This window comes from Gordonibacter faecis, from assembly GCF_030077735.1.
GTDB lineage: Bacteria > Actinomycetota > Coriobacteriia > Coriobacteriales > Eggerthellaceae > Gordonibacter > Gordonibacter faecis.
In genome coordinates, this window is record NZ_JASJEU010000025.1 from 57,672 (window position 1) to 113,730 (window position 56,059).

Consider the following 56,059-nt stretch of genomic DNA (forward strand, 5'->3'; position numbering starts at 1 on the left):
ATGGCGGCCGTGGCGGGTGCGGGGATGGGCAGTTCACCGTGCGCGCACACCACGGTGCCGCTGCCGGTTTGCACGGGTGTGGCGGTAATGCGCTCGGGCGCGAGCATTTCCACTGCGAGGCACACGGCGGCCACGTTGCGCACGGCTTCGCCGTTACCCACCTCGTGGAAGTGGGTTTCTTCCACCGCACAGCCGTGAGCTGCGGCCTCGGCCTCGGCGAGAATGTGGTAAATGGCGCGCATGTCGTCCTTCACGCGGTCGCTCACGGCCAGCGCGTCGATGGTGTCCAGCACCTCGCCCAGGTCGTGGTGGTGCCGCTCGGGCACGCCAGCCGCTTCCACGGCGGCATCAAGCGCGGTTTGCGCGTCGGCGTCAAGACGGCCGCGCAGGTCGGCGAGAATCGAGCGGCGCGTGGCGTCGCACGTGAGGTCAAGATGAAGTTCGGTCATGGGAAAATCACTTCGCTTTCAGATGATTGATGGATGACGCCTGGTAGCCAGCGCCAAAGCCGTTATCGATGTTCACCACGGATACGCCTGAGGCGCACGAGTTCAGCATGGCAAGCAGCGCCGCCACACCGCCGAACGACGCCCCGTAGCCCACGCTCGTCGGCACGGCGATGACCGGGCACGACGCAAGGCCGCCCACCACGGAGGCAAGCGCGCCCTCCATGCCAGCCACGGCCACCACCACCTGCGCAGCCGCAATGTCGTCAGCATGCGCAAGCAAACGATGGATGCCCGCCACGCCCACGTCGTAGAGGCGTACCACCTCGTTGCCCAGCACCTCGGCCGTGAGCGCCGCTTCCTCGGCCACGGGCAGGTCACTCGTACCGGCGGCAGCCACCACCACGGTGCCGTTGCCGTCAGGTTCAGGCAAACCACCCACGAGGCCAAGGCGCGGAAGCTCGTGATAGACAAACGCCTGCGCGGCAGCCGGGTCGGCATCAGCCAGCAGCGTACGCACCTCATCAGCGGCTTCAGCCGACAGGCGCGTAATCAGCACACGTTCCTGCCCTGCCGCACGCATTGATGCCGCAATGCCGGCCATCTGCGCAGGCGTCTTCCCCGCGCCGTAGATCACCTCGGCCACACCCTGACGCATCCCGCGTTGATGATCAACCTTCGCGTAACCCAAGTCTGAAAACGGTGCCGTCTTCAGGCGCAACGCCGCCTCGTCTGGGTCAAGCGAACCGTCGGCCACCGCGGCCAACAGCGCTCTCATCTCGCGCTCTTCCATCAGCGCTCCTCTTCCTCGTTGGTTGCGTTCGCTATGTCCGTTGCCTCCGTCGCACCGTGCGCAGCCGTGAGATGGTCTACCACGCCGTCGGCAGAACACGTCGTGTCCAGGTCGGCCCCTATGGCGGCATTGCGCGCCACCAGCCGCACCGTCACCTCAGGCGAGCGCGCGGCCGTAAGCAGCGCCTCCGCCGTGATGCGTTCGCGCTCCGGCACGTGCACGGCCAGGCAGGAAAAACTTGGCTTATTCGCCGTGAACAACCCCAGCTTGCGCGAGGCGGCGCGCACGTCGTCCTTGCTGAGGCCCGCCCGACGCAGCGGCGAGACCACGCCCAACTCAGCCAGCGCGCGAAAGCCCGGCCGGTGCGTCGGATCATCCGTGGCGTTCGTGCCGTCGGCAAGCACCGCGTCTCCCCACCCATCAGCCTCCATGTGCTTAAGAATGGTGGAGAAGATGAAGCGCTTGCACAAGTAGCAGCGGTCAGGCCCGTTTTCGCAGATGGCAGCCTCGGACAACACATCGGCATCGACCATCGCCAGCGGCACACCCAACTCTGCCGCCAACCGCTCGCCGTCAGCAATCTCACAAGGCGGCTGGAACGCCGTGCGCACCAGATACGCACGCACGTCCGCGCCCGCCGCGCGGGCTACCGCCACGAGATACGACGAGTCGCATCCGCCCGAGAACGCCACCGCCACGCGCGGCGTGCGCGCGAAGAATGCGTCAAGCGATTCAATATTCGTGCGCTGGCCTTCGCCACCCACATATGAATGGGCGGCCGCTACGTTGTCAGACATGGAACCCTTCTTCCGTTATGAACGAGCGCTAGCTTACTTCTTGGAGTGCGCTCCAAGTCAAGGGGTAATTTTTGGTCACAAACTCAACCGCACAATGGCGTCGCGCGGCCGCGAGCGAACGCGCGGCGCTTCCTACTCGAACAGTTCCGCCGCTCGCGCAAGCTCCTTCACAATGCCAATGTGCTGCGGGCACACACTCTCGCACGTGCCGCATCCGATGCACGACGACGCAGGGCCCGCCGACGCATTCCAGTCGTAGTTCTCCTGCGCGCGATACTCATCGCGATAGAGCGCGAGAATGTTCAGCGAGGCCAGCGCCGCAGGAATGCGCACGCCTTCGGGGCACGACTTCACGCAGTAGCGGCAATCGGTACACGGCACCGTGGGGATGCCGTCCAAAATGGCGCGCACCTGGGCCAGCGCGTCCAGCTCGGCGGGCGCAAGCGGCTTAAAGTCGCGCATAATGCCCACGTTTTCCTGCACCTGCTCGGGCATCGACATGCCTGAAAGCACGGTGAGCACGCCCGACAGCGACGCGGCAAAGCGCAGCGCCCACGACGGCAGCGGCTCGTCCGGGTTCGCCGCGCGCAGCACGTCGGCAGCCGCGTCCGGCAGCTTCACCAGCGAGCCGCCCTTGATGGGCTCCATCACCACGATGGGCAGCCCATGAGCGCGCGCCACCTCGTAGCACTTGCGCGATTCAACCGTTTCGCTTTCCCAGTCGGCGTAGTTGATTTGCAGCTGCACGAAGTCCATCTCGGGGTGCGCCGCAAGGATGCGCTCAAGTTCCGCCGCCTTGTCGTGAATGGAAAAGCCCAGGTTGCGAATCAGGCCCGCGGCCTTTTTCTCGGCCAAGAAATCCCACAGCCCCCAGTCGTCAAACAGGTGCGTGCGATCCTCGCCCAGGTTGTGCAGCAGGAAGAAGTCGAAGTAGCCAGCGCCCGTCTGTTCAAGCGAGGTCTCAAACATGCTGCGCGCGTCATCGGCGTCCTTCGCCATCCACGCCGGCAACTTCGTAGCCACCGTGAACGACTCGCGCGGATAGCGGTCCACCAGCGCCGCCTTGAGCGCCGCCTCCGACCGCCCGCCATGGTAGCCGCGCGCCGTATCGAAGTACGTGAACCCGGCATCCATAAACGTATCCACCATGCCGCAAAGCGTGTCGAGGTCAATAACCTTCTCCCCGTCCGACCCCTCAACCTCCGGCAACCGCATAAACCCAAACCCCAACTTGGGAATTTCCCCACCGGTATATGTCATAGCACGACCTCTCTCGTCCTACCCGCTTCGAAAAAATTCATCATGAGCATGATACTACGAGGAGACACCACCCCATTTTGAAATCGGGAGTTGACACGCATAACTACTCTGTGACACTATAGTGTGGTACTAAGCAATACGGATTACCTATTGTTGCAGAACGAGATCAAAGGACAGCGGTGGAAAACCTCACTGAAATGCTCAAGGGTGTGCTTGAGGGATGTGTGTTGGAAATTATTGGGCGCGGGGAAACGTACGGGTATCAGATTACGCGACAGTTGAATGAACTGGGGTTCTCTGACGTCGTAGAGGGAACCGTGTATACGATTCTCGTGCGGCTGGAGCGGCGAGGGCTCGTCGTCTGCGAGCGGAAGCCTTCCGAAATGGGGCCGCCGCGCAAGTTCTATTCCCTCAACGACGCAGGGCGCGCGGAACTGCGCGCATTCTGGGAGCGCTGGGACTTCATAACCGCGAAACTTGACGAACTGAAAGAAGGTGCCCGATGAACTTCTGGGATCGCGTAACCGGCAACGACATGGATCGCGACCTCGCAGGCTTCGCCGCACGCGCCGCCGAACTGCCGCCCGCCTACCAAGCCGCGTGGAAAGAAATCACCGAGCGCCTGTGGAACCATGCGGACTTCACGGGGCGCAACCTCATGCCCATTTTCGATGGCGTACTGGGGTTACTTGAGGAAGCGGCCGCTGATAATCGCCCCGTGGAAACGGTACTTGGCACCAACGTGGCTGACTTCTGCGCCGAGCTCGCAAGCGCTGAAGGAGCACAATCCTTGCGCGACCGCTGGCGCGACCAACTGAATGCCTCTATTGCCCGCAAGCTCAACCAGCAAGGAGAGTAGCCGCATGGACTTCCGCAACATGATTGAAGAAAAGCGCGAATGGCGCGTCCTCCAAGCCCGCGTCAAAGCGCTCCCCCGTGACTACCAAATTGTGTACAAGGAGCTACAGAAGTACCTCTTCAAAGTAGGTGCCGAAAACATGGACGCCAGCATGGAGGCCCTTTATAGCATCGTCGACCTCTTCGAAGAAGGCGCCACAACCGGAAAACCCGTCCTCGAAATAACCGGCCCCAACCCAGCCACCTTCGCCGACGCTCTAATTGAAAGCGCAGGTCAGTGAGAGTAAACACAGGGCCTTTTCTTACTTCCAGCGAACCACAAAAGACCGTAATTCAAGTTCTTTTCCTGGTTAACGCAAAATGTGACGCGCTTCGCGCTACTGATTACGCCAGGATGTTATGAGCCTCCCCATCACTATGACAAGGGCCTGCTCTTCTCTAGGTAACATGCTTGTCTGGCTATCCTCATCGGGATGCAAACAGCGACAGCGCGAAGCACATAGCCCCTTTAGGGATACATCCGCTCTATCACAGACGAAGAACGCAACTATGAACTGCGTTTTTCCGCTTCGCGCGAACGGCGCTCTGGCGAACGCCGCTACGGGGTTATGCCTCTTGCAAGTCAATGCCTACAAGCCAGTCAGCCCGCGTCATAATACAAGGGATGCGTGAAAACTCGTGGCATAATAGCCAGCGCGATAGCGCGTCACACTTTTTTCCGGCGGACAGGAACTTTTGCTACAACGCCCAACATGCCAGCTATCATTCACATCGAACTACTGATCCTTGATTCTTCAACGCAATCATCAACCACTTCGAAAAGTTCCCCGACGTCACATCCTATCGAATCGACAAGTGCAGCGAGGGTTGTCAGTCGCACAGCATTCACTCTACCTTCAGAGGTTTTCAACCTTTCCAGTTGGTCTTCTTTTAAGCCAGTGTCGCTGCACACTTTTTCGGCAGCAACTCCATGATCTTCCATGGCCTTCCATACACGCCAAACAACACGCATTTTGCTTAGCTTCCTTTCAGGCAAGAGGGTTAATTACGTAAGCTAATCAGAACAGGTTGTTTGCACCTTCAAACATGTATCCCCCAGTGCTTATAGCAATTCTTCAATCAACCTTTCGTTGCTTTTCTGGACTGATCAGTCCACTACTTTATTATTGTAACGCATAGCCTTCGTACTATGGATATAAAAGAATTTCGAAAGGCCTTGGGCAACAAAATCCGCGAGTATCGGAAAGCAGAAAACCTTTCCCAAGCGAAGCTTGCCGAAATGCTCGGCGGCAACAGCGACGGCTCGTATATTTCGCGCCTTGAATTAGGAAAACTCAGCTGCAGCACCGATCAACTCTACCGCATCTCCCGCGCCCTCGACGTCAGCTTAAAAGACCTAGTAGATTTTGAGTAGACAATAGTTACCTAAACTGTCGAATCTTTCGCTTCCCAAGCTTTGATCTTCACGTTGATGTCCTCACCGAATGCTTGCAGGAAGGGGATCCATTCGTCGAGTACTTTGCGGGAACAGTCGATTGCGAATTCGGCATTGTAGTTGTGCGAAAGTTCGTTGCGCATGAGGCGCATTTCGTTCCAGCGCGCACCGTCCTCAATTATGCCATTGTAGGCCGCCAGTTCGATAGCCTCGCGCGGACTCCCTTTAGCCCAGTCCACAATCCCGTAGCGCTGAATAAGAATGTCCTTCATAAGCTTCCATGACAAGTCGAAGGCAAGCCTGAACTTACTGAGCAGCCCGGAAAGTACGTAGGTATCCTCGAACACGGGCTTACCGTACGCTTGACCCAGCTCCCAGAGCAAACCATTAAGGTTGACCAGGCGATCCGTATAGGGCAAATCTATGTCATGCGTGCCGCTCACGCTAGCCCCCTACGCGCGCTTGGCGTAGATGTCGGCGTTTATGTGCCAGTCACCGTTGGCTTGCACGGTGACGTTTTGCCAATGGAAACGGTCGTCCTCGATGGTGGCGAACACCCACTTGTGATTCTCGTCTTCGAGGTTCGTCAGAACAATCATGTCGCCCTGCTTCTTTGCCTCAAGTCGGAAAATCTTGCCCGTGAATCCATACGCAACATCCCATGCGTGCGTGGTGGGGTTATAGACGCGAAGGGACGTGCCGTACTCAGTGAGAGGGTGCACGACATCGGTTCGCGCGTCACGCGCGGGCAGAATGATCACGTCCTGAATGCCCATGCCCTCAAGCACCCACGAGAAAATCCACTCGCCTTTGACCGAACTCGACAGGTTGTGGTCAATATAATCCAGCTTCCAACTGCCAATGAGTTTTCCAAAGTAATTGTACTCATCCGGCAGATTTGGGCTTTTGCCGTCGCTCACCAACGCCTCAACAAAGTCGTTCACGCACAACCCCTTCCCCGGCCGCCCAGCTGCTACACGTTAAACTTGAAGTGCATCACGTCGCCGTCCTGCACGACGTACTCCTTGCCCTCCTGGCGCAGCTTGCCTGCGTCGCTTATTTCCGCAGGTTAACGTAGGTATTTCAGCTAACGCTTTTCACCTTTATGCTGCACAAAGAGCTTACGTCGATCAGCATTTCCATACTCGTTTACAACAAAATTACAACAAAGAGGCAAAACTAGATGCAGCTAATTAGTCAACAGTGTTTCGTCCATCATTGGCGATTTCCTGTTGCTTCAGTTTGCTCTTCAGAACAGAAACCATTTGACTACCAACATCATAAGCCCAGTTTGCATCCTCATTTGAAAGCTCCGAGGCACCATGAACGGCTCTATTTAAAATTGAGGTGACTTCGCGAAGCAAAGAAGACTCTCCTAACGATATCGCGCCGACCTTTTCAAGATCGCGGATCCCTGAACCCAACCCTATTGGCCCAGGTTTTGGCGCAACATTGTATTGGGTCTTTAGCTGGTTCACAATTTTTTCTAACTCTATTCGAATGCCAGCCAAACCTAACTGCATGTCATTACGGAACACTTCAAACAGAAAATCGTTCCCGCTGTTTTTTTCAAAAGGTTCTTCCCCCGCCACTTCCTCGACTAGGGAATCCGCCTCTTTAGCTATTCGGTCTTTATCTTCGTTGTCAAGTAGCTCAATTTTCCCCAATCCGGTCAATTCGATCATCTTTAGATGGTGCAAGAACCATGGGAAACATACCAACACCAATAAAATTATCGAGATAGTGTCGATATACTCTTTAGAGAAAAAGGTATGAATCACGAATGCTACAAAAAACAGTAACGAGGGTATACCTTTTTGAATCCAGCTCATAGCCTTCTGTTTATTCACAATGCCTCCTCGGACAACCGATTTGCTCATATTCTCACAGCTCTCTCAACAGTATCCGAGAGACATCGACGACAGTCTGTATCTCATAAGTATATAGAACTGTTAATGTCTTTCACCTTTATTTCGCTAGTGCTATTCTCATGCGCTTGCGATGCAGGCAAGGCCAGGATACCGCGAATGGGGTCGCAAGAGTCAAATCCGCAAATGAGGATCCAATTTCTTTTGTTGAGGACAACCCGACCGAACCATGCCGATCTTCTTCATCAAAAGACTCTATGTATTCTATGCTGATCACCTAATTACCTCGTTAATGATTCCTATCGTCTACAGTGATAAAACCTCGCTTAAGCTTATCCCAATAATCATACTTTTGGGACGCGAGCAAAACACCTCGAATCAAAGTCAGAAATCACTCATCTTTCGTCCCAAATATCATTCCAAAACTGACCGTCCCGGTATATAATGCAAATAGGATTATTGGGACGTTACGTTTCGAGGTGACGATATGAGGTTCTTCTACGCGCGATGCTCCACGAAAGACCAGAACGAGGCCCGGCAGGTCGCATGCGCCAAGGAACTCGGCATTGAAGATTCTTGCGTGTTCATCGACAAGGCGAGCGGCAAGAACGCAGACCGTCCCGCCTTGCAGGACATGCTTTCCCGGCTCAGGGAAGGCGACGAGGTCTACATCACCGAGCTTTCGAGGCTCGGGAGGAACACCCGCGACCTCCTAGACCTCATGGACGAGTTCGAGAGAACGGGCGTGCAGCTCGTCAGCAAGAAGGAGGCCATAGACACCACAACGCCAGCAGGCAAGCTCGTGTTCAATATCTTCGCGAGCGTCGCGGAGTTCCAAAGGCAGATAATCCTAGAGAACGCAGCGGAAGGGAGAGCCGCCGCGAGGGAGCAGGGAAAGCCGATAGGCCGACCCAAAGTAGACCAAGACGCGCTGGGCCTGGCTCTGCACATGTTCCAATTCGACCCGGATAAGTCCGTGTCGGAAATCTGTTCCAAGACCGGAATAGGAAGAAGCACCCTTTACCGTGCAGCAGAAGCGCAGGGAGTAAGCAGGGCTTCAAAGAACTAAAGCGGTCAATAGAGAGCACGGCAACGATTCGCCGATACCCAAATCCAAGGGCTAAACGAGCCTTTTCTTCCACTCTAAGCGGCAACAACCCATCCAAAGGAGAATTCCTCCACCGCAGCACGTCCGCCCCTTAGAATCTTCCTGAACGCCCGAAAAGGATATGCTTCTGGCGCTCGAAGCCAGGAAGGTATAGCGGGTAGTTAAAACTTCGAAAGCGAAAACCGTTCAGCCCTAACGCGAACCGTGGTTCATCTGCTCCAAAGCCCACGCAGTCCAGAACGCCCTCACGCTACCGCCCCGCTTTCAACCTGTCGATGCAAGCGATTTCATCGTTCAGCAGCCGAAGCAGCCCGCCTCTAAGCGGCACGTAGAAATGCGGAGCGTCGAACAAGGTGATTCGCATGTTGACGTATTCTTCGAATTTGCGCTTGATGGCATAGTATCGCGCGATCCGGTCTTCCGGTATCTGCCCGTCCTTGGCGAAATCAGCTATAGCGTCCTGGTTGACGAAGGGGGCCGTGCTGAAATTGACGGCTATTCCCAGATCGGTGCTGTCGAAGTCGATTTTCGGAACGATGTAGTTGTTGACGTTCTCTTCGTTCAGGAGGTCGATGTATCTTTTGCAATCCTCATAGCAGTCGTTCAGGAGCAGCAACGACACCTTTTGCTTGTTCTCTTCCCGCCGCAACTCCTTCTCGCGAATCTCCACCTCCCTCCCGGTCAGCACCTTGTAGGTTATCGCGAACACAGCAAGGACGGCGACGGCGTTGAGGAAGCCTGTGTAAAAGCTCCAATTCATGTTCGACACATGCAGACCCAAAAGGGAGGGGATGTTCGCATAGTCCAATACCGTTGTCGTTGACACGAGCAGAATGAACGCTATGGCTGTTTTTCTCAATCTGCATCCTTCGTCTATAGAATTTGCAACTTGAATCATTTCCAAACTAAATCGCACTAACTAGAGAATTGGGGAGCTTGGATGCTTCCAAAAAGACTATCCAGAAATGACCCGCATCAAGCATGACGACGGTTTTAGCATAGGGGCTCAATGTCGGTAAGTTGCAACCCGCCGGTGATTGACCCCACAAAACCTGTGGCTGCGGTAAAGCTCGCTCCTGCTAAAGCTACAAGCAAGTTCCCCATAGCAATGTCCGATCTGTTTAGTCTGAATGCCGTTCAGAGCGCCATTTCTCTAGAATTTGTTCAGCTTTTTTGGATGTCTCTGCACCGAATAGCGTGGTTGACGTATATTTCGACAAAGCCATAAGATACGCTAACGGTGGCACCAATGCTTCGTTATCACATGGGGAATCTCCCCAAAACTGCCGAAAGGCTTTCATTTCGTTTAAGAGGCTATCTTCCCATTCTTTATACGCCTCGATTCTTCCCTTGTCTCTAGTCTCTACCGTCATTTCGTACACGCTAGGCCTTGGCGATAGGTACTTTCTTTTACTGTCTGCATACGCCTTTGCTTCTTCATCATCGATTTCACGGTAACAGTAGCTCATTTGCTCAAGTACATAATCTCTTCCATGATAAACGTCGCCCTGTATTCTGCTTAGGGAATCGTTTAGTACTTCCTTGGGGATAAGCGGCAAATAGAGAATCAAATCGTATAGACTCTTGATCGGATGCTCCTTGTCCTTGACCTCGTTTAGGAGAACCGTCGAAGCAAACTCCAGCTCTATCTCCTCCTTCTCATCCTGCGATTGAGACAGCGCATCAAAATGCTCTTCCAGAAGCGAGCCAGCGAAAGACTCATCGGGATTGCCTTTGATCTCGATAAGGTCATCAAGAGAGACGTCAAAAAATTTGGCGAATAGCACCAAGTCCGCAATCGAGGGGTTCCGCTTATCAGTCTGATCAAGCCAGTACTGAAGAGCTCTTTTGCTCTTATTAAGCGCGAAGGAAGCCGCTTCTACGTAACCATAGGTATCACAATCAAATTTTAGGTATAGGAAGTTTCGCAAATTGTCGCTCGTTTTCTCCCAGTCTATGGAGAAGTAGTTTGCGAATTCGTTCTTCATATCGTTCATAAGGTACCTCCGGACTCGGTCGCTCGATCACGCATTCAAATTATTAGCTACCGATCATGAATACTCAACGAACATTTTGTTCATTTTTGAAAGCCTGCACTCATCTCGCGAAATAAGTGCAAACATAGCTCCGCTTTACATGCCCAATCGAAAGGGATGCTTCTTTTTGATTTGCGATCTTGAATACATGCGCATTGTGCACAACACGCGATTATGATTTCTTTCGTCCCGATAATCATGTATACAATGCTCTAAGCCCAGAAGGTATAGCGAGTAGTTAAAAACTTGCAAAGCCGTTTGTTTAACCGGGCAACGCCGCACGTGGTTCATCTATTCAGAGAGATGCGATTAAGGAAGAATTACGTGAAGAGGTTGCCGATCTGAATCTAGCGGCTTCGCTTTTTTGATACGATTGCCGCTGCCGACAACCCTTGTATTGCTATACCGGCAAGAAGCGACGCTAGCAGGTAAAGCTGCAAAAAATCCAAGGGGAGTAGCTCAGGACTAACCAAAAAAACGAATACTGCTACTGCCCAGCATACAATTGTTGATGAGACGAGTTCCGGAATTCTACTTTTGAAAGCACTTAGGTAACTGCTCGTGCTTGATTGCCTTGATAATGCTGCACATAATTTCTTTCGGATCGACTCTTTCATCTTGCAAGCAAGATCGTCCATATCGCCTTCCTCGGAAATGCTAACAAGACCTTTGTAGAGTTCAATATCCTTTTTTGCCGCATTCCTCCATCCGAACTGAGCGAGCGTTCCAGATGCGGCATTAGCAACGATAGTGAGCACTATGAAAGCGCAGAATGATATCGGGTCAAGCGCAGAAAGCTCTATGTCACCCACGTCTATCGTCTCCTGCAAAACCTAGAACTTGGTTACGTCTGCTGTTGGTCGTTGTGTCTGGCTAAGCGATTGATCGTCTTTAGAAAAAGCGTCAAAGCTCATTTTTTGTCGAGTCCTTGTTCCGAGGAATCCCCTGCTTGTCCAGCTCTCTGTATATGGTCGATTTTCCAATACCCGATATTTTGACAATCTCGCTAACGGAATAACCGCCTTGATAGAGGGCAACGGCTTTACGCAGCTTTTTCGGGTCTGTCTTTTCCATGACCGAATTATAGGTCAAAAGGCTCTGAAATCATTGGGAAAGCGATGAGGCGATTTCATCATGAACGGCGATGATTTCGGACAACCTAGAATTTATGCTCTATGAAGTAATCTTTTGTAAGCAACGCTGTTAAAATCGTACCAATAAAGTCTATTGATAATATAACGTGCCCTATAGGTATAAGGAACGGAGAGACGCATACCTATAGGCATCTGCGGAATACACAGAAGAATAGAGGAAAAATGGAAAACTTGCAAGGAGCGCTTGAAACCTAGGGATGCAACGAGGCGACCCCCATGAGTTTATACGCGAACATATTCAGGCTCGGAGACGGATTGATCCAGAAGAAAGGCGAACCAAGCGGACTCTATAAAACAAATCCCATAATCGTGGGCAATAACGGCTCCTTTCCCATAAAGCGCGTTATGTTCGAAGATGAATTCGAGTCCTTGCTTTCCCAATTCCAAGAATACGAATGGGCGATCCTGAACGGCGTTACCTATTGGGGCAGAAACAACCTTGCAGCAAGCCAATCGAAGATGTGCGCAATGATCTTCGACCTGGATGGGGTCACTGAGAAAACCCTCGGCAGCTTCATGGATGGCGTATCCGCAGGCTATTACCCGCAACCGAACTTCATCACCCTTTCAGGACACGGGGTGCATCTTTACTACGTGTTCGAGCAGCCGATCTCATTATACCCGAACATAAAGACCCAACTGAAGCAGCTCAAGTACGCACTCACCCGCGTCATCTGGAACGAGAGAACGTCCACGGACAAGAACGTGCAGTGCCAGGGGATCAATCAAGGATATCGAATCGTCGGAGGCAAGACCAAAATAGAAGGAGTTGCAGTGCGCGCTTTCGAGGTCGATTCGCACCCGATCACGCTCGATTACCTAAATGAATTCGTCGACGAGAAAAGCAAGATCGACACCTCGAAGCTGTACAGGGACAGCAAGACGAGCCTTGCCGAGGCTAGGGAGAAGTGGCCTCAATGGTACGAGCGCCGTATTGTCAATAAAGAGCCTCCGGGAACATGGAAAGCCCCCCGAAGGGTCTACGAGTGGTGGAAGACGCAGATATTCGATAGTGCGGTGTACGGACATCGATACTATTGCCTTATGGCTTTGGCGATCTTCGCGATAAAGTGTGACATAAAGGAAGAGGAGCTGCGAAAAGACGCATTCTCTTTCGTGAAGATGCTCAACGATCTGCACCCCGAAGACCCGTTCCTGGAATCCGATGTCGAATCGGCTTTAGACTGCTTCGACGAGCGTTACATCACGTTCCCACGCGTAAGCCTGGAGGCGCTGACGGGCATTCCGATACCGGAAAACAAGCGAAACCATCAAGATAGGTATACGCATCTCCAGGCCGACCATTGGGAGATAGACGGGGAGACGGTAGAGAACCCTTGCAAGAAGAATCGCGAGGAATCATTAAGAAAGGCGCGCGAGGAAGGACGTATCACGGGCAGACCAAAGGGAAGCGGGAGTAAAGAATACGCCGTTAAGGATTACTTCGCCGAACATCCTGATTCGAGTTCACGCAAGGCGGCTGAAGCTCTTGGCATTTCCCCGACCACAGTTCAGAAGTGGAGGCCATAGGGCGAGCGTTTTCCGCCTAATCGATATCCCGGCATGCATGACCGTCCCAAAACCCTCCCTCCATATCCTTTGCTTGAATACACGAATAATCGCCTGGATTCTGAATTCATCTCGATATGGGGTATTTGCACGTTCGGGCTGCAACCTCGCCTCACAGCGTCCCAGAACACCTCAAAAGCATTTGGATCGCCCTATCCGCGCATGGGCTGTCATGGGTAGGTTTCTTCCATCTCAGTCAAAAGCCACTCCAAAAGTTGATTTGCCTGTTGGCATCGTGAGAGTTTCACCGTCTTCGTGGCTATCGAATGGAGGACGTTCGGCTTTGGAGCTAGGTTGTATCGGCTGCGATTTCATACGTAACCACCTGCGATCAATGCCCAATCTGGCGTTTAATGCGCCTGCATCAACTGCTGGCTTTGTTTTAGAGCGAGCATCTGTGCATCGTATAGATGCACATGACTTACCCCGAATGTTTTCTTTGTTCGATCAACAGCGAAACAAGGGAAAGGGCTTCTTTTCTTATCTTTCGGGATTTATAGCAATACGTGATCACGAAGTGACTAGAGACTTATAATAACAAAGACACAAGTCCATAGGGGACTAGCCGAGCACGTGAAACCCTATGGCGACAACCACCGCAATAGATCGGAGCACGACTATGCCTTCATTCTCAACATGCCCCAAAGAAACACTCGATGCAATTCACGCACTTTTTTCTGCATTAGGAAAACCAACCGAACTTGGCATTACTGACCAAGCAGCACTCTGTGACGATCTTCAATTTGGGTCAAACTTTCATCCCGTATTTGCTTTGACAGAGCACTTCCAGGCCCACGACAGCGGGAACAAAGGATACACGTACAATTCGTCCCGCGGTGACCATCTATCCGTACCCGGCTATACCGAAGAGGGAGAAGTGGTTGTCATGGATGTCTCCTTTCATAAAGGCGAAACGTATCTTAGGCTCAATCTTTTCCCGAGCGAACCGCAAGAAGTTCACGATGCCTTATTTGAGTTGTTGCGAAAACTTGAAACTAGGTAAACGCACCATCTAATCGTCGGCACCCGCTCCGCGTTTGTGCAATCTGGCGCGGAGCTTTGCTTTGCATCGCTAGAGAGCGGCTACAAATATCGAAGAACGAGCTAAACCGTTGTACGGAGACATAAAGCACCGATATATGAATGCAGGTTTTTAATGGCCGAGAAAAGCAAGAGCACGAAGAAACAACACTGGATTCCTCAATTCTATTTGAAATACTTCGCGAACGAACGCGGTGAGCTTCACGCCTATAATTCAAAAATAGACAAATTCTATTCAACAAACACGCGTAACATTTGCGAGAAAAACTATCTTTACGAGGTGCCGCGCATTCACGCAGCGTGCGAGAGCCTGGATCGTTTTCTCCAACCGAACGCAATAGAGAACCAGCTATCAAAAGCAGAGCATCTTCTTGCATTACCCTATTCGAGGCTCATCCAATGTTGCGAGCGCGGCGAACTGGAGGATGAGGATTTCGAAGACGGCAGACTTTCGGTATGCTATCTTCTCGCAAGCATAACGGAACGTCATCCGTACGCAATTGAAGACAGGCGGACTTCGGCAGCGAAAATAGCACGTGACTATCTTGATGCCGGAAAACTAACGAAGAAAGAGGCGGAACGGCTCAAATCGCACGGCATGGAGGGTGAGCTTGAAAGCCTTGCTGAGCATTTTGCAATGCAAGCGGCATTCTCTACTACGGATAGAGAGGTTGCGCAGAAGCGTATCTATAGCGCACTATGCAGAAAAAGACTTATTGTCGTAGAAGCGCCTGTTGGGGTCGAGTTCGTTTCCGCATCGCTCCCACTTTATTTTATTGGCAATCAGGCAAGCGGATTCGAGTTCGATGCCGCCTATTTGCCACTATCTAGTCGATATGCAGCAGTTTTTGCACGCGAACAGGGGGCAGCGACGCTCCGTAAAGCAACAATTGCAGAAGCTAGAAGCTATAACGCTAGGCTGCTACTCTCCAACTCGGTATGGGATGTTGCGTTTTCAAGAGCCAAAGGATCACTTGAAAATTCAGTACGAGATTGGCGCATCAGTAAGTTTTAGCTTGCCGTTTCCGAAACCCTTACCTTTCGCCCCGACTAATTCCTCACTTATCTAATCGAGCATTTTCGCGCGCATCCATGGAACACCGCCATATCGAATCGCGAGCATCAGAAGCTTGCCGGAGGCAGCATAAATCAGTCTGCCTCACTCCTCACTTGGCTTCCCCCGGAATCGACCTGGGATCAGTATTCGTGGTTGAACCCGCATTTGCCGCAGTAGTAGGCTTGCTTCTTCTTGCCAAGAGCGCCGCCTACTAAGCCTACCGGCCCTAGCAGGACGGCTCCCGCCGCCGCTTTTCCGACGCTGAACCCCTTGTTGCTCGTATCCACCAACTTCCATTGAACGGACTCTCCGCACATCGGGCATTTGCTCGGAGCCTTTCCCATAGCCCCTCCTCCCGTACTAGCATTTGCATTCGGCTCGGCTGTCTTTCGGTTTTTCGAATTCTCATGGGTTCGCCTTTTTTGCTCTAGCAATGCCTCCCTCTGCTCTATTTGCTCATCGGTCATGTATTTGGCTTCTAACGTTTCCGATTGGTACTCGCGAACCACTTTCCTGGCAAGGAAAAAGACGATGACCGCAGGCACGAACGAAATGATGATCGCTCCGGGCACAGCGTTCCTGTAAATCGTGAAGAGGTCGATCAAGTCGAAGTCGGGAGCGACAAAAACGAGGACTAGGACAAACACAACGGCCGCTATGCCGATAGACAAAGCGGATGATGCCCTGTTCGTCGGTTCTGTCATTTCGGATGGACTCGATTCAGGAAAGGCGTTCGCTATCGCCTCATATATCGATCGGTCTACGACCATCTTGCTCTTCTCCCCACCCGCGAAAAGAAGCACCACGGTGTATTCGCCCTTGCTTCTTGAAAGAAGGGCGTAGCCTTTGACAGTGCTTTTGTTTAGGCGCACGTAATTCGAGAGGTGCAGCCCCTTCTTCTTGTTCTTCCAAACATACTCGCCAACAAAAGCCCCTGCCGTCACGTAGTTCATACAGCAACACTCCCTCGACAACCCTTGATCAGCCATTGCAATGCGACAAAAGATGGATTCCGGTTGATAATCCGACCGCATGGCATAGCCTCATTGCAGCATTGGTCGGTTTTGCCTCCACCCCGTCCGGTCTCTCTTTATCTCCACGTTGTCCTAACTGCCATCGTCGCTAGTCAACATCCTTCCAGGTCTTCCCGCCGTCAGTCGATTTCTTATCGCCTTTCCCGTCGCCGTCGGTGTCGGCAATGGCGTTGCCCTTGTTGTCGGTTGCGACGGAGCCGCCATCCTCCGAGAAGAAATAGCTGTTCCCGTCAGAATCCTCCGCGTAGGTGTTTCCCTTTCCATCGCTCATGTAAACGGCATCATCGTCCGAATAGACCCCTGCGTCCGGGTTTTTGCTGCTGGAGGACGACGAGCCGGAAGAATGGCTTTTGCTTGACGATGAGCTGCCGGAATCGGCTGACTTGATGCTTGAGCTGCTTGAGCTAGTTGAAGAGCCGCTGCTAGGCTCGCTTATGACGGAGCTGCTGGAATTGCCGCTCTTTGCGTTGCCGGATTGGCTGCAAGATATTACGGCGACAAGGCAGATAGCAACGGTGGCAAGGATAACAAACAGTTTTAGTATCGGCTGAGAAAGCTGTTCGGATTTGCTTCGATCATCCATCATGGTTCCCCTTCCAGCGGTTTTCTATTGTTGAACCGTGGAAGAAGCCCCCTGCGATGGGTGATGAGGAAGGTATCCGCCACGGCTTGTTTCTAGCGTGCATTTAGATCTAAAAGTATTGGAGTAGTGAGAAAGACGGGCGAGCCGCCCTATAGCACTATCCCCCTGTCATCCCCGCCTTTTCGTCTTCGCTCCCATTTCCCTACAACATAATATCCCAAATTGGGATATTTCATCCTATCACCTATCGTTTGCAAAATGAACATCGAAGCCAACAAGACTATAGGCAAATGCCTCCAACGGCTGCGAATCGATGGCGGGCTGACGCAGATTCAGCTTTCGAAAAAGATGGGTAAGCCCCAGTCGTATGTATCTAAAATCGAGATGGGCGAACGCAGTCTCCAGGTGTACGAGCTATTTGATTACTCGGCGGCTCTCGGCTTGTCATCTGAAGAAATCATCAAGAAGCTAGAAGCGGTTCTGCTTACTTAAGCACTTCTAAGACATCACAACTAAAGATCGGTATCATGCAATCCAGCATCTAGTTTTGCCGGAGAGGCATCTTCATGGCGAAACTTATTAGAAGGAAAGACAAAAACGGGATCGTTCTAGAGAAAGGAGAAGGTCAGCGGAAGTACGGGCGTTATTTCTACGAATGGTCTGACGAACTGGGAGAACGCCGTTTCATTTATGCCACGACTCTCGTAGAGCTTCGAGAGAAGGAAAAGACCGTCGCCTACGACGTTCTCACGGGCATCAAGCAAGACGGCGCGAACCTGACGCTTAACGAGGCGCTTGAGTATTGGATAAAAATCCGCGAGGACGATGTGACGATAGGCGCGATCAAGCCCACCACGCTCAGTCAATACCTCTGCACTTACAAGAACCACGTCAGAGATTCGCTCGGCAACTTGAAAATCAAAGACATCACCAAACCCAAGCTTGCGGCGTTCTACAAGCGCAAAATGGCAGACGGCCTGGGAATATCTCAAATAACCAATATTGCCAAGCCCATCAACCAAACCCTCGCCATCGCCGAAGAAGAGAACTGGATACGGCGCAGCCCGACGCGCGGAGCCTTAAAGGCGGTCGCAATAGCCGCCAAGAAGAGCCAAGACGGCCAAGAAACACGAGTCAAAGCGCTCACCGCAGAACAGCAAGTTTCTTTTCTCCACTGGCTCGGCAACAATCCAGCTCGCCTGCCGCTGAAATGGATAGTCGAAACCTTTCTTTACTCGGGTATGCGCATTGGAGAATTGTCCGGCTTGCAGAAACCCGACGTTTCCAAGCAGTTCATCACGGTGCGTCATTCGTTCGCCTATTTTTCGTTGGGCGAAAACGGACGCGGCAAGATGCAAAGGGTGATGCAGCATCCGAAGTCGATAGCCGGAAAACGCATCATTCCCCTGCTGGAGCCAGCCGCCGATGCCATCGCCGAATATCGCGCATGGATGACGCGCAACGGCATCCGCTTCGCTGAATCTATAGACGGTTTCGACGATTTCGTTTTCCTCACGCGCAAGGGATGGCCGCTCACCCCTGCCGGGGTCAACAACGCGCTGAAGCGGTCGGTCGATGCGTTCAACAAGGAGCAAGCTGCGAAAAACGAGGCTTTGCGCCTACCGCCCTTGTCCTGCCATTGACTTCGGAGGACGTTCGCCACCCGCTTATGCGAAGCGGGAGTCTCGTTAAAGGTAGCCCAATACCTCTTGGGACACGAGGATATCAACATGACGGCGAATATCTATACTGCGGTGCAAGGGAGTTTGACCACTTCCGAAATGCTGAAACTGATGGGAGAAAGCGTCGAGCTTCCGGAAGATTCCGTACAACATTTTTACAACAAATTGGGGCGGTTTTACAACAAAACAGCCTGAAACCAAGGTGACCAGCGCAAACTCGAACAATGAAAAAGCCGCATACCCCCTGTTCGATGGGGGTATGCGGCTTATCACGATGCCGAAGGGCGCGCTACACGTTGAACTTGAAGTGCATGATGTCGCCATCCTGGACGATGTATTCTTTGCCTTCTTGGCGGAGTTTGCCGGCGTCTCGGCAGCCTTTTTCGCCGCCCAAGCTCACGTAGTCTTCGTAGGCGGCCGTCTCGGCCTTGATGAAGCCACGCTCAAAGTCGGTGTGGATGACGCCGGCGGCCTGGGGGGCCTTCGCGCCGATAGGTATGGTCCAGGCGCGCGTCTCGGTCTCGCCGCTGGTGAAGTAGCTTTGCAGGCCCAGCAGGCGGTACGCTTCGCGCACCAGACGGGCAAGGCCGCTCTCTTCCAGGCCCATGGCCTCCAGGTACTCGCGCGCCTCGGCCGGGTCGAGTTCGGCGAGGTCAGCCTCCACTTTCGCGGAAATAGGCACGGGCGCACAGCCGTCGATCTCAGGCAGGTCGGCGTCAAGCTGATCCTCATCAACATTCGCAATATACAGCATCGGCTTCATCGTGAGCAGGTGTAGGTCGTATAGCGCCTCGCGCTCGTCGTCGGTCAAATCAAGCGTGCGCGCACGATGACCCTCGTTCAAGCCCGCCAGCACCTTCTGCGCGGCAGCCGCTTTCGCCGCGCCCGCCTTGTCGCGCTTCGCTTCCTTCTCCAAACGCGGCAGCGCCTTATCCAGCGTGGCAATGTCGGCCAAAATCAGCTCGGTCTTGATGGTTTCCACGTCCGACTGCGGGTCGACGCGACCCGCCACGTGCACGACATCCGGGTCGCCGAAGAAGCGCACGACCTCGCAGATGGCGTCCGTCTCGCGGATGTTCGCGAGGAACTGGTTGCCAAGCCCCTCCCCCTGCGACGCACCCGCCACCAGGCCCGCAATGTCCACAAACTCCACCGTGGCCGGCACAATGCGCGCCGGGTGGTCAATCTCCGCCAGCGCATCGAGGCGCGCATCGGGCACGGGCACCACACCCACGTTGGGCTCAATGGTGGCAAACGGGTAGTTGGCCGCGAGGCCGCCTTTGTTCGTAAGCGCGGTGAACAGCGTTGACTTGCCAACGTTCGGCAGCCCAACAATACCGATAGATAGCGACATGAAACTTCCTTCTCAAGAGGTGCAATAAACGTATCGCCCCATGATAGCAAAAGCCACGCCCCCGCGCGGACCGCGACGTTGTGCATGTGAAGGCTGGTTTGAGGAAATCAATGGGGAGGATCAACGGAGGGAATCAACCAGTGGAAGGGCCAAAGGGGTGGTCGTGCGGGACGACGAACTTTCGCGGAGTGCGTGAGGAGTTCCGTGCGACCACCCCTTTGGCCCACCATATGGCAGAAATCTAGGCATTGGCGCCGTCGCTAGGATGACAACGTTTGCGAATGGCCTCGTCATAATGTTAGGAAAACGAGAAACCTTTTGGCGTAATCAGTAGCGCGAAGCGCGTCACATTTTGGCGAAGCGGACTTCGGGGTAGTAGCATGATAGGCTGTCGGCGCAGTCGGTGGCGCGTTCGGGGGGTATGTGCATGTGCTCCAAAAACTCCTGCTCACTGGCGCAGGCGTGGGCTATCTCTACGTTGTGCACGATGGCCTCAATATCGCGCAGCACGTAGGCCGAGTCGTCTGAGCGACCCACGATTTTCGCGGCCGCCACGCCCGCTTGCTCAAGCCGGTAGATGGCGCACAGCCCGCACGCGGTGCGGTGGAAGCGTCCGTACACCTCGTTGTTCTCGCGCGCCGCCTGCGACAAGCCCCTCCCGCGCCCTACCGTGTAGAACTCGCGGCGCGTGTGGCGCACGTCCCAGCAAAGCGCATTGCGCCCCTGGAAATGCCGCCCGAGACAAAACCCGTCGGCAAAGATACAGCCGTTACGCATGAGAAACACTTCCAACTCCACGTCGGGCACGGCTTTTGCGATGGCCTCAATTTCCGCAAGCCCTACGTCGCGGGGCACGATGACGCGGCTGCATCCCAGGTCGTAATAGAACCGTGCAATGTCGGCGTTGTACACGCCGCACATGGTGGAGGCCACCACATCCAGTTCGCAGTCGGCCGCCGCCTGCACCGCCTCGGGCACCGACACAATAACACCCGTCGCCCCCGCCGCATGCAGCCGCTCAAAATAGCCGAACAGAAAGTCCAGCTGCTCTTGGCTGTACAGGTTCGCGTTGAACGTGACGTACAGCTTTTTTCCCAGGTGGCGCACCTCGTCAACGATATCCAGCACCTCTTCGAACGAGTAGGGATTCGCCTGGCGCTGAAAGCCGGTCATGCGGTTGAGGTCGGCCACATCGCCGAAGCGCTCGTGCCACGCGGCGTCGTGAAAGCCCACGTAGAATTCCTCGCCGCCTGCCTGCGCGTAGCGCTCAAGGTACGCCCGGTCGTTCACCGGCACCAGCGGATTCATCGCGCACCTTCTTCCACCAGGGCTGGGCGGGCGGCGGCGGGTTGGAAGCGCGCCGGAGTTGGGCCGTTCTCCACCCGGGAATCGCGCCGGGGCACCAGCACGTCGAAGGGCGACACAATCATGCGGAAATCCTCCCCTTCGCACACCGTGCAATCGTGGTTCGGGAAATACACCGTGCGCCCGAACTTCAGCAGGCGCGCGCCGTAGGGCAGCTCGTAGCCGATGGCGCAGCGCGTGCATTCCAGCGCACACGACGCGTTCGGGCGGAACTTCTCGCGCGCAGGCCGGCCGATGCTTGCGAGTTCACACAGCGCGCCCGTTGACATATAGCAGTAGGGCATGTGCACGCCCACTTCTAAATGCGACATGAATCCCCGCAGCTCAGACAAGTCAAGCGCCGCATGCGTGGGGTCAAGCTCGATGCCCGCAAGCTCGCCTTGGCGAAACAACTCGGTGATCAGCGGCGGCACGCCTACCGCGTGCTGGACCTCGAACAGCTCGGCGTAGCGCGGGTCGCGCGGCACCTTCGAAAACAGGCGCCCGGCGTTGAGCGGCAGCCCGTAGCGGTCGACGCACTGCGCCACCATGCCGGGATCGTTCACCGTGATCTCGTCGATGATATCGCGCGAGCCAGCCACCACCTCGTCGATGCGGCAGTGCGCCTCGACCAGGTCTTTCTGCGAGAACAGGGGCACCACCAGTGTGGCTGGGATGCGCTCGCGGCGGCAGAGCGAGAACGCTTCGCGCCACACGCGTTTGGGCTGGCTGAGGAAGTACTGACTACAGAAGTTGGAGCCGATATACAGGCGCTCGACCGAGCGGCGGCCCGCCGCCAGCATGGTGCGCTCAACCATCTGGTCAAGCGTCATGCCGTGCGAGCGGGCCGCCGCAGCCGTATCGGCCACGTTGCACGCGGGTACGGATTGCATCGCGGGATTACTGCTCGTTTTCGGCAGCGCCCTGCCCGTACTTCTCGCCTTCGCCGTACTTTTCGCCGGAGCCGTAGCCTTCGCCGCGTTCGCGGCCCTGCGCGTACTGCTCACCTGCGCCGTAGCCTTCGCCACGCTTCTCGCCGGAGCCGTACTGCTCGCCGCGGCCTTCGCCTGCGCCATAGCCTTCCCGCTTGCCTTCACCATAGCCTTCACCAGAGCCGTAGCCCTCGCGCTTGCCTTCGCCGTAGCCTTCGCCCTTGCCGTACTTCTCGCCGGAATCTTGGCCGGTCAGCGTGTCTTTCAACTCGTCAATGGTATCTTCCATCATAAGGAACCTCTTTCCTCGTTGTGAGTAGGGGCAAAAAAGCGGCCCGCAGGCCGCTGTCGCGTACGACGCCCGGCGGAGGATGAAAGCCGGGCGTCAACGCGCCGCAGCCATCGTAAGCCTCGCACGCGGCGGACGCCACGCGCACCGCGCATCGCTTGCCCGCCCGTGTTCCGCCCGTTAGTTCCCCGAAACAAAAGGCGCCCCCGTTGCCGGAGGCGCCTTCGAACCACAACAGAGGGTGGGTGCGTCTACATGCTGAACAGCCCAAACTGAGCCGCTACGTACGCCACCAGAATGACCACCACCAACACCGGCGCCACATACTTAATCATGATGACCCACGCCTTTTCGGCCTTGAAGGGGCTGGAGGTTTTCACCTCTTTCACAATGAGGCTGGGCTTCACTATCCAACCGATAAAGATGCAGGTGAGAAGTGCAACAATAGGCATAAGCACCGAATTCGAGAAGAAGTCGAAGAAGTCGAGCAATGTGGTGCCCGCGCCCAAAGGCTCAATAAACGACAGGCCGTTGTAGCCCAGATTCACAAAGATGCCCGCCACAACCACCACACCAATCACGGTGGCAAGCGCCTTCTTGCGCGACCAGCCCGCGCCGTCCTGAATGATGGACACGCACGTTTCCGTGAGCGAAATAGCGCTGGTCAACGCCGCAAACAACACCAGCAGGAAGAACACAAAGCCCACGACCACGGCCGCATCCCCCATGCCAGCAAACACCCCCGGCAGCGTAATGAACATGAGCGACGGGCCAGCCGCGCTCGCCACCGCATCGCCTGAGCCCATGGCCACAAACGCAGCCGGCACAATCATGAGGCCAGCGAGGCACGACACACCCACGTCGAACCCGCCGATACGCACGACGCTCTGCGTGAGGCTGGACTTGCGGTCGAGGTACGAACCGTACGTAATCATGATACCCATGGCCAGCGACAAGCTGTAGAACATTTGCCCGAGCGCACCAATAACCAGTTCAGGCGAGAATTTACTGAAATCGGGTACCAGGTAGTACAGCGCCCCTTCGGCCGCGCCCGGCTGCGTCAGCGTGTAGGCCGCAATGACCACGGCCATAATGATGAGCGCCGGCATCATAACAAGGTTAGCCTTCTCGATGCCGCCCTTCACGCCCAGCGAAACCACCACAAATACGATGGCCATGAACAGAAGCATCCACAAAAAACTCTCGACATCGCTGGTGATGAAACCAGTAAAGAAATTGCCACCATCCGCAAGCGCTTCGGGGCCGTTAATAAGGTACGAGGCCGCGTACTTCGTTACCCAGCCACCAATGATGCAGTAGTAAGGCGTAATGATGAACGGCACAGCTGACGCAAGAATACCAATGATCGCATATTTTTTACCGAACTGCTTAAACGCGCCGATGGCCGATTGACCCGTCGTGCGGCCAAGCGCTGTTTCCAGCAACAGCAGCGACACGCCGAACGTGAACACCAGCACCAGATACGTAATGAGGAAGGTGCCGCCGCCGTACTTGGCGGCCAGGTACGGGAAGCGCCACATGTTTCCCAGGCCCACGGCGGACGCCGCCGCGGCCAGGATAAACGCCCATTTACCCGACCAGGACGAGCGCGCGGGCGCGTTCGTAGAAGCCATCGAAAACCTCCATTGTGTCATCGTGCGGAAAGCACCGGCGCGTTCGTCCACGCCGAGCTGGATACGGGCGCCTTCAGCGAGTTTCCCCCTGCGCCACAATCTAAATGCATCATTATAGCGGCAAACCGGGCTATTCGCTCCACGTTTTCGCAGAAGAATGCCCAAACAGGGGCACGGGGGCTTGGGGTGGCTGGGGTGTGCTGTACGTGGGTGCGTGTGTGAAGCGCTGGTCGGAAGATTCTCCCCTGCTCAAATCTGGGATTTTGGCGAGATGAGCGGCTGAGGCTTGGGAGTGCGCGCCGCTTACTCTATCATGGAACAAACCAACTTCGACAGGCTTTCCGCCCCGGCGGAAAGAAGGACGCAAGGAGCTTACCCAACCATGTGCGGCATCTGCGGATTTACTGGCGCTACTGACGCTGACCTGCCTCTTTTGAAAGCTATGTGCGACGTTATGGCGCACCGCGGGCCCGATGGCGAGGGCCAGTACCTCGACAGCGGGATTGCGCTGGGGCATCGTCGCCTTTCGCTCATCGACCTTGAGGGCGGCAACCAGCCGCTCGTGCGCGCCACGGGCGAACACGCTTCGGCCGTTACCTCCCCCGCGCTCGACGCGGCGGGCGGCTACGTGCAGGGCGAAGCGCGCGGCACGGCGCGCGGCGATTTCGCCATCGTGTTCAACGGTGAGATTTACAACTACCGCGATTTGCGCGCCGAGCTTGAAGCCGACGGGTGGGCCTTCGAGACGAACTCCGACACCGAGGTGCTACTTGTGGGCTATCTGGCTTGGGGCGAAGGCGTGCTCGACCGCCTGCGCGGCATGTTCGCGTTCGCCATTTGGAACCGCAGCACGCGCGAACTGTTCTGCGCGCGCGACTTCTTTGGCATCAAGCCGTTCTACTACACGGTGGCTGATGGCGCGGCGGGCCCGCAGTTCATCTTCGCCTCCGAGATCAAGTGCATCCTTGAGCACCCCGCCTACCAGCGCGAACTTAACGAGGACGCGCTTGAGCAATACCTCTGCTTCCAGTTCTCGGCGCTTGACGAGACGTTCTTCAAGGGCATTTTCAAGCTGCCGCCCGCGCACTGCCTGACCGTGCGCGCCGACGGCTCCACCACCATGCGCCGCTACTGGCGCCCCACGTACCACTTCGACGAGGGCCGCAGCCGCGAGGACACGGTGGAGGCCATCGACGCCGCCATGCGCGAGAGCGTGCGCTACCACAACGTGGCCGACGTGGAGGTGGGCTCGTTTCTGTCGAGCGGCATCGACTCCAGCTACATGGCCGCGTGCCTGGCGAAGGAGAACCCGGACATCAAGACGTTCACCGTGGGTTTCGCCGAGTACGAAGGCGAGCGCGACGAGATTTCTTGGGCGCGCGAACTGGCCGATGAACTGGGCATAGAGAACAACTCCAAGCATATTTCCGAAGAGGAATACTGGGCGAGTTTGCCGCGCGTGCAGTGGCACATGGACGAGCCGTCGGCCGACCCGTCCGCCGTGGCACTGTACTTTGTTGACCAAGAGGCCGCAAAGAAGGTGAAGGCGGTACTCTCCGGCGAGGGCGCCGACGAATTCTTCGGCGGGTATCGTATCTACCAGACACCATTTGCGAACCAGAAGTTGGCCTGGGCGCCGAAGGGCCTGTTGCGCGGCGCGTCGAAGGCGGCCCGAGCGCTGGGCGTGCGTGGGGCAAACTACCTGGAGCGCGCGAGTGAGACGCCTGAGGACTGGTACTACACGAACGCGAACGGCGTGGCGTTCAGCCCTGAGGAACGCGAGCGGCTGCGCGCCGGCAAGCGCGCCGAGGGCGTGGCGCGGCCGGCTGCGCCGCAGGAGCTTATCGCGCCCGCGTATGCCGAGGTCGCAGGGCTTGATGACACCACGCGCATGCAGTATGTTGACCTATTCTTCTGGCTGGTGGGCGACATCCTGTTGAAAACCGACAAGATGTCGATGGCCCATTCGCTGGAAAGCCGCGTGCCGTTTTTGGATAAGCAGGTGTTCGAGGTGTCGGCCACCATCCCCACGCGCCTCAAGGCCAACGGCGAGCAAACGAAACTCACCCTGCGTGAGGCTGCCGAGCGCGCCATTCCGAAGGACTGGGCACAGAAGGAGAAGCTGGGCTTCCCCGTGCCGGTAGTGAATTGGCTGCGCCAAGAGCGCTACTACAACCAGATAAAAGAGCAGTTCACAAGCAACCTGGCGGCCCAGTTCTTCAACGTTGACGAGCTGGTGCGCCTCCTCGACGAGCACAAAGCCGGCGCCGACCGCAGCCGCAAAATCTGGATCATCTCCATGTTCCTCCTGTGGTACCAAATCTACTTCATCGACCAGAAAACGCCGGAGAAGCCTGCCGCATAAGCACTCGCGCCCACCCCACGTTACATGCAAGCGGGGTGGGCGCGAAGAACTGAGTGTATCTGGCGCTATGCGCGCGTAGGGGCGAGGTCTTCGGGGTCTGGGGCGCCTTCGCCCAGTTCGCGGCGGCGTGCGTCGGCGTCGAGGCGGGCGAGTTCTTCTTTTGTGAGGCCTTTCCAAGTGGGTTTGATGCCGGCGCGCTTTTCGGCTGCTTGGGCTACCAGGCCGGGGATGATATACGCCGCCCAGCAGATCACGGCACCCCAGAGGTTGACGCCGAGGAAGTTCGCGTAGGTGCCGCCGCCAATGTTCATGAAGGCAAGCGCGCTCGGCGCTACCGTGTCGGCGATGCCCAGCGCCATGCCAATCCAAAACGCGAGTTGAAAGCCCACTTTCGTCGGCTTCACCACGCCGTGGAGCAAAAACACGGGGCCGATGCCCATAATCATGGTGCCCGAGATGGTGGTGGCCGTGATGATGGACGCGCCCATGACCATGGGCAGGTTGCCCACAATGCCAAACACAATCATGAAGATGATGCCAATGATGCGCGGGTTCATTTTGGGCGTGTGTCCCAGAATGCCGGGCAGATCGCGCGCTGTCAGCTTCGCCAGCGAACTGAACGTGGAGTCCAACGTGGAGCCCGCCGTAGCAATCATGATGACTGCCATCACGAAGAACGCCACCAGCCCGAGGCTCTGCGCCACCACCACCGGCGCGCTGGAGCCGGCGATGCTCATGTCATTCAGGTACGCGTGCACGCCGATGAGCGAGAACAACACGATGGCCACAAACCCCAGCAGGCCCGCCACCGTAAAGCTGCGAAGCATTTTCTTCTCTTCGCAGATGAACCCGCGGTCGGTGAGCACCGCGTCGTGGAAGCCGTAGCTCAAACATTGCAGGCCAGCGCCGATGATGAAGTCCACGCCGCCCTCAAGCGTCCACGAGCCCGACGTGGCGAACGCGCCCAGGCTGTCCTGCGGAACCACCCAGATGAGCACCGCAATAAGCAGCACCGCAAACAGGATGGCCTGCGCCACGTCGGTGATAATGGAGCCGCGCATGCCGCCCCAGCAGCAATACCCCACCGTAATGGCCGTGAACAGCAGTGCCGCAATAATGAACGGCGTCGATCCCGACGCACCGTAGTACGCTCCCACGACCGAGGTGTTCGACCACACCTCGTTGAACAGGCGTACCAGGATGGCGGCCGAGAAGCAGAACGCCGCAGCCACGCCGTAGTGTTCCGTGAGAAAACTCACCATGCTGGTGGCGCGGAACTTACGGCGCAGGCGGTAGAGCGCCCAGCCGGTCAGCGGAATACACAGCCAGTACACCGCGTAGCCGATGCCACCCACAATGCCGAACTCGGCGCCCATGTTCGCGGCGTTCGTGACCGACTTCGCGAAAATCCAGGCAATGAAGATGGAGGCCGTAATCATCCACGGGTTGGCAGCGCGGCCGTGCTTGTCCTCACCTTTGAAGAACCCGCCCAGGCTGACGGTTTTCGGCGACAGCAGGAACATCACCACGCCGTATACAATGAGGAACCCCCAGAAGAATATCCCGGTTGTCGCGTCCACCTGCATTCCCCTTCCCCTTGGTTACTGGATGATTACCACTATAGGATTATATCTAATAGTCGGAAGATTCCAATACCCCATTTTTGAGGAAAAGTGTGACGCCGGGGACTTCGTTACAGCCCCCTACAGCCAACCTGACAGCATTACCCCTGCACGAGGGTGCCGCCGCAGCTGGAGCCGCTGCCGGCGGTGCAGGCGTAGCAGTGATTCCGGAAGCGGATGGGACGCGCCAGCGAGAGCGCGGGGTCGGCCGCGTAGTCGAAGATGGTGCGGTCGCCGCCGTCGGCGCGGCGTACGGCCAGGCCCAGCGCCTGGTTGAAGTCACAGTCGTACACACGACCATCCCAACCCACCGACAGCTGGCGCCGGCACATCATATTCGGGCACGCCTCCTGGTTGAAGCTGTCTACCAACAGGTTCAGATACGCGTCGAACTCCCCCGTGTCCAGCAGGTGCGCGCCGTAGCGGCCGATGGGGTTGTTCGCCACCGCAAACAGGTGGTCGAATAACACGCCCAAGTCGGCGAGACGGCGATGGTACAACTCTTCGAGGGCATCCTGGTCGGGCGGCAACACGGGGTTTTGCGGATTGAACACGAGGTCGAGCACGTGCACGCCGTCGCACCCGTAGCCGCGCTCGTTGAGCTCACGGAGCATCTCAAGCGAGGGGTCAAACGTCGCAGACCCGCGCTGCTGTTCAGCCTGCGCCGCGTGCACGTTCGGAAGCGAAGCCACCACTTCCACACCCAACTCAGCGTAGTGATCAATGAGGGGCGCGTAGACTGGGTCGCGCAGGATCACGAGATTGGTTCGCACCATCACATGAGCAACGCGCGAGGCCTGCTCAATGAACCAGGCGAAGTCAGGGTGCATCTCGGGTGCGCCACCCGTGACGTCCACGGTTTCGATATGCGGACGCGCTGCCACAGCCAGCACCGCCTCAAGCACAGAGCGATCCATCGCCTCGGTGCGACGCGGCCCCGCCTCCACGTGGCAGTGAGCGCAGGCCAAATTGCAGCGGGCAGTGACATTCACTTGGATGGTAGAGGGCTCTTCCACGGTGCGCAAGCACGCGGAGTCATCCACCATGTCCTCGAAATACACGAGCTGCGCGAGCGCAAGGTTTACATCCTCCTTGGTAGCGTACGCGCGCCGGGGCGAGACCTCGGTGCGCGCCGACGGACCGCGGCGGAAGCCGCCCAGGAGCGAATCTTCCAGATGGTCATCGGGGCCTTCTGCAATGCGCGCGCGATAGGACACCGCCGCGGGACTCGCGGCTGGCCACAGGGTATCGAACCAGTTCAGGAATGCGTCGTGGTCGTAGCGCACCGGGACGGCTTCCACGTAGAGCCCGTCGCGCTCAGCACCGAATAACGCATCGGGATGAGGTGTTGCGGCTATGCGCACGGCAAGACCGAACTGCTGCCCCGTGAAGTTCGGCAGACCCGCGGCACCGTTGTTTATCACAAGCCCGCGCGCGAGCGCGAGTGCGGCCGGCGCGCATGTGTGCGTAGTGGTAAACACGTCAACGTCGTTCTCGGTCATCCAGCGGTCAAGTTCATCCTGACGCAGGACATCCTGCAGCGATTCGCGCGAGCAGGCCCAGCCGCCGAGCAGCTGCTCGTCGCCGTGCGTGATGGCGACCTTCTTGCCTGCCACCGTCACCGTCGCCGTGGAGGGGCGGTCGACCAGCGGCTCCTTGAGTTCGGGATGTGCGTCCACCGCCTCGGACAGCTTCTTGTGGATGCGGTTCGAGCGACTGACCGCGTCGTCACCCGTGCACTCCGGATACGCACAGCCGCAGCCCACGCCCACATCCACCTGACGGCGCAACTCAGCCTCCACGTTTCCCACAAGCGGCATGTAGCGCGCAATGCGGCGCTCGATGTTCGCGAAATTCTCGGCCGTCTTGTCGAACCAGTGCACGTCGCCATTCAGCACAACGCGCACGTTCCCCTGCTCGCTCGCCGCCAGGGCATCCACAGCGTCAAGCGCGAATGGGTTGCCGTAGAGTCCGCCCACCACGTAGAGCACGTCGCACGCTTCGGTTGGTGCGCTCGCGAACGCGTCGGGAGCCAGGCGGTAGTCCACCGGACACACACGACCCGCATCTTTGAACACCCGGCGCACCTGCCCGGGCACAGCGCATGACGACATGAAAACACGTCCCTTCTCGTGCAAAATCTTTTTATAGGATTATATCCAATAATCGCCAAGAGCCAATACTACAAGTCAGTCAGCCCGCGTCGTAAAGTACGGAATGGGGAAAACTTGTGGCGTATTAGTTAGCGCGAAGCGCGTCACACTTTTGTGGAGCGGGAGTGCGGCAAGGGTAGAACCCTTGCCCTACGGGGTACCTGTGAAGGGAATTCCGCTAGGCGAGTTTTGAGGCATCCACGGCAACGAGGTGGCCGTGCTCGTCTTCGAAAACGCAGAGGCTACCGTCGCGACTTTCGTAGAGGTTGCGGAAGCGCGAGAATCGCTCAGGTACGGACGGAACATCGGTGGGCTGTTCAGGCTCCGGCGCAGCGCAGGGAACCTCCTGCTGCTCAGGAACTGGCGCAACAGGCTCAGAAACAGGGGTTTCGGCGGGAACAACCTCGTTTATGGCTGGGTCAGCAGCGGGAGAAGCTACCACCACAGGCAGGGGTGCTGTATCATCAGGATCTATCATGGGCGGCGTCGACACGGGTGTCGGCTCAGGTTCAGGAGCAGGTTCGGATGCTGTCGCAGGCTCCGGCACAACCACCATCTCCGGCTCGGCCACAGGCTCTGTAACTGGCACTGTCTCTTGCTCCGAAGCAACCACAGCCACCTCAGCAGCCACCACTTCCGGCTCAGCCAACTCCCCCATCGTCGCTTCCGCAGGCTTCTCCTGCAAGTTGGGTAGCGGCGGCAGCACGCACGGCAGGTCAGTCATCGAGCGCAACACCACTCCCGCAGTAGGCCCTTGCGGGTCGAACGTCTCTTCCTCAACATCCGCGCTCACCTCGCGCGGCGCAGGTACGTTCGCCGTCACAGGCGCGTTCGCCGGCGCAGCAGTCTCCACCGGCGCAGCAACCACATACGCAACAGACCCACTGGCCGCCACCTCGGTGGGCGTGGGGTTTTCAGCAGCCGCTTCAGCCAAGCCGCCTTCAAGCACCTCAATACCCGAGGCCATCACCAGGTTCTCTGACGCAGGGGCAACACCCAGGCGATTCGCCAGCGAGATGTTCGACTGCGCGATGGAAACCAGCTCCGTGCCCAAGTCGGACGCGTCGCCGCGGCCCGTTTGCAGAAGCTTCCCAATGTCAAGTACGCGCGACCACGAGAGGGCATCCAGGTCCTCTTTGAGCGATGCCACCTTATCAGCCTCGCGCGCGATGCGCTTCTCCGGGCTGTTTCCGAACACCATGAAGCCTCTCCCTCTGCTGCGGGTATCTAAAATGCGACACCCCAGTATACCAGGCCCATCAGTAGATTACGCGCCAAAACACCAGTCCCTGGGCGGGTGCGTTTTCTCCTGCCGCCTGGCGGTCGCGGGCCTCAAGCACCTCAGCCACCCAGCCCGGCTTGCGCTGGCCCTTCCCCACCATGACGAGCGTGCCCACCATCGTGCGCACCATGGAGTGCAAAAACGCATTGCCCACCACCTTGATGGCCATGATATTTTCGCCCATCACCGTCTCGGGGTGAAATGATATCTCACGCACGTTGCGATTCGTGGGCTTACCTTCCGCAGAGGCCGCCATACAAAAACTTTTGAAATCATGCTCGCCCAGCAGGTGGCGCGAGGCCTCTTCCATGGCCGTCACGTCCAGACCGCCGGGGATGAACCAGGAGAAGTCCTTCATGAAGATGGGACTCGTGCTGTCCACACACAGGTGGTAGTGGTACTCACGCGCCTGAGCGTCGAAGCGCGCCGAGAAGCCGAGCTTTTTTGGCTCCACCTCGCGCACGGTAATGCCGTCGTGCGTGAGCGCGTTGAGGGAGCGCCGCAGGCTGGGCAGCGACCGACCGGCAATATCGACGTCGTCCACGTCGAAGCTCACCACCTGGCCGAGCGCGTGCACGCCGGCGTCGGTGCGGCCGGCGCACGTGGTTTCCACGTCGCGCTTGAACAGCAGGCGCAGGGCGTCTTCCAAATCGCCCTGCACGGTAAGTTGGCCCGGTTGGCGCGCAAAACCGCTGAACGGAGCGCCGTTGTACGAGACCGTCAGCGCAAGCGTGTGGTTGCGCTGACCTTCCGCCGAAGCGGCGGGGGTATGTGAAATGGTTTCTGTATTCATAGCCGCCATCATAAACGAACCGGGCCCGACCGCAAGGCCGGGCCCTCATGCGCTTGCCAAATTGTTTACTTGCAAAACCGCCCCGTGCGAGTAGGGCTGCCCTACGACGCCTTCCAGATGGGAGCGCCGAACAAATCTTGAATCTCGGCCAACATCACCGCGCTGCGCGCGTCCACGGAAACAGGCAGTTCAGCGCGGAACTTGCGACCGTCGCTCTGGCTCACGAACAGCACCACGCCGTCGCGTCCCGGATAGGAGCGCAAAATGCGGTTGAGGCGCTGCGAGGTGTTCTGGTTGAAGTCGGCCGACGACACCTTCAGCTCCAGGTGTGAGGGGCGCGCATCGGCCTCGGAGAGTTCGATGGCCTCCACCTCGAACGCCATAATCTGGTTGCCGCGGTCGTTGTGCTCGAACTTGCCCTTCACCTTTACGATGGCATCCTCTTGGATGGCCTCGGCATTCTCGTCATACTTGAAGCAGATGCACTCGACGTGTCCGGTGGTGTCCTCCAGGGTGAACGTGGCCATCTTGGTGCCGCGCTTCGTGAGCTTCGTCACCACGCCGGAAATCATACCCACAAACACGGCGGATTTGATCTCCTTGGTGCGCTCGGCCAAGTCGCCCAGCTGGTATTTCGTCATGCGCGAGATGGTGCCCTCATACGGGCGCAGCGGGTGGTCCGAGACGTAGATCTTCATGATCTCCTTCTCGTAAGACAACAGCTGGCGCTTGGGCCATTCCACGCCGTCGGGCTCGGGCACTTCCTCGTCGAAGCCGGAATCCGGGTCATCGCCGAACAGGTCGAACATGGACACCTGCCCGCGGTCGCGGTCCTTTTGGCGCTTCGATGCGCTTTCCAGCAGCAGCGTTTCGTCCACGAAGTACATAAGCTGCTTGCGCGTGTAGCCGGTTGAGTCGAACGCCCCGCCCTTGATGAGCGCTTCAAGCGTCTTGCGGTTGTAGCACTTCGAATCGAGACGGCTCACAAAGTCGTGCAGCGACGTGAACGGGCCGTTCGCCTCGCGCTCGGCAATAATTTCATCCGCAACGTTTTTACCCACGCCGCGCACACCCACCAGGCCGAAGCGAATGCCCTCGTCAACCGGCGTGAATTCCGCATTCGACGAGTTGATGTCCGGCGGCAGCACCGGCGTGCCGTTGTGGTTGCAGCTGGCAATGTAGCGAATGAGGCGGTCGGTGTTGCCCATGTAGCTGGACAGCACAGCGGCCATGAAGTCGTTCGGATAGTGCGCCTTCAAATACGCCGTACGCATAACCAGAATGGCGTACGCGGCCGAGTGCGATTTGTTGAACGCGTACTTAGCGAACTTCTCAGCGTCGTCCCAGATCTGCTTTGCAATTTCCAGCGAATAGCCGTTCTCCACCGCGCCCGTGTTCCAGTCTTCCTGCAACCCACGCATGACGTCGAGTTTTTTCTTACCCATGGCCTTGCGCAGCTTGTCGGCCTTGCCCGCCGAGAAACCGCTCATGGCCATAGATATCTGCATGATCTGCTCTTGGTAGACCATGGTGCCGTACGTTTCCTCCAAGATGGGGCGAAGGCGCTCGTCGTAGTAGTGGATGGAGGTTTTGCCGCTGGCCACTTTTACGTAGTCGTCCACCATGCCGGACTCCAGGGGGCCCGGGCGGTTCAGCGCGATGGAAGCCACGATGTCGGAGAAGCGGCGCGGGGGAAGGCGGGCGAACAGGCTCACGTACAGCGCGCCCTCCACCTGGAACAGGCCGTCCATGTTGCCGGAGCGCATGAGTTCGAAGGCACCCTCGTCGTCGATGGGAATTTCCTCGGGGATAACCTTCGTGCCGTAGCGCGCCTCAATGTTGCGACACGCGCGCGACAGCACACCCAGCGTACGTAGACCGAGGAAGTCCATTTTCAGCAGGCCCAACTCCGGCGTGTAGTGGCCATCGTACTGCGTGATGATGCCGCCGCCCTTGGTGTCGCGCTTCATGGGCACGTGGTCGCTCATGGGGTCGCGGCAGATGATGGTGGCGCATGCGTGCACGCCCTCGCCGCGCACGTGACCTTCGATGGACTTCGCGGCGTCGATGACAGCCTTCACGTCCTCTTCGGTTTCGTAAGCCTTCTTGAGGTCGGGGTTCGTGTCGAGCGCCTTGTCAATGGTGATGCCCAACTCATCACCAATCATCTTCGTAATTTTGTCACCCGTGCTGTAGGGGTAGTCCAGCACACGCGCGGCGTCGCGCACGGCGTTTTTCGCCTGGAGCTTGCCGAAGGTGATAACGCCTGATACGTGGTCTTCGCCGTACACTTCTTTAATGTGTTCGATAACTTCTTGGCGGCGTTCATCCTCGAAGTCGACGTCGATATCGGGCATCTCCACGCGCTCGGGCGACAGGAAGCGCTCGAACAGCAGGCCGTTGGACAGCGGGTCAAGGTCGGTAATGCCCATGGCGTACGCCACGATAGCGCCTGCGGCCGAACCACGGCCCGGGCCAACACCAATGCCCTGGCTACGCGCCCATTCGATGTATTCCTGCACGATGAGGAAGTAGGCCGGGAAGCCCTGCTGGATGATGACGCTCATCTCGTATTCGGCGCGCTCTTGCGCGTCCTGCGGCACTGGGTCGCCATAGCGCTTGACCAGGCCTTCCTGTACGCGCTTGCGGAAGTAGCTCTCCTCGGTTTCGCCCTCGGGCAAGGGGAAACGCGGCAAGATGGAGTCGCGCTCCAGCACCACGTTCACCTTTTCGGCCACTTCCACCGTGGTGTCGCACGCCTCCGGGAAGTCGCGCATAGCCTCGCGCATTTCCTCTTCGGTCTTCATGTAGAACTGGTCGTTCTCAAAGCGCATGCGGTTGGCATCGTTCATAGCCGAGCCCGTGCCGATGCACAGCATGATGTCCTGGGCGCGTGCGTCCTCGCGCGTGAGGTAGTGGAAGTCGTTCGTGGCGATGGTCTTGAGGCCCGCCGCACGCGCAACGTCGGTCAGCTGGTGGTTGAGTTCGTTTTGCGTGAGGCCGCCGTCGGTACGGATGCCCTGGTTTTGCAGCTCGATGTAGAAGTCGCCCGGCTCAAAGCAGCTGGCGAACTTTTTTGCCCAGGCCACGGCGTCGTCAAACTGGCGGTTATCCAGCAGCTTCGGGATGATGCCCGCGATACAGGCCGACGAGCCAATGATGCCCTTGCCATACTTTTCCAGCATGGAGAACGTCGTGCGCGGCTTGTAGTAGAAGTTGTCGACGTGCGACTCGCTGACGAGGCGCAACAGGTTGTGATACCCCTCGTTGGTTTTCGCCAGCAGCAGCAGGTGATAGAGCTTCGGCTTGCCATCGCGCTTGAGTTCCTCGTCGGTGGTGAAGTACACCTCGCAGCCGTAGATGGGCTTCACGCGCTTGCCCGTTTCCTTCTCCACGGCGTCGCACGCGTCGCAAAGCTCCGGCACGCCCGACATCACGCCGTGGTCAGAGATGGCGACCGCTGGCATGCCCAGGTCAGCCGCGCGTCGCACCATGTCTTTGACGTGCGTTGCCCCGTCGAGCAGGGAATATTCGGTATGGTTATGCAAATGGACGAATGCCATATCTTGTGCCTCGAATCAGTTGTAGATGCGCTCGCTTGTGTCGTTGCCATCATACCAGCAACCGCGGCAGCGTTGTTCGAACAAATGATGGTTTTCGAAAGGAGGTTGCGGCGCGGGGTGTGGGCGCGCGGCGACAGCGCCCCGCGGGCGTGCGGCGCGGGGTGCACGGCACGCCCACACGCCCGGGGCGCACGCGTTATGCCGCGATTTCGAACCCTTCCGCGTCCAGTTCCGGCGCGCCCTCGGCGCGGCGGCGCTCCACCAGGCGACGCGCGGCGGGGATGGACGCAAGCAGCGCCACACCCATGACCACGCTGGCCACAATCACCATGATCCACACCGGCGCGAACGACAGAAATGCGTCGAACATCACGCCCGACAGCACCGCGCCCACCGCGGCTCCCAGCAGTTCAAACGCTGTCACGATACCCGTCATGGTGCCGAGGTCTTTCTTCCCGTACTCCTTCACCACCATGATGGGCGGCGCCACCGTGCCCATGCACGTGGCGAATCCGAAGAAAAGGCAGGCCAGAATGGGGCCCCAGTCGGTGGTCGGGAACAGCAACATGACGCCAGCCAGCGCCGACGTGATAGTGCCAAGGATGGTGCCCGTGCGCATACCCCAACGGTCATAGATAGCCCCGAGCGCCACCTTCGCCACGATGACCACGGCCAGGTAGAACGACCACACGCTGCCGGCCCAGAGGGTGGAGTGTCCACCCGTGACCACCTCGGTGCCACCCACGGTGACACTGGTCATGTTGGCAATAGAGTTCGTGATGATGCAGCCGTTCGTGATGCCCATGGCCACAAACCCCACAACGAGCAGCCAAAACGCGACGCTTTTGCGCAGGGTTTTCCACCCCACCGATACGGTGACGGGCTTGTCGGGCGAACGATCGGCCTTCGTCTACTCCTCTTGGCCTGCGCCGTAAGGCAGAAGCCCGCGGTCGCTCGGGCGCGTGCTGAACGTGGCCAGCACCAGCGGAAGCGCCGCCACGAGGCACACCACTGCCAGCAGCAGAAACGCCGCGCGCCAGCCGGACGCTTCAATCATGGCGCTGGTGGCGGGCGAAAGCAGCACGCCGCCAATGCCCGAACCCGACAGCGCAATGGATACCGCCAGCCCGCGCTTGAGCGTGAACCAGTTCGAAATGACCACCGACACCAAAAGGCGCGTGCCGGCCACCACCACCATGCCGGCCACCACGCACAGCAGATACAGCTGCCACACGGCCGTGATAAACGAGAGCCCCACCAGCACAATTGAGCTGGTGAGCACCGTCACCGTGCCCAGCACGCGCGCCGAGCATTTGTCGGTAAGCCGCCCGATGACGAGCGATGCGAACACCGCCACCACCGTGGTGATGGACACGCCCGTGTTGAACTGCCCCACCGTAAGCCCCAGGTCGCGCACGATGTGCGTCTGGAAGAGCGGAATGCAGTTCACAAACACCGTGTAGCAGGTGGCCATGATGAGCAGGCCGCCTGCCACTATCCACCAGCCGAAGAAGAACTTGCCGTGCGGCGCGCCTGTGTTTGCGCCCGCGGTCGCGCCGGTGCTTGCACTCGCAGTGGCGGGTGCTTTCGTGTCAGCCATGGTGTCTCACTTTCCCAGCAGGTTGAGGTGACGAATGAATTCCGTGTAGAAGCCGATGCCGCGCAGGTACGCGTCCACATCCAAGCGTTCGTCCTGCCCATGGATGCGCGAGCGCGAATCGCCCGCGAACAAGATGCCCGCAAAGCGGTACGTGCGCGAGCACACGCGGTGGAAGTGGCGCGCGTCGGAGCAGCTGGATTGTACGTAGGGCGCGATGCCGGCCGTGGGGTACACGCTCGCGATGACGCGGCGCAGGTAGTCAAACGCCGGGTCGCCGTCGAAGGGCGCGATGGGTGACGGCTCACTGACCTCGAACAACTCGTAGGTGGTGCGATCGTCGAAGCGATCCTTGATGCGCTGGGTGGCTATGTCCACCGTCTCACCAGGGTCAACGCGCACGTTCACCGTGGCGCGCGCCCGCTTCGGAATAATATTGTGCGCCGGGCTGCCCTCAAGCTGCGTGAGCGCGTAGGTGGTGCGCACCATGGCGGCCGTCTCGGAGTTGCCCTGCATGATGCGAATGACAAGCGGCCGGAAGAGCCACAGGTTGCCGAACACAAGACGCAACCCGAAGCCGCCGCGCGCGGCCAACTCGCGGAGCATGGCCGCCACCGGGGCGGACAGCTTCGAGGTGGGCGGGTTCTTTTGCAGCCCGTCAAGACCGGAGATAAGCTTCGCCGTGGCATCCTTGAGCGACGGCGTAGCTGCGTGGCCACCTTCTGCGCTCGTAGTAATATGTGTGTTGAAGATGCCTTTTTCGGCCACGCCCACGACGGCGAACTGGCCCTGTATGCCAAGCGGCGGATTGTCGATGACCGCACCACCCTCGTCAAGCACCATATACGGCACGCGCCCGCGCTCTTGCAGCAGTTGCACGAAGTGCGGCGTGGTGTCGCCGCCGTCCTCTTCGGTATTCGACGAGAACAGATACACATCGCGCGGCGGCACATAGCCCTCGGCCAGCAGTTTCTCGGTCGCTTCCAGCAGGCCCGCCCAGATGCATTTCGTGTCCACCGCGCCGCGCGCATAGATGGCGTTGTCGGCGATCTCAGCCGCGAAGGGGTCGTGCGTCCACTCGTCCGCGTTCGCGCTTACCACGTCGTGGTGCGCCATCAGCACCACAGGCGCAAGGTCGCGGTCGGCGCCCTTCCACAGAAGCGCGATGCCGTAGCCGTCGACAAGTTCCAGTTCAAGCGCGTCGAACACGCGCGGGTACAGGCGACGCAAGAGCGGCACGAACTCGTCGAACGCGGAGCGGTCGGCGTTGGGGTTGCGCAAGTCCCACACCGTAGGGCAACGCAGCATTTCCTGGAAGCGCGCAACCGCCGCGTCATCGCCACGCACGTCAGAGGGCGGCAGCGGGTCGCCCACCGGCGTGGGCTTCAGGCGCACCGCATTCACCACCAACACCACTACCAGCACCGCGATCAGCGCAAGAACAACAGCAAGCACAATCATGAACATTTCCCTTTCTCCAAAACATGCCGCCATTATAGCCCCGCTATCCGCCAACCGGAGCCTTGCAGTTTGCTATGATGGCTATACCTATTAAGAAGGGGAGTCCATGGAACCGATCGATCCCGAAGCGCTCGCCGCGCAGGCCGTCGAGATGCATGCCGCAAAATGCAACTGTGCACAGTGTGTTGCCTGCACACTCGCGCCGCTCGTTGGGGCTGATGAGGATACTTGCTTCCGCGCAGCCGAGGCGCTCGGGGCTGGTCTGGGCGGCCTCACCGAAACCTGTGGCGCACTCACGGGCGGCGCGCTCATTCTGGGGCTGGCCAACAGCAGCGGCATTGCCGAGCGCACGAGCAAAGCGGCCACCTACCACCTGGTGCGCCAGCTGGTTACCGCTTTCCGCGAAAAGAACGGCTCCACCCTCTGCCCCGAACTCAAAGGCACCACCACAACCCACCTCCTCTGCACCTGCAACGACTGCATCAGGGACGCCGCGTATCTCACCGCCTGCATACTCCGGGAACAAGAATCAGCGCGTTCGTAACCTTGCTATCCTGAGCACTCGGAGTCGCGACACGAAGCTAGCGCCTCTCTGTCATCCTGAGCGAATGCCCTCGTCATAATGCTAGGAAGCCGAATGTCCCTTGGCGTAATCGGTAGCGCGAAGCGCGTCACACTTTTTCGCGCGGGTGGCTGCTCTCCACTACTCCCTGCCTAGTGGTCCTCGGCGGTCATCGTGGGAGCGGCGGCGTTGTAGCGGGTCACGTCGATGCGATGATCCATCATGATGGCGTACGCCAGTAATCCCGCAGCCGCCGCCAGACACAGAAACAACCCCAGCGATGAGAATGTCTGCATATGGAACACACTGAACAACCCCGGCATGTTCAAACCTGCAATCGCCAGCACAACCCCACCTGCGATACCAAATGCTTTCCTCCGACGTGCTTCGGATTTCTGCTCGGCCGTGTAGAAGTCCTCGATGCGCGGGTGCTCACGCATAAATAGTTGATGCCCTGTATAGCCCGGCACCATGAGAAGAAGTGCCACACCAACACCCGCACCCATAGCAATAAAGAACGGCACCAGCCCTGTGACCAGGTCAGAGTGCGAAACGAACAGCCCCACCCCTATCGACAACACAACCGCCGCCAAACCAACAGCATAATCCCACGCGCGGCGGCGCATGTGTTCGTCATAGCCCCAGGTATCAGTAGACGTGACGTTGGCGGTTGGCTCAACCTCAGGCGCAGTTTCGTCCTCGGTTTCGTCTTCGCGCGCAACTTCAGCGTTGACTTTCGCCCCAGCTTCACGCACAACAAGTTCGCTTTTGCTCCCCGTTAAATCCCTGCGCACTAACTCGTCCAGCGTGCACTCGAAGAGATCGCAGATGGCAATAAGCTTATCCATTTCGGGATAGCTCTTCTCGGCTTCCCACTTCGCCACCGACTGACGGCTCACGCCAAGTAGCTGCGCCAACTCCGTTTGACTCATGTCGCGCGTTCCACGCAAATATTGAAGGTTCTCTCGGAATCCCATGATCGCGCCCCTCTCGTTCGCCCGCTGCTTTAGCTTTCACTCACAGCATGCACGCAAAGTGCGGCCGCCGCAACCAACCTCCGGATGCTTTTCTCGCATCTCTTCTGCCAACCAGTGGTTGTCATGCCTGTTCAGGAGCACCTCGAACGCGTTTACGCTTCGCGTCGCCTCACGCTAGCGCAATAGCGGTGGCCAGGATGGCGGCGGTTACTCCTACGGCGGCGAGGGGGATGGTGCCGGCTATGAAGGAGGGGAAGGGGGCGAGGTTGAAGTAGAAGATGTAGCAGACGAGGCAGCCTACCATCACTACTGCCACCAGCACTGCGAGCAGCGCCGCCTCCAACGCGCCCAGGGCTCCTGCACCGTAGAGCGCGTCGAGTACCGCCAGTTCAAGCGTGAGCCACGCGGTGAACAGGATGAGCTCCGTCGTGACCGGACGGTGGAAGAAGCGCGTTGTCACGAACACGAGCGCGATATACGCCAGCACGCCTCCCGCCGCGATGGCCAACACGGGCACGCCCCGCGTCATAGACGGGGCCAGGCCGCCAATTCCCCGCACCGCCAGCACCACGCCCGCTATGCCAACCACGGCCGCCACCACAATGCACCCGACGCCGATGCCGTACAGCACACCCGTCGCCTTCGGCGCGCGCGGGTTGAAGAAGATGAGCCACCACGCCAGGTAGAAAATCGTGCACGCCACCAGCGCGACGTGTCCGCCGATGAGAGAACCGCTTTGAGCGGCGATACCCGTCTGCGCCATGGCGCCTCCTTGCCGCGTCCGTTCGTTTCAAGGCGCAGTATACGCCCCACCCGCGCGTAAGACGCACGGGGTGACGCTGCCGTCAGCAAACCGCGAGAATGGCGAACCCGCACAACGCCTCACCAAGCGCCCCAAATGCGGTATCATTTTCACTTTCACTGACGAAACGAGTAAGGATGGTGCGTGCATGCTGACGGTGCGGAAGGCGCGAAACGACGAAGCCGAACAAGTGGTGGCGCTCTACACGCGCATGATTGACGAGATGCGCGGGGCGGACTTCGACGTGCTATGGGAGCACGACGTGCACCCTTCGCCAGCATTTTTGCGCGCGTCGGTTGCCGCAGGTGAAACCTACGTTGGCGTGCTGGACGCGGACGACCCGGATGCCGCCCGCGCCGAAGGTGCCTCGCGGCTTGCGTGCGCGCTCATCATGAACAGCGAGGCGGACGAAGGCTACGAGCGGGGTGCGTGGCAGGTGGACGCAGCCCCCGACGAAGTGGCCGTGCTGCACGTGGTGGGCACGCTTTCAGCCTTCCATGGTCGCGGGTTCGCGCGCCAGCTGGTGAGCGCCAGCATTGACGCAGCCCGGGCGGCGGGAAAGAAGGCCGTGCGCCTGGACACGTTCACCACGAACGCGCGCGGGCGCGGGCTCTACGAATCCTGCGGCTTTGTGTGCGTGGGCGAGTACCCGCGCTTCTACCTGCACATCGACCCGACATTGGCCACTGCCCTCTACGAGTGCCCGCTGTAGCACTCGCGTGCTGCGGAGCACTCCTGTCCCGCAGCCGCATCCGGCCCAGCGCCCGGCCCCTCCCCTTCCGGCACGATCTCTTCCACGAACCAGCGCGGGCCCTCGTGGAAGAGGAACGTGCGCGCGTGACCCACCAGCACGTCGTAGCGCACGCCCTCGCCGCCCACCTTAAGCGAGGCGCAGCGCCGCATGCCCAGCACCGCGCGCACCGGAAACCGCCGTCCGTCGTGCCACATCACAGCACGGGGAACAATAACTCCGTCGCTCAAAAACTCGGCTTCCACTTCCACATACCGCTTGCGCCTACCCGCGATGCCTTGCACCATGTTCGCTCACTCCCCCTTCGCCCTTTCCGCAGGTGACGGCGAGAACTAGAAGTAGCCCACCGGGTGCACCACGTTGTCGCGCTTCACGTCCAAATCCAGCAGGCTTTCGTCCATCAGCTCCACGCCGCGCTGGATGCAGGTGTTGCCGAAGCGACGGCGCAGGTCATCAATGGTTTCGTCCAGGTCCTCCAAGACGCGACGACGCGCGTCAAAACCCAGGTCAAGCTGTTGTGGCGCGTCCATGGGCTCCAGGTTGGACGCGCGCACATGCAGGCCGCGCAGGGGATGTTCCTCGTCGAGCGGTTCATTGGCCGACAGCAGCTCCCAGGCCATACGCGCTATCTGGCCCGTCGTGTTTGTGGCGCGCGGCAGCGTGGTCTGGCGGCCATAGCTGGTTAAGTCGTGGGCGTCGCGCACGCCAATGGACACGGTGGATGCCCGAAAGCGCGCCTCACGCAGCCGCTGCGCCACCGATTCCGCCAGCAAATAGATGAGCGCCTTCGCGTCGGCGGCGCACACGATGTCGTGCGGGCAGGTGAGTCCGTTGCCGAAGCTTTTCACCGTGCGATCCACCTCGTTGCGCGTGGGGTCGAAAGGCTTCACCGGCGTCGCATCCTCGCCGCGTGCAAAGGCGCGCAGCACGAGGCCCACCTTCCCCAACCGACGACGCAACAGTTCGGGCGAGGCGCACGCCAAGTCCCCCACGGTGTCGACGCCCGACGAATGCAGCTTGGCGCGCGTCGCCCGCCCCACGTAGAGAAGCTCCCCCACCGGTGCCTTCCACACCAGCTGCTGGTAATTCTCCGGCGTGATAGCGGTAACGGCGTCGGGTTTGCGCAGGTCGCTGCCGAATTTCGCGAACACCTTGTTCCACGACACCCCAACGGACACGGTGCAACCCAACTCGTCTTTCATGCGTTGGCTGATCTCGCGCGCCACATCGAGCGGCGCGCGGGTGGACAGGGCGAGCGCACCGGTGAGGTCGATCCAACATTCGTCGAGGCCAAACGGCTCCACGAGGTCGGTGTACTGGTAGTAGATGCGCCGCGCCAGAGCCGAATAGCGCTGGTACACGTCGTAGCGCGGTGGCACCACCACCAGCCCCGGGCACTTCGCGCGCGCCTCCCACAGCGCCTCGCCCGTTTTCACGCCGGCGGCCTTGGCCTGGGCGCTCTTCGCCAGCACAATGCCGTGGCGCGTTTCCTCATGCCCGCCCACCACCAGCGGCACCCCGCGCAACTCCGGGCGTTCGGCCTGTTCAACGCTCGCATAAAACGCGTTCATGTCCGAATGGAGAATCACGCGGTGCATGTCAATGCCTCCCGGCGAGCCAATCACGCACCCGCCGAACGTCTCATAGATTGCACCTGCATCCGCCACTGTCGCTGTTGCTGTTGCTGTCGCCGTCGCCATACGCCCCGCCTTCTTCCGCACGCCGCATTCCTTCATAGGGAACACATGTTCGCACAGAATAACCGGCTGCGCAAGCGAACAGACCATGGAGTTTCAGCGAGAAAATACGGTGCCTGATCTGGTGATATATGACGCAAAGCCTCCACGGGGCCGGGTCGCCACCAGCAAATACCACCTTGACCAGCGCCGCCAAGCGTAGTACCCTGCCGAACAAATCTCAGAGAATTATCTGCCGCCGGGTAGATCGAGACGCAAAGCATGCGCACCCTCATCGTTAGGCCTGAGAAGACGAGGGAGGTCGCATGCTTTTTTGTAAGGAGGACACCATGCAGAAATTCATTGCGGACGATTCATTTTGGGAGCTATTCCCCCACGCCTCAATTGGCATCATGGTGGCGCGCGGCATGAAGCCAGCGAGCGCGATACCGCCCGACGACGCGGCCGCCATCGCAAAGCTTTTGCACGAGGCGAACGAGCACGCGAACAGCTATCTCACCAGCAACACCATCTCCGAAAACGAGCCCGTGCGCGCCTGGCGCGAGGCCTACCAGCAGTTCAAGACGAAGAAGGGTGCGCGCAGCTCAGTGGAGAACCTGCTCAAGCGCGTACTGAAGGGCAACCCTGTGGGCTCCATCACGCCGTCGGTGGACGTGTACAACGCCATTTCGCTCAAGTACGCCTTCCCCGTGGGCGGCGAGGACCTGGATGCGCTTGACGGCGACCTCAGGCTGGGCATCACCGAAGGCGGCGACGCGTTTCTGCCCCTCGGCGAAGAGGACGAAGACCCCACCCTGCCCGGTGAGCTTTGCTACTGCGACAACGTGGGTGCCGTCTGCCGCTGCTGGAACTGGCGCGACGGCAAGCGCACCGCACTCACTGACGATTCGGCGAACGCATTCCTCATCATAGAGAACGTCGACCCCGCCCGCACAGACGACCTCCGCGCCGCGCTGGATGAGTTCGCCACTCTCGTGCAACGCTACTTCAACGCCACCATCACCCAACACACCATCATCGACCGCGATCACCCCGAGGCGGTCATCAAGGAGTAAAGCCGAAGGGAATTCCGGCTAACCCAGACTTCACAAGGCGACAGAAAGGACATCCTTCTGTCGCCTTATTTTATATATCATTATATATACTTCCCACTCCTTTCCTGCTATGCTTCACGTACATCGAAAGGAGTCACCATGGAAGCTATTTTTCCCGTCACGGCACTGCAAAAGCAGCAGGGCGAAGTCAAGAAAGCTGCACGTGAAGGCATCGTCCGCATCACCGAAAACGGCCGCGGCGCCTTCGTATTCTGCTCCGACGAAGTATTCGAACAAAAACTCCGCCAAGTAGCCGAAGACGCAGCCTACGAGGCACGGATAGCAACTGTTATCGAGCGCGGACGTCACGACATAGAAGCAGGGCGGCTTTACCGTGGCACCGAAAGCGCCTTTGCTGAAATAGAGAAGCGAGCCGCAAGCCATGCCTGAACTTATTTATACCGAAGGTTTCGTTGCGGATGTCGCGCAAATTCGTTTCGAAAGTAAGCGCAACGAAATAAAGCGTCGCGTAGACCTGCTTTCAGGATTTCCCGAACTCGGGTCGCCGAACTTACCTCGCTCCCTTGTTGAGCAGTACGGCGACACCGTACGAAAACTGGTGGTATCGCCATTTCTGATAGTGTACGAATATCACGAGGACGAAGACACCGTCTACCTACTCGGCCTCATCCACCAGAGGAGCGCCTGGTAAGCGCTCCTCCTGGCCTTAACGAAAACATAGAGCGCACAGCTTAGGCCGTCTTTTTAACGCTCCGTCCCTCGCTCGCAGCGAGTTCGTCACGCGCAACTCGATAGCGCTTATATCCTTCGGACACTTTCTCCTTGCTGGCAAGTGTAATACCCACCAACACAACAATGGTTACAGCACAGGCGGGCCACAGCGGCTCAACACCAAACGGGTTTGCGGCGAAATGCCAAACCGCGGCAACTAGCCCGCCGCCCAGCATCGACCAGAACGCCGCCCCACTTGTCACGCGTGGCCACACCATAGCAACTAGCAACACAATACCCACGACCGAGCGTATCTGGAACGCTGCATACAATTGCCCCAGAATGGATGACGCATTCAAACCAAGCCAGGTGGCCACAATACCCAGCAGCACCACCATGAGCCGCGAAAACACAAGACGCTGGCAATCGGTGCTCTGTGGTCGAACAACTGCATAAAGATCTTGCGTCAACGTATTCGAGATAAACAGCAACGCTGCCGGAGCCGATGACCAGATTGCCGCCGCAATAGCCATCGACACCACACCCGATATCGCAGGTCCTTGGGCATTTGACATAGCAAACAACGCCGTATTGGGATCAATGCCAGGTAAGGCAATTGCCGCGCACATACCAATAATAGCTGGCAGTGTGGCAAACGGTATGACAATGGCAGCAGCACCCCACGCACCGATAGCCATATCGCGCGGCGACCGTGCAGAAATGGTGGCTGTCACCATGGTGGCTGCCGCCAGAAAGCTGATACCAATACCCAAAGCGTTAGCAAGCGTCGACCAGATATCAGGCTGAAGCAGATCAAAATAACTCGCTGGCAACTGCTCATACAGAGCGCCAAGACCTCCCACCATATCAAGGCCCCCCGATGTTGCCGCGATAAGCCCCGCATACATGACCACCATGTGGACGATATTCATAAGGGCAAGGCCCTTCATTCCACCCAGCAGGGTAACAACAATAAACAGCGCCGACACAACCCACGCAACAAGGGTCACATCCAGACCTATCATAGGTGCTATAAGGGCCGCCGCACTAATGGGCTGCGACGAATACAGGAAGCAATACACCACCACAATGATTATCAACATGATGGTGCGACATCTTTGATCAAACATGAATTTGAATGCCTCAGGCACCGAAAGAATGCCATATTTCCTGTTCATGGCACGATAAAAGCGCGCCGCAAACACGATGAAAACAATCATGCCAATGGACATGCCCCAGTTCACCCACACCGCAGATAAACCAGTAGTGTATCCCGTGGCCGCCTTGCCGATAGTTGCTGCACCAGCCATCATCTCGGCGAACAGCAGCGGGATGACCATAAACCAGGCAAGGTTACCTTGCGCCGTGAGGAATTGCGCCGAAGAGGCTTTTTCTCGACGCGCACCACGCACGGCAACTGCGATACCAATAAGAACGGTGACAACGATATAGGCAACAAGCATGATAAAGGGTAGGCTCATGTTAGTTCACCCTTTCGAAAGGGGTTCGGAACTAGTCCGAACCCCTCGATCACGTATCTGTTAGTGAGGTGCTAGCAGAATCCCATGAGGCTCCACAGAGGAATGCTCCCCATCATGGCCACCAGCGATATGAGCATGTAGGCATAAGCCGATTTCTTGAACTCTTTGATGGTGACGTACTCGTTGCCAGCAACTCCCAAAATGCCAATGACAAAGGGGTTTTGGAACGAGTTGAACCAAATATTGCTTACCACGTACACAACAAAGCACAGTACGAATGGCGAAATACCTGCCGACTCAAGCAGTGGCGAGAAGATGGCGAACAAAATAACCAGCACCACACCGTTCGCAGGGATAACGGCTCGCATGATCCAAGTGATAATGCAAAGCGCCGGGACAAACAACCAGATGTTGTTCACCAACGGTGATAGCACCGGACCCATAATACCTGCCAGCCATGTGCTCACGCCGACGGTACTCATGAGACCCGCGCCGCCAATCAGTGCGCCGATGAACATGATGAGATCCCACGGCACCTGCGTCCGGAAATCCTTCGTCTCCAAAACGCCGAACAGGGCAAGTACAATTGCGCCAATCAAGCAAATGATGCCCGCATCCACACCATGCAACGGCTGGGCAATCCACAAAACCAAACAGATGACTACCACAATGGCTGCCACTTTTTCATTGAACGACATCTTGCCTAATTCTTTCAGCTTGTCGCTGAAGTACTCGTCAGGCAGGTTGAGTTTCTCCTTCGGCTTGCAGTAGGTCATGCAAAAAATATACGTTCCTATGAGCACAACGATGAGCCACAGCCACGTGAGTTGGAACCAACCAATCCACGAAAACGAAAGACCCATGATGCCAATCATGAAAGGCACATTCGCGTTGCCCGTAAGAAACGCGTGCGAACCAACATAGGGCGGCATGAAGCAAGCAGTGAACAATCCCAAGGCGGGCTTGCTTTTCTTCTCGTAACCTACCTCTTTCGTCATCTCCGTTGCCATGGGAATAAGTAGGTTAACTTTAGCGTTCGAACTGGGAATAAGTGGGCTGATAACCGTACCAACCGTCATGAGAGAAAGTACCTGACCACGATAGTTCTTCGGAAACACAGTCAGCAGTTTCAGCGCCATACGCGTCATAAGTCCACTTTTGATAACCGCCGCCGAAAAAGCGAACACGGCTATCATCAGCCACACAATGCTACCGGCAAATGCGCTGAATATTTCGGGGATGGTACCCACTTTGAATACAACCATGAGCGCAAGCGCGCCGAGACAAGCCGCCCAAGACGGCAATGCACCCGTGATAAGGAGAATGAGCATTCCCACAAAAATCCCCAGGTACGCCATAGCGACTTCAGTTAGTCCCTCAGGAGGGGCCAGCTGTCCGATGATGGCGCCAATAACTATCGCCAACACGACAATAATCAAATTCTTCGAAGAGAAGTTCTTCATAACGTCCCCTTACGTTGTAGTTGACGCCTCGTAAAGGAGGAAGCCAGCACTAACCCCTCAAGCGCCGGCTCTCCCGACAGGGCATTCAGGAGCGATCTTCTCGCGCCCCCTTCTCCGCTTTCTTCTGTCTGCGGATAGCTGCGGGGATTTGCTTCGCAAACGCGATAATGGCCGCTTTGCTTTCCTTGACAACCGGCATGCCTTTTGCGATATCCTCTGTTGTGACAACCACATCCATGCGCATGCTGTCGAGAGCCTTGCAATCCATGATGAGTCGGTCACCCTCGGTCCTCATAGAGAACACCTCCACCATGGGCGAACCGTCTTCTGTTTTCGCTATGATGGAAGGCCGTTTAACTGCTTTTCGAACCATACGTCGCTCCTTTTCGCGTGTTTTCCGTACTTACTTAACTACTGACCGGAAATCGACGCCATAATCCTCAAGGATTTTGAGAGCGCCCGGTCGCGCACCAGCGGCTATGCCGCCACCCGGATGTCCACAGCAACCAACAAAATACAGGTTCTCAATCTCGCCATGATAGGTATGACCTTTACCCGGGAAGGGACGCATGTCATACATTTGACTAGGCTGCAAGCCAATCATGCCCAGGTCACCCTCTTTCATGGCAGGGTTCCATTGCTCGTACTCCAGCGGCGTGAGTCCCCAGTGTCCTACGATGTCGTCATCGGTGATGTTCGTGGTTTGAGACTTGAAGAACTCCCACACTTGCTGCTTAAGCTCATCGCCGTGCGTTTCCCAGTTCTTTTCGTCGCCCCACAGGCGATAGGGGGCATAGCTGTATAGGTTGACAACGCTGTGTCCCTCAGGGCAACGCGTCGGATCCCAAAGCGACGGAATAGTGACCAGAGGCAGCCGCGGATTGAACTCACCAAGCCGGTAGTTACTGAACGTCTCGAGGTACTCTTTCTCCTCGGGCGCAAACTCAATACAGTAGGCATCAAGGACCTCGGGGCCAGCTTTGAACTCGGGGATCTTGCTCAGGGCAAACGATTGATTGAGTGCCGCGAAATCGGCTTGCTTCAAGCGATGGACATAACGGGCCTCTTCGGCAGGAGCATCATCGCCTAGCATGTCGTAAACGTCTTTAATGTTGATGGTGCTCACTACGGCATTATTGGCCAGATACTCCTCGCCCGCTTTGGTGCGCACGCCTTTCACTTCGCCACCTTCGACGATAATGTTGTCAATCCACGCGTTAGTAAACACGTCTGCACCGTTGTCCTTGCAACAACTCTCGAGCGCATGAACAAAAGCTTGGCTTCCGCCCTTCGGGAACGGCGGCGCATAGGTGGGCTTATGCACGCGTCCGGTGAAGTACAATAGCGTGGCCGTGCCAATGGCGCGTGGGTCGATCATCATCTCGGTACACCAACGGGTGAACGTGACACGCACCTGCTCACTCTCAAACCACTCTTCCACTATCTGCTGAGCAGACGAATTGAGGACACGCTGAAATTCGCGCCCCTCAGGACTCATATACATAACATTCATCATGGCGCCATAGGGCGGTGGAGCGCTTTGGGAGCCGATGCCAGCCACGGCAAGCATGTTCACCATGTATTCGTGAAATTTTGGATATACCTCGGCATCATGCTTCGAGAATCGCGCGATGTTCTCGCAGGCTTTGTCAATGTCGTGGTGCATTATAAGGCTTGTCTGATCGGGGAAAATAGAGCAGAACAAGGCTTTAGCATGCGCGTATTCGAAGCCGTATTTCGAAAACAATCCCAACTCATCTTCGGTAACGATAGGGGTGGCCGATATCATGTTGTGAACCATGCCGCCAAGATCTGAAACGTATCCTGGAGCGCACACTTCACCTGACCGAGTGGATCCGCCGCATTCCTCATTGGCTTCCAGACAGCACACGCTAAAACCGGCTTTTGCCAGATAAGCCGTGGTGATCAAGCCATTATGGCCGCCACCCAACACGACAAAATCATAGGTAGAAGACATGGCTTCTCCTTTGCAGTAGAGTGATAAGCTGAATCGCGTGAGAAGAAATGCTGCCGGGCGGCATGTGACCGCCCGGCGAGCGTACTCTTTACTTCCTCACAACGTCGCGGAAGTCGACACCGAAGTCTTCGAGCACCTTTTGAACGCCTGCGCGAGCCGATGCCGCAATACCTGCTCCAGGATGCGAGCAGCAGCCAAGGAAATACAGGTTTTCAATGGCACCGTGATACTCATGGCCCTTGCCAACCAACGGACGCATGTCGTACATCTGGCTGGGCTGCAAGCCAATCTGACCGATATCGCCGTGTACCATGGCCGGATCCCACTGTTCATACTCAAGCGGTGTCAGGCTCCAGTGGCCAATGATGTCGTCATCGGTGATGTTAGTGGTCATGTCCTTAAAGAACTCCCACACCTGACGCTCAAGCTCTTCTTTGTGGGTAACCCAGTTCTGCGGGTCGCCCCAAAGGTTGTAGGGAGCGTACTGGTAGATGTTCACGACGCTGTGTCCCTCAGGACAACGTGTGTCATCAAGCAAGGAAGGAATGGTGATGAGCGGCAGCTTGGGACTGAATTCGCCGAGGGTGTAGTTGCTGAAGATTTGCAAGTACTCTTTCTCGCGCGGGGCAGCCTCGATGCAGAACGCCTTCAACACTTCTGGGCCAGCCTTAAATTCAGGAATCTTCTTCAAAGCGAAGGACTGGTTGAGCGCGCCAAAATCGGCATGCTTGATGCGGCGGATGGCTTCCAGTTCATCAGCAGGCACATCGTCTGCCACCATCTCATAGATCTGCTTAACATTAATACAGCTGATAACCGCATTGTTAGCCGTAAAGATATCACCATCTTTTGTGACAACCTGGCGAGCCTCGCCGTTCTCGACCACGATGTCGGCAACATATTTGTTGGCGAACAACTCGGCGCCATCATCGCGACAGCACTGCATGAGCGCGTCAATAAAGCTTTTGCTGCCGCCCTTCGGGAAGGGAGCACCCGGATGATCGGGGTTCACCTTACCATTGATCACATACAGATCAGGCTTGTGAATATTGACGGTGAAGTACAGAAGCGTAGCGGTACCGATCTCACGCGGATCGATCATCATCTCGGTACACCAACGAGTGAACGTGGTGCGCACCTCTTCGCTTTCGAACCATTCCTCGACGAGTTGCTGGGCGCTCAAGTTCAGCACGCGCTGGAACTCTCGACCCTCGGGGCTCATATACATGGCACTGTGCATAGCTCCCCAAGGCGGCGGAGGAGACTGTGCTCCCACATGAGCAACCGCCATCATCTTTTCCATGTAGTCATGGAATTCGCGATAGGCAATGGCATCTTTTTCCGAGAACTGCGCAATGTTCTCGCATGCTTTGTCAACATCCGGATCCATCAACAACACGGTATTGTCGGGGAAAACGGAACAGAACAGCGCATCGGTGTTGACGTATTCCAAACCATACTTAGAAATAAGTCCGAGTTCGTCATCACGTACGATGGGTGTGCGGGCAATCATGCTGTGAATCATGCCGCCCAAGTCGCTGATATAGCCTGGCGCACACACTTCGCCAGAGCGCGTTCCGCCTCCGAACTCGTCATTGGCCTCGAGACAGCAGACACTGAATCCAGCTTTTGCCAGATAGGCCGTGGTAAGCAGTCCGTTGTGTCCGCCTCCGATGACCACGAAATCATAGGTTCCTGACATGGTTCCCTCCTTGATACTAAGGATTGGGTCGTTGGTCGGAATTCCTGTATGAATCGCATCGATGCACTTACTTTTTACCACGCGCCACGAGTGGAGTGTTACGGACACTTTGTCTGAAATGGGGTAATGAGGAACATACACCCCACCGAGAACTCAGGAGCAACAACTGAGCAGTGTTTTTAGCAGGTCAAAACCTCAGCTACGCTTGTCAAGCCTTCAGCTATGCTTTTCCCCACTTCGAAAAGAGTGGGGTGGCTTATCCATCGTCCGCCAAATGGGCATTTGCAAGTTGGTACCATCTGTGATCAAGGGGCAAGGGGATAGTGCGTCTCTCTGTTGCAAAGCATAAACAGAACCATCCGCTTAAACGGAAGACATGGCGGTTCATGTCTGAATTGTGCTGATGGGAGATTCGATGATTCGCCAGATCAATATGAGATTTGAGATAGCGAAGACATTTGCCTCTCTCGTCGTCGAAGGCGACGCGCCTCATCGGGTAACGGTCACCGACATCGCTCGACGGATGGGCATCGATCGGAAGACGTTCTACTACTATTTTGAGACAACCGACAATCTGGTGCAGTGGATTTTTCGCAAAGCCATGTCATCTATTGTGTCGCGGCCTGAATTTTCCTCGGCTAAACTCGCCTACCCCCAAGAGGATCTGCACGACCCCTTCCCTGAGTTACCTTTTTACGTTCAGATCAAGGATGGAGACAATTTCATCCATCAAATGATTTACTTCAAATATTGGGGCCGCTACTTTCAGCAAAACCGCGAATACTATCGGCGCATATTTATGGGAGCAACGTACTTCGAGTTTTTTGACTATATTACGCTTCTCTACTTCCCCGCCATAGAAGCCGACATACGCATCATGCTGGGAGATCGCGAGATGCCCGAAGTGGTGATCAAATTCTTGACGGAATACCATACGATGGGTATTTTCGGACGCGTTCTTTACCATTACACCCGTACGCAATCTTTTATGATGCAGGACGAGCTCAACCCCTTCTTCTCGTACGGGCATCGGATGATCCAAGCAACCATTGATCTTTATTGCGATACGCCCGAAAAGGCCCAGAAACAACAAAGCCCCCGTCGCTGACCTGGTCTCGGCCAGATGACGGGGGCTTTTTGCTATCGCACGGGGGTGCCGGGGGGTGCGAAGGTGGGGAGGTTGGAGGCTCCGGCGTTGAGGTCCTCGCGGAACAGGTCCTCCATGATGCGGTTGCGCGTGCTCCACGTGGCGCCCGTTACAGCGTCCACAACCTCCTGGATGCTGCGGGTGCGGGCGGGAGCATCTTCGCCAGCCTCTTCACCACCGGACTCAGCACCAGGTTCAGCTTCGCCACAGGGCTCAGCGCCCATCTCGGCTTCGCCACGGGACATCTCACCCGAGCCTTCGCCATCAACCTTCGCCTCGCCCTCCCACCTGGTGGCGCCCGTCACCGCATCAACGGTGGCACCCGTTACGGCATCCACGTTGTCGTGCTCAGGGCTCATGCGGTCGGGGCCTCCGACGGCTTGCGCGCGGCATCAAGCTCCGGCTCTTTCACCAGCAGCTTCGCCAAGCCGCCCGCTGCGGGGTCGGACAGGAAAGCCACAATGACGATGGTCGGCCAGAACTGCAGGCACAGGCTTACAAACCTATCGAACACGTTCGTAGCAATCATTTCACCCGTCATAGCGTTCATCGCCGGTACATCCCCGATGCCCGTCATGAATGCCGTCATCACAATGCCCAGGAAGAACATGATAAGCGTGCTGAAAAACACGTTCTGGATCAGGCGAAATGCCACCGACCCCGGCTTCGCGTCGTAGTACACGGCGCACGCCGCCGCAATGCGCGCCAGCGGAATCACGGCCGTTACCACGAACGACACCACAAAGGCCACGGCGAATGACATACCGTAAAACACCGGGTCAATATGCGGCACGCCCTGCATGATGGTGAGGCACAGGCACAAAACCGCCGCCACAATAAACGAGAAGAACAAACCGTACACGATGTAGTACTTCTTGCTGTGCATTTCCGCTCCTTGTCCGTGTGCCGCCCGCGTACCCGCGAGCGGCACACAAAAGATCAGGAAAATCCCCTTATGCTACGACGAACAGCGTCTTCTGCTTTTCATCCATCTTTGCGGACAGCTCGTCCAGCGGGCCGAACTCCAGGCACATCGACTGGCAGTGCTGCACGCAGGTGGGCACCTTGCCCGCAGCGCGGCGAGCGGCACAGGTGTCGCACTGCTTCGTGGGAATGGGCAAATAGCTGAACTGCCAGTTCTCGTCAGCCTCATCACCAATAACCCATGGGCCAATCTTTACCACTTTGACGCCCGTCTCGCCAACCGGCAGGCCATGCTCCATCTGGCAGGCCACTTCGCAGCTATGGCAACCGGAGCACCACTGCGCATCAACCAGGATTCCGTACTTCGCCATGGTTATTCCCCCTCTTCCACTTTGTAGACCTTGCAGATGAAGCTCTTGTAGTTGGAACCGAAACCGCTCTTGCCCGGGATCCACGGAATGGTGTTGTTGATGTTCAGGTCAAACACGTCGTAGAACTTCTCCGGGTCGCCCTCGGGGAACCACCAGCCGTGGTCACACGACACGATGCGGCGATCCATGATGGGCGTGAGCTTCGCCTTGCGCTTGGCGCGACCCATGGGGCCTTCCATCCACACCCAGTCGCCGTCCTTGATGCCGTACTTGGCGGCCGTCTCGGGGTGAATCTCCATGAGAGGCCAGGGGCGATAGTGACGCATACGCTCGATCTGACGATGCTCGGAGTGGAACATACCCCAGGTGCGGGCGCCGCTCGTCATAACCAACGGGAACTCGTCCATGAGCTCGGGGGTGGAACCGGGGCCGGGCTCGGGCTCTTCGAAGTAGGGCAGCGGGTCAAGGCCGGCCTGGTTGTAGAAGTTGCTCCAAAGCTCAATGCGGCCGGTCGGCGTGTTGAAGCCGGGCTGACCGTCCTTGCGCAGCTTGCCCGTCTTGTAGCGATAGTACTCGATGGGCTGATACGCCGGTGCCACGCTCTGTAGTTCCTCGAAGGACATCTCGGTGGGCTTCAGCATGTCGGTGAACATGTCGTCCACGTTGTCCCACGGCCATGCCTCGGGGTTCCAGCGCTTGCCCAGCTCAAGGTTGATTTGCATGTCGGAGCGGCACTCGCCCACGTCGGTCACCTTGTTGATGGTGGAACCGCGCTGCGCGCCGGACACGAATGCGATGCCGTTGCGCTCGGGGAACGTGCAGGCAGGCAGCACCACGTCGGCCAGAGCGGCGATGGTGGGCGTCTTGAACAGGTCGACAACCACGATGAAGTCGAGCTTGTTCAGGGCCTTGTACAAACGCTGCGGGTCGGCACCCATGCAGGCGATGGGGTTCGTGGTTTGCAGCCATGCGCCGTGAATCTCGTACGGCACGCCAGTTTCGATGGTCTTCACCGTCTCGTCGGGCTGAGACACAGCGAAACCGAAGTTGAACAGCGGGTAGTCCTTGATGCCGATACGCTTGGCTTCCTGTTCCTCGCCCAGCACCTCGCGGCCCCAGCCGCCGGCCACGGAAAGGATTTCGGGGGCCACAATCATGCCGCCCGGGCGCTCCATGTTGCCCGTGATCTCCCAGAGAGCAAGGATGGCCTGACCAGCCGGCATAGCTTCGCGGGTCATGTCCACGGCCACGCCCCACTGCAGCGTGGAGTTCTTGGCATTGCCCAGCATACGGGCGGCGGCGATGATCTTTTCCTCGGGCACCCAGGT

General features: G+C 57.6%; 57 protein-coding genes and 2 pseudogenes (2 of these 59 only partly in view). 18 read left to right on the forward strand and 41 right to left on the reverse strand.

The genetic code is table 11. The features are described 5' to 3' along the window. The 4 genes from larC to QNJ86_RS13325 all read right to left on the reverse strand — a co-directional run. Positions 1–449 carry the 5' portion of a nickel pincer cofactor biosynthesis protein LarC gene (gene larC, locus QNJ86_RS13310; RefSeq protein WP_283833135.1) on the reverse strand. It extends 106 nt beyond the left edge of the window, so 449 of the gene's 555 nt are visible here — the first part of the coding sequence; the start codon lies at positions 447–449; its stop codon lies beyond the left edge, outside the window. A gap of 7 nt (positions 450–456) precedes the next feature. Continuing rightward, entirely contained in the window at positions 457–1,239 is a 783-nt protein-coding gene (larB, locus tag QNJ86_RS13315) for a nickel pincer cofactor biosynthesis protein LarB (protein WP_283833136.1), read from the reverse strand. Continuing rightward, positions 1,239–2,036 carry an ATP-dependent sacrificial sulfur transferase LarE gene (gene larE, locus QNJ86_RS13320; RefSeq protein WP_283833137.1) on the reverse strand — a complete coding sequence of 266 codons (798 nt, stop codon included), beginning with the start codon at positions 2,034–2,036 and terminating at the stop codon, positions 1,239–1,241. The genes larB and larE overlap by 1 nt, the downstream gene beginning before the upstream one ends. Before the next feature lie 132 nt (positions 2,037–2,168). After that, positions 2,169–3,296: an aldo/keto reductase gene (locus tag QNJ86_RS13325; protein ID WP_283833138.1), complete on the reverse strand. Its 1,128-nt coding sequence runs from the start codon at positions 3,294–3,296 to the stop codon at positions 2,169–2,171. 179 nt (positions 3,297–3,475) lie between these two features. Here QNJ86_RS13325 and QNJ86_RS13330 point away from each other — a divergent pair, with 179 nt between their 5' ends. The 3 genes from QNJ86_RS13330 to QNJ86_RS13340 are packed head-to-tail and all read left to right on the forward strand — an operon-like array spanning position 3,476 to position 4,435. Further along, positions 3,476–3,802 carry a PadR family transcriptional regulator gene (locus QNJ86_RS13330; protein WP_283833139.1) on the forward strand — a complete coding sequence of 109 codons (327 nt, stop codon included), beginning with the start codon at positions 3,476–3,478 and terminating at the stop codon, positions 3,800–3,802. Continuing rightward, the gene (locus QNJ86_RS13335; RefSeq protein WP_283833140.1) at positions 3,799–4,155 is read left to right on the forward strand and encodes a DUF1048 domain-containing protein; all 357 of its coding nucleotides are present in this window, start codon (positions 3,799–3,801) and stop codon (positions 4,153–4,155) included. Before QNJ86_RS13330 ends, QNJ86_RS13335 begins: the two co-directional genes overlap by 4 nt. 4 nt (positions 4,156–4,159) lie before the next feature. Continuing rightward, complete coding sequence (locus tag QNJ86_RS13340; protein ID WP_283833141.1) at positions 4,160–4,435, forward strand: DUF1048 domain-containing protein; 276 nt, start codon at positions 4,160–4,162, stop codon at positions 4,433–4,435. Between the two features lie 485 nt (positions 4,436–4,920). On the opposite strand, the gene QNJ86_RS13345 is transcribed toward QNJ86_RS13340, so the two are convergent. Beyond that, positions 4,921–5,166: a helix-turn-helix domain-containing protein gene (locus QNJ86_RS13345; RefSeq protein ID WP_283833142.1), complete on the reverse strand. Its 246-nt coding sequence runs from the start codon at positions 5,164–5,166 to the stop codon at positions 4,921–4,923. 204 nt (positions 5,167–5,370) lie between these two features. On the opposite strand from QNJ86_RS13345, the gene QNJ86_RS13350 reads away from it, so the two are divergent. Continuing rightward, positions 5,371–5,568 carry a helix-turn-helix transcriptional regulator gene (locus QNJ86_RS13350; protein ID WP_283833144.1) on the forward strand — a complete coding sequence of 66 codons (198 nt, stop codon included), beginning with the start codon at positions 5,371–5,373 and terminating at the stop codon, positions 5,566–5,568. A gap of 11 nt (positions 5,569–5,579) precedes the next feature. Here QNJ86_RS13350 and QNJ86_RS13355 read toward each other — a convergent pair whose 3' ends face one another. From QNJ86_RS13355 to QNJ86_RS13365, 4 genes and pseudogenes are all read right to left on the reverse strand, one after another. Beyond that, positions 5,580–6,032: an HI0074 family nucleotidyltransferase substrate-binding subunit gene (locus QNJ86_RS13355; RefSeq protein ID WP_283833145.1), complete on the reverse strand. Its 453-nt coding sequence runs from the start codon at positions 6,030–6,032 to the stop codon at positions 5,580–5,582. Between the two features lie 9 nt (positions 6,033–6,041). After that, complete coding sequence (locus tag QNJ86_RS13360) at positions 6,042–6,533, reverse strand: hypothetical protein (protein WP_283833146.1); 492 nt, start codon at positions 6,531–6,533, stop codon at positions 6,042–6,044. 29 nt (positions 6,534–6,562) lie between these two features. Beyond that, positions 6,563–6,643: pseudogene (locus QNJ86_RS13965) on the reverse strand (DUF933 domain-containing protein); the annotation flags it as partial. Between the two features lie 139 nt (positions 6,644–6,782). Beyond that, positions 6,783–7,439, reverse strand: a complete 657-nt coding sequence (locus QNJ86_RS13365) for a hypothetical protein (protein ID WP_283833147.1) — start codon at positions 7,437–7,439, stop codon at positions 6,783–6,785. A gap of 505 nt (positions 7,440–7,944) precedes the next feature. On the opposite strand from QNJ86_RS13365, the gene QNJ86_RS13370 reads away from it, so the two are divergent. Further along, complete coding sequence (locus tag QNJ86_RS13370) at positions 7,945–8,526, forward strand: recombinase family protein (protein WP_283833148.1); 582 nt, start codon at positions 7,945–7,947, stop codon at positions 8,524–8,526. Between the two features lie 289 nt (positions 8,527–8,815). On the opposite strand, the gene QNJ86_RS13375 is transcribed toward QNJ86_RS13370, so the two are convergent. The 4 genes from QNJ86_RS13375 to QNJ86_RS13970 form a co-directional block, all read right to left on the reverse strand. Beyond that, positions 8,816–9,424, reverse strand: coding sequence for a hypothetical protein (locus QNJ86_RS13375; protein WP_283833149.1), 609 nt, complete (start codon positions 9,422–9,424; stop codon positions 8,816–8,818). A gap of 262 nt (positions 9,425–9,686) precedes the next feature. Next, positions 9,687–10,562 carry a hypothetical protein gene (locus QNJ86_RS13380; protein WP_283833150.1) on the reverse strand — a complete coding sequence of 292 codons (876 nt, stop codon included), beginning with the start codon at positions 10,560–10,562 and terminating at the stop codon, positions 9,687–9,689. Between the two features lie 386 nt (positions 10,563–10,948). Continuing rightward, positions 10,949–11,413: a hypothetical protein gene (locus QNJ86_RS13385; RefSeq protein WP_227114466.1), complete on the reverse strand. Its 465-nt coding sequence runs from the start codon at positions 11,411–11,413 to the stop codon at positions 10,949–10,951. A 91-nt stretch (positions 11,414–11,504) separates the two neighbouring features. Next, entirely contained in the window at positions 11,505–11,675 is a 171-nt protein-coding gene (locus tag QNJ86_RS13970) for a helix-turn-helix domain-containing protein (RefSeq protein ID WP_227114465.1), read from the reverse strand. 296 nt (positions 11,676–11,971) lie between these two features. Here QNJ86_RS13970 and QNJ86_RS13390 point away from each other — a divergent pair, with 296 nt between their 5' ends. From QNJ86_RS13390 to QNJ86_RS13400, 3 genes are all read left to right on the forward strand, one after another. Continuing rightward, complete coding sequence (locus tag QNJ86_RS13390; RefSeq protein WP_283833151.1) at positions 11,972–13,285, forward strand: MerR family transcriptional regulator; 1,314 nt, start codon at positions 11,972–11,974, stop codon at positions 13,283–13,285. 658 nt (positions 13,286–13,943) lie between these two features. After that, complete coding sequence (locus tag QNJ86_RS13395; protein WP_283833152.1) at positions 13,944–14,327, forward strand: hypothetical protein; 384 nt, start codon at positions 13,944–13,946, stop codon at positions 14,325–14,327. A gap of 153 nt (positions 14,328–14,480) precedes the next feature. Continuing rightward, entirely contained in the window at positions 14,481–15,380 is a 900-nt protein-coding gene (locus QNJ86_RS13400; RefSeq protein WP_283833153.1) for a DUF4238 domain-containing protein, read from the forward strand. A 182-nt stretch (positions 15,381–15,562) separates the two neighbouring features. Here the strand turns inward: QNJ86_RS13400 and QNJ86_RS13405 are convergent, their stop codons facing one another. Both QNJ86_RS13405 and QNJ86_RS13410 read right to left on the reverse strand, forming a co-directional pair. Next, a complete protein-coding gene (locus tag QNJ86_RS13405) occupies positions 15,563–16,375 on the reverse strand; it encodes a hypothetical protein (protein WP_283833154.1) in 813 nt (270 codons plus the stop codon). Between the two features lie 169 nt (positions 16,376–16,544). Continuing rightward, entirely contained in the window at positions 16,545–16,727 is a 183-nt protein-coding gene (locus QNJ86_RS13410) for a hypothetical protein (protein ID WP_283833155.1), read from the reverse strand. A gap of 79 nt (positions 16,728–16,806) precedes the next feature. On the opposite strand from QNJ86_RS13410, the gene QNJ86_RS13415 reads away from it, so the two are divergent. The 3 genes and pseudogenes from QNJ86_RS13415 (at position 16,807) to QNJ86_RS13425 (ending at position 18,916) form a co-directional block, all read left to right on the forward strand. Continuing rightward, entirely contained in the window at positions 16,807–17,007 is a 201-nt protein-coding gene (locus QNJ86_RS13415) for a hypothetical protein (protein ID WP_283833156.1), read from the forward strand. A 290-nt stretch (positions 17,008–17,297) separates the two neighbouring features. Then, complete coding sequence (locus tag QNJ86_RS13420; protein ID WP_283833157.1) at positions 17,298–17,531, forward strand: helix-turn-helix domain-containing protein; 234 nt, start codon at positions 17,298–17,300, stop codon at positions 17,529–17,531. 74 nt (positions 17,532–17,605) lie between these two features. Beyond that, positions 17,606–18,916 (forward strand): annotated as a pseudogene (locus tag QNJ86_RS13425) (site-specific integrase). A 94-nt stretch (positions 18,917–19,010) separates the two neighbouring features. Here the strand turns inward: QNJ86_RS13425 and ychF are convergent. The 5 genes from ychF to QNJ86_RS13450 all read right to left on the reverse strand — a co-directional run bounded on the left by ychF (position 19,011) and on the right by QNJ86_RS13450 (position 24,274). Beyond that, on the reverse strand, positions 19,011–20,075 hold the full coding sequence (gene ychF, locus QNJ86_RS13430; protein WP_283833158.1) for a redox-regulated ATPase YchF: 1,065 nt from the start codon (positions 20,073–20,075) through the stop codon (positions 19,011–19,013). 345 nt (positions 20,076–20,420) lie between these two features. Continuing rightward, positions 20,421–21,383, reverse strand: coding sequence for a peptidase U32 family protein (locus QNJ86_RS13435; protein ID WP_283833159.1), 963 nt, complete (start codon positions 21,381–21,383; stop codon positions 20,421–20,423). Next, positions 21,380–22,312 (reverse strand): hypothetical protein, encoded by a 933-nt coding sequence (locus QNJ86_RS13440; RefSeq protein ID WP_283833160.1) that lies wholly within the window; start codon positions 22,310–22,312, stop codon positions 21,380–21,382. The genes QNJ86_RS13435 and QNJ86_RS13440 overlap by 4 nt, the downstream gene beginning before the upstream one ends. Positions 22,313–22,319: 7 nt before the next feature. After that, on the reverse strand, positions 22,320–22,643 hold the full coding sequence (locus QNJ86_RS13445) for a hypothetical protein (protein WP_283833161.1): 324 nt from the start codon (positions 22,641–22,643) through the stop codon (positions 22,320–22,322). Between the two features lie 248 nt (positions 22,644–22,891). Next, entirely contained in the window at positions 22,892–24,274 is a 1,383-nt protein-coding gene (locus QNJ86_RS13450; RefSeq protein ID WP_283833162.1) for a sodium-dependent transporter, read from the reverse strand. 382 nt (positions 24,275–24,656) lie between these two features. Between QNJ86_RS13450 and asnB the strand changes: the two genes are divergently transcribed. Then, positions 24,657–26,639, forward strand: a complete 1,983-nt coding sequence (gene asnB / locus QNJ86_RS13455) for an asparagine synthase (glutamine-hydrolyzing) (RefSeq protein ID WP_283833163.1) — start codon at positions 24,657–24,659, stop codon at positions 26,637–26,639. Between the two features lie 65 nt (positions 26,640–26,704). Here asnB and QNJ86_RS13460 read toward each other — a convergent pair whose 3' ends face one another. From QNJ86_RS13460 to QNJ86_RS13495, 8 genes are all read right to left on the reverse strand, one after another. Beyond that, positions 26,705–28,219: an SLC5/6 family protein gene (locus QNJ86_RS13460; RefSeq protein WP_283833164.1), complete on the reverse strand. Its 1,515-nt coding sequence runs from the start codon at positions 28,217–28,219 to the stop codon at positions 26,705–26,707. A 143-nt stretch (positions 28,220–28,362) separates the two neighbouring features. After that, the gene (arsS, locus tag QNJ86_RS13465) at positions 28,363–30,375 is read right to left on the reverse strand and encodes an arsenosugar biosynthesis radical SAM (seleno)protein ArsS (RefSeq protein ID WP_283833165.1); all 2,013 of its coding nucleotides are present in this window, start codon (positions 30,373–30,375) and stop codon (positions 28,363–28,365) included. Positions 30,376–30,592: 217 nt separating this feature from the next. Next, entirely contained in the window at positions 30,593–31,615 is a 1,023-nt protein-coding gene (locus QNJ86_RS13470; protein ID WP_283833166.1) for a hypothetical protein, read from the reverse strand. A 58-nt stretch (positions 31,616–31,673) separates the two neighbouring features. Continuing rightward, the gene (gene truA, locus QNJ86_RS13475; RefSeq protein ID WP_283833167.1) at positions 31,674–32,489 is read right to left on the reverse strand and encodes a tRNA pseudouridine(38-40) synthase TruA; all 816 of its coding nucleotides are present in this window, start codon (positions 32,487–32,489) and stop codon (positions 31,674–31,676) included. Between the two features lie 101 nt (positions 32,490–32,590). Beyond that, positions 32,591–36,052, reverse strand: coding sequence for a DNA polymerase III subunit alpha (dnaE, locus tag QNJ86_RS13480; RefSeq protein ID WP_283833168.1), 3,462 nt, complete (start codon positions 36,050–36,052; stop codon positions 32,591–32,593). A 196-nt stretch (positions 36,053–36,248) separates the two neighbouring features. Next, positions 36,249–36,920 (reverse strand): MFS transporter, encoded by a 672-nt coding sequence (locus QNJ86_RS13485; protein WP_283833169.1) that lies wholly within the window; start codon positions 36,918–36,920, stop codon positions 36,249–36,251. A gap of 42 nt (positions 36,921–36,962) precedes the next feature. Next, complete coding sequence (locus tag QNJ86_RS13490; RefSeq protein WP_283833170.1) at positions 36,963–37,652, reverse strand: MFS transporter; 690 nt, start codon at positions 37,650–37,652, stop codon at positions 36,963–36,965. Between the two features lie 6 nt (positions 37,653–37,658). Further along, positions 37,659–39,110: a M20/M25/M40 family metallo-hydrolase gene (locus QNJ86_RS13495; RefSeq protein ID WP_283833171.1), complete on the reverse strand. Its 1,452-nt coding sequence runs from the start codon at positions 39,108–39,110 to the stop codon at positions 37,659–37,661. 106 nt (positions 39,111–39,216) lie between these two features. On the opposite strand from QNJ86_RS13495, the gene QNJ86_RS13500 reads away from it, so the two are divergent. After that, positions 39,217–39,654 carry a C-GCAxxG-C-C family protein gene (locus tag QNJ86_RS13500; RefSeq protein WP_283833172.1) on the forward strand — a complete coding sequence of 146 codons (438 nt, stop codon included), beginning with the start codon at positions 39,217–39,219 and terminating at the stop codon, positions 39,652–39,654. Between the two features lie 170 nt (positions 39,655–39,824). On the opposite strand, the gene QNJ86_RS13505 is transcribed toward QNJ86_RS13500, so the two are convergent. Together QNJ86_RS13505 and QNJ86_RS13510 are read right to left on the reverse strand one after the other, a co-directional pair. Further along, a complete protein-coding gene (locus QNJ86_RS13505) occupies positions 39,825–40,649 on the reverse strand; it encodes a helix-turn-helix transcriptional regulator (protein WP_283833173.1) in 825 nt (274 codons plus the stop codon). 169 nt (positions 40,650–40,818) lie between these two features. After that, entirely contained in the window at positions 40,819–41,412 is a 594-nt protein-coding gene (locus QNJ86_RS13510; RefSeq protein WP_283833174.1) for a hypothetical protein, read from the reverse strand. A gap of 187 nt (positions 41,413–41,599) precedes the next feature. On the opposite strand from QNJ86_RS13510, the gene QNJ86_RS13515 reads away from it, so the two are divergent. Further along, positions 41,600–42,163 carry a GNAT family N-acetyltransferase gene (locus QNJ86_RS13515; protein ID WP_283833175.1) on the forward strand — a complete coding sequence of 188 codons (564 nt, stop codon included), beginning with the start codon at positions 41,600–41,602 and terminating at the stop codon, positions 42,161–42,163. Here QNJ86_RS13515 and QNJ86_RS13520 read toward each other — a convergent pair. Then, positions 42,145–42,489: an outer dense fiber protein 1 gene (locus tag QNJ86_RS13520; RefSeq protein WP_283833176.1), complete on the reverse strand. Its 345-nt coding sequence runs from the start codon at positions 42,487–42,489 to the stop codon at positions 42,145–42,147. The genes QNJ86_RS13515 and QNJ86_RS13520 overlap by 19 nt on opposite strands. A gap of 45 nt (positions 42,490–42,534) precedes the next feature. Beyond that, complete coding sequence (locus QNJ86_RS13525) at positions 42,535–43,902, reverse strand: Y-family DNA polymerase (RefSeq protein WP_283833177.1); 1,368 nt, start codon at positions 43,900–43,902, stop codon at positions 42,535–42,537. A 326-nt stretch (positions 43,903–44,228) separates the two neighbouring features. On the opposite strand from QNJ86_RS13525, the gene QNJ86_RS13530 reads away from it, so the two are divergent. From QNJ86_RS13530 to QNJ86_RS13540, 3 genes are all read left to right on the forward strand, one after another. Then, on the forward strand, positions 44,229–44,954 hold the full coding sequence (locus tag QNJ86_RS13530) for a B3/B4 domain-containing protein (protein ID WP_283833178.1): 726 nt from the start codon (positions 44,229–44,231) through the stop codon (positions 44,952–44,954). A gap of 138 nt (positions 44,955–45,092) precedes the next feature. Beyond that, positions 45,093–45,383 carry a hypothetical protein gene (locus QNJ86_RS13535; RefSeq protein WP_283833179.1) on the forward strand — a complete coding sequence of 97 codons (291 nt, stop codon included), beginning with the start codon at positions 45,093–45,095 and terminating at the stop codon, positions 45,381–45,383. Beyond that, positions 45,376–45,645: a type II toxin-antitoxin system RelE/ParE family toxin gene (locus QNJ86_RS13540; RefSeq protein WP_283833180.1), complete on the forward strand. Its 270-nt coding sequence runs from the start codon at positions 45,376–45,378 to the stop codon at positions 45,643–45,645. The genes QNJ86_RS13535 and QNJ86_RS13540 overlap by 8 nt, the downstream gene beginning before the upstream one ends. 40 nt (positions 45,646–45,685) lie before the next feature. Here QNJ86_RS13540 and QNJ86_RS13545 read toward each other — a convergent pair whose 3' ends face one another. From QNJ86_RS13545 to QNJ86_RS13565, 5 genes are all read right to left on the reverse strand, one after another. After that, complete coding sequence (locus QNJ86_RS13545) at positions 45,686–47,146, reverse strand: sodium:solute symporter family protein (RefSeq protein ID WP_283833181.1); 1,461 nt, start codon at positions 47,144–47,146, stop codon at positions 45,686–45,688. Between the two features lie 71 nt (positions 47,147–47,217). Then, entirely contained in the window at positions 47,218–48,609 is a 1,392-nt protein-coding gene (locus QNJ86_RS13550) for an SLC13 family permease (protein ID WP_283833182.1), read from the reverse strand. An 85-nt stretch (positions 48,610–48,694) separates the two neighbouring features. After that, on the reverse strand, positions 48,695–48,982 hold the full coding sequence (locus QNJ86_RS13555; RefSeq protein ID WP_283833183.1) for a hypothetical protein: 288 nt from the start codon (positions 48,980–48,982) through the stop codon (positions 48,695–48,697). Between the two features lie 30 nt (positions 48,983–49,012). Then, on the reverse strand, positions 49,013–50,587 hold the full coding sequence (locus tag QNJ86_RS13560) for a phytoene desaturase family protein (protein WP_283833184.1): 1,575 nt from the start codon (positions 50,585–50,587) through the stop codon (positions 49,013–49,015). Positions 50,588–50,675: 88 nt separating this feature from the next. Further along, positions 50,676–52,289, reverse strand: coding sequence for a phytoene desaturase family protein (locus tag QNJ86_RS13565; protein WP_283833185.1), 1,614 nt, complete (start codon positions 52,287–52,289; stop codon positions 50,676–50,678). A gap of 415 nt (positions 52,290–52,704) precedes the next feature. Between QNJ86_RS13565 and QNJ86_RS13570 the strand changes: the two genes are divergently transcribed. Continuing rightward, positions 52,705–53,397 carry a TetR family transcriptional regulator gene (locus QNJ86_RS13570; RefSeq protein ID WP_283833186.1) on the forward strand — a complete coding sequence of 231 codons (693 nt, stop codon included), beginning with the start codon at positions 52,705–52,707 and terminating at the stop codon, positions 53,395–53,397. Between the two features lie 32 nt (positions 53,398–53,429). On the opposite strand, the gene QNJ86_RS13575 is transcribed toward QNJ86_RS13570, so the two are convergent. The 4 genes from QNJ86_RS13575 to QNJ86_RS13590 all read right to left on the reverse strand — a co-directional run. Next, a complete protein-coding gene (locus QNJ86_RS13575; RefSeq protein ID WP_283833187.1) occupies positions 53,430–53,795 on the reverse strand; it encodes a hypothetical protein in 366 nt (121 codons plus the stop codon). Next, entirely contained in the window at positions 53,792–54,322 is a 531-nt protein-coding gene (locus QNJ86_RS13580; RefSeq protein ID WP_283833188.1) for a hypothetical protein, read from the reverse strand. The genes QNJ86_RS13575 and QNJ86_RS13580 overlap by 4 nt, the downstream gene beginning before the upstream one ends. Positions 54,323–54,389: 67 nt before the next feature. Next, complete coding sequence (locus QNJ86_RS13585; protein ID WP_283833189.1) at positions 54,390–54,731, reverse strand: 4Fe-4S dicluster domain-containing protein; 342 nt, start codon at positions 54,729–54,731, stop codon at positions 54,390–54,392. A 2-nt stretch (positions 54,732–54,733) separates the two neighbouring features. Then, positions 54,734–56,059, reverse strand: the 3' portion of a protein-coding gene (locus tag QNJ86_RS13590; protein WP_283833190.1) for a molybdopterin-dependent oxidoreductase. Its footprint extends 909 nt past the window's final position; 1,326 of the gene's 2,235 nt are visible here — the last part of the coding sequence; the start codon falls outside the window, past its right edge; it ends in the stop codon at positions 54,734–54,736.

Excerpts from the sequence above, each read along its gene's own strand:
- larB (WP_283833136.1), bottom strand. The coding sequence starts at position 1,239 with ATGGAAGAGCGCGAGATGAGAGCGCTGTTGGCCGCGGTGGCCGACGGT.
- larE (WP_283833137.1), bottom strand. The coding sequence starts at position 2,036 with ATGTCTGACAACGTAGCGGCCGCCCATTCATATGTGGGTGGCGAAGGC.
- QNJ86_RS13325 (WP_283833138.1), bottom strand. The coding sequence starts at position 3,296 with ATGACATATACCGGTGGGGAAATTCCCAAGTTGGGGTTTGGGTTTATG.
- QNJ86_RS13335 (WP_283833140.1), top strand. The coding sequence starts at position 3,799 with ATGAACTTCTGGGATCGCGTAACCGGCAACGACATGGATCGCGACCTC.
- QNJ86_RS13340 (WP_283833141.1), top strand. The coding sequence starts at position 4,160 with ATGGACTTCCGCAACATGATTGAAGAAAAGCGCGAATGGCGCGTCCTC.
- QNJ86_RS13345 (WP_283833142.1), bottom strand. The coding sequence starts at position 5,166 with ATGCGTGTTGTTTGGCGTGTATGGAAGGCCATGGAAGATCATGGAGTT.
- QNJ86_RS13370 (WP_283833148.1), top strand. The coding sequence starts at position 7,945 with ATGAGGTTCTTCTACGCGCGATGCTCCACGAAAGACCAGAACGAGGCC.
- QNJ86_RS13380 (WP_283833150.1), bottom strand. The coding sequence starts at position 10,562 with ATGAACGATATGAAGAACGAATTCGCAAACTACTTCTCCATAGACTGG.
- QNJ86_RS13970 (WP_227114465.1), bottom strand. The coding sequence starts at position 11,675 with ATGGAAAAGACAGACCCGAAAAAGCTGCGTAAAGCCGTTGCCCTCTAT.
- QNJ86_RS13390 (WP_283833151.1), top strand. The coding sequence starts at position 11,972 with ATGAGTTTATACGCGAACATATTCAGGCTCGGAGACGGATTGATCCAG.
- QNJ86_RS13395 (WP_283833152.1), top strand. The coding sequence starts at position 13,944 with ATGCCTTCATTCTCAACATGCCCCAAAGAAACACTCGATGCAATTCAC.
- QNJ86_RS13400 (WP_283833153.1), top strand. The coding sequence starts at position 14,481 with ATGGCCGAGAAAAGCAAGAGCACGAAGAAACAACACTGGATTCCTCAA.
- QNJ86_RS13405 (WP_283833154.1), bottom strand. The coding sequence starts at position 16,375 with ATGAACTACGTGACGGCAGGGGCTTTTGTTGGCGAGTATGTTTGGAAG.
- QNJ86_RS13410 (WP_283833155.1), bottom strand. The coding sequence starts at position 16,727 with ATGAGCGATGGAAAGGGAAACACCTACGCGGAGGATTCTGACGGGAAC.
- QNJ86_RS13420 (WP_283833157.1), top strand. The coding sequence starts at position 17,298 with ATGAACATCGAAGCCAACAAGACTATAGGCAAATGCCTCCAACGGCTG.
- ychF (WP_283833158.1), bottom strand. The coding sequence starts at position 20,075 with ATGTCGCTATCTATCGGTATTGTTGGGCTGCCGAACGTTGGCAAGTCA.
- QNJ86_RS13435 (WP_283833159.1), bottom strand. The coding sequence starts at position 21,383 with ATGAATCCGCTGGTGCCGGTGAACGACCGGGCGTACCTTGAGCGCTAC.
- QNJ86_RS13440 (WP_283833160.1), bottom strand. The coding sequence starts at position 22,312 with ATGCAATCCGTACCCGCGTGCAACGTGGCCGATACGGCTGCGGCGGCC.
- QNJ86_RS13445 (WP_283833161.1), bottom strand. The coding sequence starts at position 22,643 with ATGATGGAAGATACCATTGACGAGTTGAAAGACACGCTGACCGGCCAA.
- QNJ86_RS13450 (WP_283833162.1), bottom strand. The coding sequence starts at position 24,274 with ATGGCTTCTACGAACGCGCCCGCGCGCTCGTCCTGGTCGGGTAAATGG.
- asnB (WP_283833163.1), top strand. The coding sequence starts at position 24,657 with ATGTGCGGCATCTGCGGATTTACTGGCGCTACTGACGCTGACCTGCCT.
- arsS (WP_283833165.1), bottom strand. The coding sequence starts at position 30,375 with ATGTCGTCATGCGCTGTGCCCGGGCAGGTGCGCCGGGTGTTCAAAGAT.
- QNJ86_RS13470 (WP_283833166.1), bottom strand. The coding sequence starts at position 31,615 with ATGGTGTTCGGAAACAGCCCGGAGAAGCGCATCGCGCGCGAGGCTGAT.
- truA (WP_283833167.1), bottom strand. The coding sequence starts at position 32,489 with ATGAATACAGAAACCATTTCACATACCCCCGCCGCTTCGGCGGAAGGT.
- dnaE (WP_283833168.1), bottom strand. The coding sequence starts at position 36,052 with ATGGCATTCGTCCATTTGCATAACCATACCGAATATTCCCTGCTCGAC.
- QNJ86_RS13490 (WP_283833170.1), bottom strand. The coding sequence starts at position 37,652 with ATGGCTGACACGAAAGCACCCGCCACTGCGAGTGCAAGCACCGGCGCG.
- QNJ86_RS13495 (WP_283833171.1), bottom strand. The coding sequence starts at position 39,110 with ATGATTGTGCTTGCTGTTGTTCTTGCGCTGATCGCGGTGCTGGTAGTG.
- QNJ86_RS13500 (WP_283833172.1), top strand. The coding sequence starts at position 39,217 with ATGGAACCGATCGATCCCGAAGCGCTCGCCGCGCAGGCCGTCGAGATG.
- QNJ86_RS13505 (WP_283833173.1), bottom strand. The coding sequence starts at position 40,649 with ATGGGATTCCGAGAGAACCTTCAATATTTGCGTGGAACGCGCGACATG.
- QNJ86_RS13510 (WP_283833174.1), bottom strand. The coding sequence starts at position 41,412 with ATGGCGCAGACGGGTATCGCCGCTCAAAGCGGTTCTCTCATCGGCGGA.
- QNJ86_RS13515 (WP_283833175.1), top strand. The coding sequence starts at position 41,600 with ATGCTGACGGTGCGGAAGGCGCGAAACGACGAAGCCGAACAAGTGGTG.
- QNJ86_RS13520 (WP_283833176.1), bottom strand. The coding sequence starts at position 42,489 with ATGGTGCAAGGCATCGCGGGTAGGCGCAAGCGGTATGTGGAAGTGGAA.
- QNJ86_RS13525 (WP_283833177.1), bottom strand. The coding sequence starts at position 43,902 with ATGGCGACGGCGACAGCAACAGCAACAGCGACAGTGGCGGATGCAGGT.
- QNJ86_RS13530 (WP_283833178.1), top strand. The coding sequence starts at position 44,229 with ATGCAGAAATTCATTGCGGACGATTCATTTTGGGAGCTATTCCCCCAC.
- QNJ86_RS13535 (WP_283833179.1), top strand. The coding sequence starts at position 45,093 with ATGGAAGCTATTTTTCCCGTCACGGCACTGCAAAAGCAGCAGGGCGAA.
- QNJ86_RS13540 (WP_283833180.1), top strand. The coding sequence starts at position 45,376 with ATGCCTGAACTTATTTATACCGAAGGTTTCGTTGCGGATGTCGCGCAA.
- QNJ86_RS13545 (WP_283833181.1), bottom strand. The coding sequence starts at position 47,146 with ATGAGCCTACCCTTTATCATGCTTGTTGCCTATATCGTTGTCACCGTT.
- QNJ86_RS13550 (WP_283833182.1), bottom strand. The coding sequence starts at position 48,609 with ATGAAGAACTTCTCTTCGAAGAATTTGATTATTGTCGTGTTGGCGATA.
- QNJ86_RS13555 (WP_283833183.1), bottom strand. The coding sequence starts at position 48,982 with ATGGTTCGAAAAGCAGTTAAACGGCCTTCCATCATAGCGAAAACAGAA.
- QNJ86_RS13560 (WP_283833184.1), bottom strand. The coding sequence starts at position 50,587 with ATGTCTTCTACCTATGATTTTGTCGTGTTGGGTGGCGGCCATAATGGC.
- QNJ86_RS13565 (WP_283833185.1), bottom strand. The coding sequence starts at position 52,289 with ATGTCAGGAACCTATGATTTCGTGGTCATCGGAGGCGGACACAACGGA.
- QNJ86_RS13570 (WP_283833186.1), top strand. The coding sequence starts at position 52,705 with ATGATTCGCCAGATCAATATGAGATTTGAGATAGCGAAGACATTTGCC.
- QNJ86_RS13575 (WP_283833187.1), bottom strand. The coding sequence starts at position 53,795 with ATGAGCCCTGAGCACGACAACGTGGATGCCGTAACGGGTGCCACCGTT.
- QNJ86_RS13580 (WP_283833188.1), bottom strand. The coding sequence starts at position 54,322 with ATGCACAGCAAGAAGTACTACATCGTGTACGGTTTGTTCTTCTCGTTT.
- QNJ86_RS13585 (WP_283833189.1), bottom strand. The coding sequence starts at position 54,731 with ATGGCGAAGTACGGAATCCTGGTTGATGCGCAGTGGTGCTCCGGTTGC.